The organism is Alkanindiges illinoisensis (assembly GCF_004377485.1).
Classification (GTDB): domain Bacteria; phylum Pseudomonadota; class Gammaproteobacteria; order Pseudomonadales; family Moraxellaceae; genus Alkanindiges; species Alkanindiges illinoisensis_A.
Genome location: NZ_SNTY01000088.1, coordinates 57672 through 102159 on the forward strand (window position 1 = coordinate 57672; position 44488 = coordinate 102159).

At 44.6% G+C, this 44488-nt stretch carries 39 protein-coding genes, 1 tRNA gene and 3 pseudogenes (1 of these 43 running past the window's edge); 20 read left to right on the forward strand and 23 right to left on the reverse strand.

Annotation, left to right across the window (positions count from 1 at the left end):
• The 10 genes from gcvH to E2B99_RS14355 all read left to right on the forward strand — a co-directional run.
• On the forward strand, positions 1–199 hold the 3' portion of the coding sequence (gene gcvH, locus E2B99_RS14310; RefSeq protein WP_134246002.1) for a glycine cleavage system protein GcvH. Its footprint begins 179 nt before the window's first position; the window shows 199 of its 378 coding nt (coding positions 180–378); the start codon falls outside the window, past its left edge; its stop codon occupies positions 197–199.
• Between the two features lie 369 nt (positions 200–568).
• Entirely contained in the window at positions 569–1000 is a 432-nt protein-coding gene (locus E2B99_RS14315; RefSeq protein WP_134246004.1) for a CBS domain-containing protein, read from the forward strand.
• 653 nt (positions 1001–1653) lie between these two features.
• Complete coding sequence (locus E2B99_RS14320; RefSeq protein WP_134246006.1) at positions 1654–2832, forward strand: class I SAM-dependent rRNA methyltransferase; 1179 nt, start codon at positions 1654–1656, stop codon at positions 2830–2832.
• A gap of 136 nt (positions 2833–2968) precedes the next feature.
• Entirely contained in the window at positions 2969–3862 is an 894-nt protein-coding gene (gene prmA / locus E2B99_RS14325) for a 50S ribosomal protein L11 methyltransferase (protein WP_134246008.1), read from the forward strand.
• 37 nt (positions 3863–3899) lie between these two features.
• The gene (locus tag E2B99_RS14330; RefSeq protein WP_134246083.1) at positions 3900–5336 is read left to right on the forward strand and encodes a zinc-ribbon and DUF3426 domain-containing protein; all 1437 of its coding nucleotides are present in this window, start codon (positions 3900–3902) and stop codon (positions 5334–5336) included.
• Between the two features lie 445 nt (positions 5337–5781).
• Positions 5782–6051, forward strand: coding sequence for a DNA-binding transcriptional regulator Fis (gene fis, locus E2B99_RS14335; RefSeq protein WP_026470630.1), 270 nt, complete (start codon positions 5782–5784; stop codon positions 6049–6051).
• A 154-nt stretch (positions 6052–6205) separates the two neighbouring features.
• Entirely contained in the window at positions 6206–7783 is a 1578-nt protein-coding gene (gene purH, locus E2B99_RS14340; RefSeq protein WP_134246009.1) for a bifunctional phosphoribosylaminoimidazolecarboxamide formyltransferase/IMP cyclohydrolase, read from the forward strand.
• 157 nt (positions 7784–7940) lie between these two features.
• The gene (gene purD / locus E2B99_RS14345) at positions 7941–9233 is read left to right on the forward strand and encodes a phosphoribosylamine--glycine ligase (protein WP_134246011.1); all 1293 of its coding nucleotides are present in this window, start codon (positions 7941–7943) and stop codon (positions 9231–9233) included.
• Between the two features lie 144 nt (positions 9234–9377).
• On the forward strand, positions 9378–9701 hold the full coding sequence (locus E2B99_RS14350) for a hypothetical protein (protein WP_134246013.1): 324 nt from the start codon (positions 9378–9380) through the stop codon (positions 9699–9701).
• A gap of 256 nt (positions 9702–9957) precedes the next feature.
• The gene (locus tag E2B99_RS14355; protein ID WP_134246015.1) at positions 9958–11331 is read left to right on the forward strand and encodes an ABC1 kinase family protein; all 1374 of its coding nucleotides are present in this window, start codon (positions 9958–9960) and stop codon (positions 11329–11331) included.
• A gap of 89 nt (positions 11332–11420) precedes the next feature.
• Here E2B99_RS14355 and E2B99_RS14360 read toward each other — a convergent pair whose 3' ends face one another.
• Positions 11421–12950 carry a flavin-containing monooxygenase gene (locus E2B99_RS14360; protein WP_134246017.1) on the reverse strand — a complete coding sequence of 510 codons (1530 nt, stop codon included), beginning with the start codon at positions 12948–12950 and terminating at the stop codon, positions 11421–11423.
• A 342-nt stretch (positions 12951–13292) separates the two neighbouring features.
• Between E2B99_RS14360 and E2B99_RS14365 the strand changes: the two genes are divergently transcribed.
• Entirely contained in the window at positions 13293–14594 is a 1302-nt protein-coding gene (locus E2B99_RS14365) for an acyl-CoA dehydrogenase family protein (protein ID WP_240687851.1), read from the forward strand.
• Positions 14595–14622: 28 nt separating this feature from the next.
• Positions 14623–15825, forward strand: coding sequence for an acyl-CoA dehydrogenase family protein (locus E2B99_RS14370; RefSeq protein WP_134246019.1), 1203 nt, complete (start codon positions 14623–14625; stop codon positions 15823–15825).
• A gap of 46 nt (positions 15826–15871) precedes the next feature.
• On the opposite strand, the gene E2B99_RS14375 is transcribed toward E2B99_RS14370, so the two are convergent.
• The 8 genes from E2B99_RS14375 to prfA all read right to left on the reverse strand — a co-directional run bounded on the left by E2B99_RS14375 (position 15872) and on the right by prfA (position 22758).
• Entirely contained in the window at positions 15872–16621 is a 750-nt protein-coding gene (locus E2B99_RS14375; protein ID WP_134246021.1) for an alpha/beta hydrolase, read from the reverse strand.
• An 80-nt stretch (positions 16622–16701) separates the two neighbouring features.
• Positions 16702–17133 carry a 2-amino-4-hydroxy-6-hydroxymethyldihydropteridine diphosphokinase gene (locus E2B99_RS14380; RefSeq protein WP_134246023.1) on the reverse strand — a complete coding sequence of 144 codons (432 nt, stop codon included), beginning with the start codon at positions 17131–17133 and terminating at the stop codon, positions 16702–16704.
• Positions 17096–17470, reverse strand: coding sequence for a dihydroneopterin aldolase (folB, locus tag E2B99_RS14385; protein ID WP_134246030.1), 375 nt, complete (start codon positions 17468–17470; stop codon positions 17096–17098). The genes E2B99_RS14380 and folB overlap by 38 nt, the downstream gene beginning before the upstream one ends.
• 171 nt (positions 17471–17641) lie before the next feature.
• Positions 17642–18955 (reverse strand): ABC1 kinase family protein, encoded by a 1314-nt coding sequence (locus E2B99_RS14390; RefSeq protein WP_134246087.1) that lies wholly within the window; start codon positions 18953–18955, stop codon positions 17642–17644.
• Between the two features lie 132 nt (positions 18956–19087).
• Positions 19088–19849 carry a HesA/MoeB/ThiF family protein gene (locus E2B99_RS14395; protein ID WP_134246032.1) on the reverse strand — a complete coding sequence of 254 codons (762 nt, stop codon included), beginning with the start codon at positions 19847–19849 and terminating at the stop codon, positions 19088–19090.
• Between the two features lie 225 nt (positions 19850–20074).
• Entirely contained in the window at positions 20075–20674 is a 600-nt protein-coding gene (locus E2B99_RS14400; RefSeq protein WP_134246034.1) for a hypothetical protein, read from the reverse strand.
• 45 nt (positions 20675–20719) lie between these two features.
• Complete coding sequence (gene prmC, locus E2B99_RS14405; protein ID WP_134246036.1) at positions 20720–21538, reverse strand: peptide chain release factor N(5)-glutamine methyltransferase; 819 nt, start codon at positions 21536–21538, stop codon at positions 20720–20722.
• Positions 21539–21669: 131 nt separating this feature from the next.
• Positions 21670–22758 (reverse strand): peptide chain release factor 1, encoded by a 1089-nt coding sequence (gene prfA, locus E2B99_RS14410; protein WP_134246038.1) that lies wholly within the window; start codon positions 22756–22758, stop codon positions 21670–21672.
• A 357-nt stretch (positions 22759–23115) separates the two neighbouring features.
• Here prfA and E2B99_RS14415 point away from each other — a divergent pair, with 357 nt between their 5' ends.
• Positions 23116–23631: a glycine zipper domain-containing protein gene (locus tag E2B99_RS14415; protein WP_134246039.1), complete on the forward strand. Its 516-nt coding sequence runs from the start codon at positions 23116–23118 to the stop codon at positions 23629–23631.
• 70 nt (positions 23632–23701) lie between these two features.
• On the opposite strand, the gene E2B99_RS14420 is transcribed toward E2B99_RS14415, so the two are convergent.
• Positions 23702–24391 carry a YccT family protein gene (locus tag E2B99_RS14420; RefSeq protein ID WP_166739064.1) on the reverse strand — a complete coding sequence of 230 codons (690 nt, stop codon included), beginning with the start codon at positions 24389–24391 and terminating at the stop codon, positions 23702–23704.
• A 368-nt stretch (positions 24392–24759) separates the two neighbouring features.
• Between E2B99_RS14420 and yccS the strand changes: the two genes are divergently transcribed.
• On the forward strand, positions 24760–26889 hold the full coding sequence (gene yccS / locus E2B99_RS14425) for a YccS family putative transporter (protein ID WP_240687853.1): 2130 nt from the start codon (positions 24760–24762) through the stop codon (positions 26887–26889).
• Between the two features lie 211 nt (positions 26890–27100).
• Positions 27101–27922, forward strand: coding sequence for an acetoacetate decarboxylase family protein (locus tag E2B99_RS14430; RefSeq protein ID WP_134246045.1), 822 nt, complete (start codon positions 27101–27103; stop codon positions 27920–27922).
• A gap of 76 nt (positions 27923–27998) precedes the next feature.
• On the opposite strand, the gene ftsY is transcribed toward E2B99_RS14430, so the two are convergent.
• The gene (ftsY, locus tag E2B99_RS14435) at positions 27999–29156 is read right to left on the reverse strand and encodes a signal recognition particle-docking protein FtsY (protein ID WP_134246047.1); all 1158 of its coding nucleotides are present in this window, start codon (positions 29154–29156) and stop codon (positions 27999–28001) included.
• A gap of 467 nt (positions 29157–29623) precedes the next feature.
• Here ftsY and E2B99_RS14440 point away from each other — a divergent pair, with 467 nt between their 5' ends.
• Genes E2B99_RS14440 through xseB form a run of 4 tightly spaced genes read left to right on the forward strand, consistent with a single transcriptional unit; the run spans position 29624 to position 34419 of the window.
• Positions 29624–31066, forward strand: a complete 1443-nt coding sequence (locus E2B99_RS14440; RefSeq protein ID WP_430981490.1) for a M16 family metallopeptidase — start codon at positions 29624–29626, stop codon at positions 31064–31066.
• Complete coding sequence (locus E2B99_RS14445) at positions 31066–32781, forward strand: M16 family metallopeptidase (RefSeq protein ID WP_134246049.1); 1716 nt, start codon at positions 31066–31068, stop codon at positions 32779–32781. Before E2B99_RS14440 ends, E2B99_RS14445 begins: the two co-directional genes overlap by 1 nt.
• Before the next feature lie 2 nt (positions 32782–32783).
• Positions 32784–34187 (forward strand): exodeoxyribonuclease VII large subunit, encoded by a 1404-nt coding sequence (gene xseA, locus E2B99_RS14450; RefSeq protein ID WP_134246051.1) that lies wholly within the window; start codon positions 32784–32786, stop codon positions 34185–34187.
• 49 nt (positions 34188–34236) lie between these two features.
• Positions 34237–34419, forward strand: a complete 183-nt coding sequence (gene xseB / locus E2B99_RS14455) for an exodeoxyribonuclease VII small subunit (RefSeq protein WP_430981491.1) — start codon at positions 34237–34239, stop codon at positions 34417–34419.
• A gap of 405 nt (positions 34420–34824) precedes the next feature.
• Here the strand turns inward: xseB and E2B99_RS14960 are convergent.
• Positions 34825–34959 (reverse strand): annotated as a pseudogene (locus E2B99_RS14960) (KGG domain-containing protein); the annotation flags it as partial.
• Between the two features lie 630 nt (positions 34960–35589).
• Positions 35590–35835, reverse strand: a complete 246-nt coding sequence (locus E2B99_RS14465; protein WP_134246055.1) for a DUF2171 domain-containing protein — start codon at positions 35833–35835, stop codon at positions 35590–35592.
• Positions 35836–36369: 534 nt separating this feature from the next.
• Between E2B99_RS14465 and E2B99_RS15020 the strand changes: the two genes are divergently transcribed.
• Positions 36370–36504 carry a hypothetical protein gene (locus E2B99_RS15020; protein ID WP_276320948.1) on the forward strand — a complete coding sequence of 45 codons (135 nt, stop codon included), beginning with the start codon at positions 36370–36372 and terminating at the stop codon, positions 36502–36504.
• A gap of 134 nt (positions 36505–36638) precedes the next feature.
• Here E2B99_RS15020 and E2B99_RS14470 read toward each other — a convergent pair whose 3' ends face one another.
• The 10 genes and pseudogenes from E2B99_RS14470 to E2B99_RS14515 form a co-directional block, all read right to left on the reverse strand.
• Complete coding sequence (locus tag E2B99_RS14470) at positions 36639–37022, reverse strand: hypothetical protein (RefSeq protein WP_134246057.1); 384 nt, start codon at positions 37020–37022, stop codon at positions 36639–36641.
• A 280-nt stretch (positions 37023–37302) separates the two neighbouring features.
• Positions 37303–37887, reverse strand: a complete 585-nt coding sequence (locus tag E2B99_RS14475; protein ID WP_134246059.1) for a BLUF domain-containing protein — start codon at positions 37885–37887, stop codon at positions 37303–37305.
• Between the two features lie 263 nt (positions 37888–38150).
• Entirely contained in the window at positions 38151–38282 is a 132-nt protein-coding gene (locus tag E2B99_RS15140; protein WP_205669697.1) for a DUF4124 domain-containing protein, read from the reverse strand.
• A gap of 379 nt (positions 38283–38661) precedes the next feature.
• A tRNA-Val gene (locus E2B99_RS14485) sits at positions 38662–38738 on the reverse strand.
• Positions 38739–38790: 52 nt separating this feature from the next.
• Positions 38791–40902: a transglutaminaseTgpA domain-containing protein gene (locus tag E2B99_RS14490; RefSeq protein ID WP_134246063.1), complete on the reverse strand. Its 2112-nt coding sequence runs from the start codon at positions 40900–40902 to the stop codon at positions 38791–38793.
• Positions 40902–41849, reverse strand: a complete 948-nt coding sequence (locus E2B99_RS14495) for a DUF58 domain-containing protein (protein WP_134246065.1) — start codon at positions 41847–41849, stop codon at positions 40902–40904. The genes E2B99_RS14490 and E2B99_RS14495 overlap by 1 nt, the downstream gene beginning before the upstream one ends.
• A gap of 14 nt (positions 41850–41863) precedes the next feature.
• The gene (locus tag E2B99_RS14500) at positions 41864–42868 is read right to left on the reverse strand and encodes an AAA family ATPase (RefSeq protein ID WP_134246067.1); all 1005 of its coding nucleotides are present in this window, start codon (positions 42866–42868) and stop codon (positions 41864–41866) included.
• A gap of 235 nt (positions 42869–43103) precedes the next feature.
• A complete protein-coding gene (locus E2B99_RS14505; protein WP_134246069.1) occupies positions 43104–43397 on the reverse strand; it encodes a YbdD/YjiX family protein in 294 nt (97 codons plus the stop codon).
• A gap of 25 nt (positions 43398–43422) precedes the next feature.
• A pseudogene (locus tag E2B99_RS14510) lies at positions 43423–44364 on the reverse strand (carbon starvation CstA family protein); the annotation flags it as partial.
• Between the two features lie 9 nt (positions 44365–44373).
• Positions 44374–44488, reverse strand: a pseudogene (locus E2B99_RS14515) (IS5/IS1182 family transposase); the annotation flags it as partial.

Below are 44488 nucleotides of genomic sequence, written 5' to 3' on the forward strand. Positions count from 1 at the left end.
ATCGGTAAAAACAGCCTCCGATATTCATGCCCCAGTTTCAGGTATTGTGGTTGAAATCAACCCGGCGCTGGAAGATGATCCGGAAATTATTAACACTGACCCGTATGGCAAAGGCTGGATTTATAAAATTCGCCCTGATAACCCAAGTGAATTGGATGCACTGTTATCTTCTGATGACTATGTGGCCAGCCTGGACTAAGTTTTCCTAGCACTGATTTTTTAAAGCAAAAGATGGATTAAAATCAGGCAGCAACAAATTTATTGATAAATAATTTTTATTAAAATCCCTTCCCGTAAGGGATTTTATTTTTTGATTGCCCAGCAGGCAAATTTCTGTTTTTTATAATTACTCGCATTAAAGCAAAAATATCGTGGATATGCTGATCAAGCGCCGAAATTGCATACAGTAATATACATAAAAATCAGCCACCTGAAATGAGCGTTAAAAACTTAATATAAATTACTTTGCCTGCTTTTCATTTTCCATAAAATCAATTAAAACCTATAGTAATGATGAAGCAGCCAAGGCCATTTGTCATTTATTAAAGCCAAGCTCAGGAAAACAACCATGCAAACCGTTGCTCATATCTTAAACAATAAAGCCAATCAGGATATTTACACCATTTCGCCGGATGCCACGGTGCTTGAAGCCCTTACCCTCATGGCAGACAAAGGGATTGGCGCACTGGTGGTGACACAAGATTCCAAGGTGGTTGGCATTATCAGTGAGCGCGATTACGCCCGTAAGGTGGCCCTGATGGAGCGCTCATCCTACAGCACGTTGGTTTCAGACATCATGACCCACGCCGTGCTAACCGTTACGCCGCAGCACAGCACCAAGCATTGTATGAAACTGATGACTGATAAGCATTTGCGCCATCTGCCTGTGGTTGACAATGATAAATTGACCGGACTGGTTTCGATTGGTGATCTTGTTAAAAATGTAATGGCAGAACAACAAAGCCTGATTGACCAGCTGCAAAACTATATCAGTGGTTAAATTTTAAGCCAGACTGCTTGTATCCAAATAGGATTTAAGGGCTTAAGCATAGGTAAATAGGGGTTTAATTGTTTTAAGTTTTAACCCGCTGATAAGGGCATAGCCAAAAAACTATAAAACCTCCTATCCATAACAGGCAAAACACTAAGGAGGTTTTATATAGCCATAGATCTTGAAGGTATTCTATCCAGAACAAAAACAATATACCCACACAAACCACATAAGCCTTAAACCACAAACTGATTGCTAATAAATGCTTGCAATAAGGGCACATCTTCTGCCCCTGATGATTTCTTTGAACACCCTTAGTACTAAAAATAAGCTTTTTATTACAGTAAGGACATAAACCAAAATATGCCATCGCTGTCCCACCCATCAATCAAAATTCAAACTTTATAAATAGCTGCCCTTGGCAATTCCTGTCAACACTTAACAGCAGTACCTCCAGATTCACTCAAAAATTACAGTCCACGAGACAAAAAGCTGATACCAAGTCCAGGCCCAAAAAATGCCTATGCTTTGATAAGGTAATGGAGTAAGTCTGTTCTAGCCTTCATAGCAGTCAATTGATGTCCTTTTGGCTGCAATAGTGTCACTAATCGCTTCAAGAGCCGTTATACTGTCGGACTTAAGTATTTTGCCTGGATTTACCCATGAGTTTACCGCGCTTACGCATCAAAAAACGTGAACAGCAACGCTTGCGTGATGGTCATTTATGGGTCTATTCCAATGAAGTGGAGACGCAAGTCACCCCGCTAAAAGCCATCTCTGGCAATTTGGTGCATCTGGAAGACTATCGCGGCCAATTTATTGCCACGGCCAGCTTTAATGCACAATCCCTGATTTGCGCGCGTATTGTGAGCCTTGATGAAGTAAGCGTGCTGGATCAGGCTTTTTTTCGCCAGAAGATTCAGGCAGCACTGGCTTTGCGTGACACCATTTTTCAGCAGCCCTATTATCGCCTGGTATTTGGCGAAGGTGATTTTCTACCGGGTATCGTGATTGACCGCTTTAATGAAATTCTTGTTGCGCAAATTAGCACACAAGCCATTGAACACGCCAAACCTGAGCTGGTTGCAGCTTTACAGGAAATCTTTGGGCAAGATTGCAAAATCCTGTTTAAAAATGATGGTAAAGGTCGCCATATCGAGCAACTGCCCGAATATACCGAACATGTTGGCGCACCGTTTAATGACATTGAATTGATTGAAAATGGCGTACAGTTTAAGGCACCTGTAGACGGCCAGAAAACAGGCTGGTTTTTTGACCACCGTGATGGCCGCCAATGGCTTAATGCTTGTGTTAAAGGCAAATCTGTACTGGACGTATTTAGCTATATTGGAGGCTGGGGCATTCAGGCAGCAAAACATGGTGCCTCAACAGTGACATGTGTGGATGCTTCGCAAAAAGCCATCGACCAGATTGGGATTAATGCACAGCTTAATGGGCTGAATAATGTACAAACCATTTGTGCCGATGCGTTTGATTATCTCAAAACACAAGACAACACCACCTATGATGTAATCGTGCTTGACCCGCCTGCCCTGATTCAAAAGCGCCGTGACTTTGAACAGGGCCGTCAGGCTTATTTTGTGCTCAATGAACACGCGCTCAAACGCATTAATGAGGGTGGTATTTTTATTTCTGCCTCCTGTTCGCTGCATATGACCAGCGATGAATTGCTTAAAATTGTGCAGCAGGTTGCCAGACGACAAAACAAGCAGGTTCAGCTCATTCATCAGGCGCGTCCCGCAGCGGATCATCCTCGCCTGCTTTCCATGCCGGAAGCAGATTACCTAAAATGCTTTATGTTTAAAGTCACATCAATTTAATGGCTTTGCTTGATCAGGATTTTTTGCTGATTAGTCAGCCCTTTTTAATACAGCTTGGTATTTGGCTTAAATAGCTTGGATAAATGCAAAATCATTGTGCCTTAGCACTTAATTTTTATAGAGATTGGGGATAGTTATGCGTTGGTTACAAGTTCGTGCCACAGTTACCAAGGATCAGGTTCAACTGGCAGAAACGCTGCTGGAATCGCTCGGTGCAGTGAGCGTTATTCTGGATGATGCACAGGATCAGGCCCTGCTTGAACCATTGCCGGGTGAAATGCCGCTATGGGATCAGGTTGTTGTGACTGGCCTGTTTTATGAAGATTCTGACACCGCACAACTGGAAGGCTTTTTGTCCACCCAGTTGCCCGGTGCCAATGTTCGCCATGACTATCTGGAAGAACAAGTCTGGGAGCGTGCCTGGATGGATCATTATGAACCCATTCAGTGTGGTGAACGCTTATGGATTGTGCCTGAATGGTTAAGCCCGCCAGATAAAAATGCCATTAACCTGATGCTTGATCCGGGATTGGCGTTTGGCACTGGGAATCACGCCAGTACTTTCTTGTGCCTGCAATGGCTGGATAAACAGGATTTAAAAGACAAAGTTGTGATTGATTATGGCTGTGGCTCCGGCATTTTGGGCATTGCTGCTTTGCTGCTGGGTGCAAAACAGGTTTATGCAGTTGATCTTGATCCACAAGCCGTTTTATCCACCCAGCAAAATGCCGAATTAAACAGGGTTGAAGATAAAATCTGGACAGGGTTGCCTGAAGAATTTGAGCAACAGTTCCCAGATTTACAAGCTGATGTGATTGTTGCCAATATTCTGGCTGGCCCACTTATGCATCTGGCGCCAACCTTTGCAACATTAGCTAAACCACACGCCCTTATTGCAATGGCCGGTATTATCGAAGAACAGGTTGAAGACTTAAGACAAAGCTATGCAAAATGGTTTAATTTGCATACACTTGGTCAGAGAGAAGAAAACTGGTGTCGTTTATCTGGGGAAAGATTGGCATCTGTATAAACTATAATTTTAATGACAGACATGGAGTTGGGTACAAATGACAGTCAAGCAGACACGCTGTCCCTTTTGTCATAGTGCATTCTACATTACAGCCTTGCAATTAAATGCTTATCGCGGCCAGGCTCGCTGTGGCCAGTGCCATCAGATTTTTGATGCAACGGCCAATATGGTACTGCCCAATAACCCGGTAAAGCCTTTGCAGTATGGTGCTGAAACCGCCGGTGGTGTGACGCCGCCAACTCCTGTTATTCTTCCTGCCACCAGTGAAACACCTAACCTGGCGGTTCCTGAACAGCCAGAGCAGGTTACCCGCGCAATGAGTAGCTATGCTGTACCAACCCAGCCTGCACATGCCGGACGCATTGGCAATATTGAATCTTCCACGCAGCCAGCGCCGCAACATATTTTCCCTGAGCAGACTGCTTTGGAATCTAATTCAGTATTTGCCGATATTGCCCAGCTCCCTCCTGAAGCAGGTATGCCTGAGCAATTTCCTGCTGAACCGCAGGTAGCTCCCGTAGTAGAAGAACAGCTCCTGTTTTCAGATGATGCCGGCTTATTTGAGGATGATGAATTACCGATGCCTGACAATAAGCAAAAATCACCTTTCCTGGGTGATAGTTTTAACCAGCAGTTTTTGGATGATACTTTTGAAGATATTGATGTGTTAAAGCAGCAGGAACTCAATGATGTGGAAAAACTGCATGCTGGGGCTGATGACAGCTGGATCAATGATCTGCTGGAAGAAGACAAAAAACCAGTGGTAAATATTGAGTCCGAACTGAAACCCATTGTGGTTACCCCTGCGCCACCACCCTATACACCCTCGCCTGAAGGTGTACTACAGCGGCCACCCGTTGATCATGATGAAGACTTGCTGAGCTTTTTAAACCGGACTGGCGCAGTCACCATGCCAAGTACCACCCCGAAAGCAGGCGTCACTAATACAGCTGCTCCCAGACCAGCCAGCCACCGGATCTTAAGACCCACTACAGTAAAATATAATCCATTTTATTTTATTGGCTGGGGCCTAATGTCCTTACTGATGGTATTCCTGCTGATTGGCCAGTATATTTACTTTAACTTTGAACATATGGCCATGGACCCCAAGACCTCAGGTTATATCTCCAGACTATGTAGTATCACTGGCTGCCAGATTCCTTACATGAATGAAGATGAGCTACATATCAAAAAGGTTAAGCTGATCGCCAATAACAGCCTGGGCGAAACTACCTTTCGTGCACAGCTTAGCAATAGTGCCAGTTTAAGCCAGCCATTTCCTGCGTTGCGTCTAAGCTTCAAGCGTGATGGTAAAACGGTTGCCAGCCAGATTATCCAGCCACGTCAATACTTGCCGGATAACCTAAAAACCCTGACTCGCCTGGCCACTAAAACACCCTATCCGGTTGAGTTCACCATCAAAACCCGTCGCGCCGACATTCAAAACTTTAGCCTCGAGCCGCAATACCATTAATTGCAAGGCTTGAGTGCTATAGCACTGCCATAATTTGGCAGTAAAAATCAAGCGATTTATTTTGGATAAAAAACGCGCAAGGGCTGCCGTAAGCTTTGACATGGTGTTATTATAGCGCCGCACTGTGGCAGTGCTCTTTCGCAAATAGCGTATTGTATTTTGCAAATTTTTAAGCGTTTAGTCTGACGTATTTTCCTGCTTAACCTTAAGCGGGCAATACAATATTTTTTTGTTGTTTTTGGCTGATTAACATTTAACCAACTTAACTTTGGTTTTGTTGCTTGTTTTTTATTCGCCATGACCTTAAAAATATTATTTTTATGCTTAAAATTTTTGGCAAACCTGCTTGCTCGCTACCTGTGTTAAAGCATTTTCACGCTGATGAATTTTTAACCTGCACAGTTTTACTGTTGCACCGTGTGGTTTCGTTTTTGGATTTTTAACCATGAATAGCAAGTCCCCTATTTTTACTGCTCAGTCTGATGTGGCATTACGTATCCATGTTGATCGTGCAGTACGTCATTATTTTGCACAATTGCAAGGCGAACAGCCTTCTCAAGTGTACGACATGGTCTTGGCTGAAATGGAAAAACCGCTTCTTTCTGTCGTGTTGGAATACACCCGTGGTAATCAAACCCGTGCTGCTGAAATTCTGGGTCTGAACCGTGGTACTTTGCGTAAAAAGCTTAAAACTCATGGTTTGATGAGCGAATAAGCCCTGATATGAACAAGTGCCTGTGACTCCTTCACAGGCATTTTTCTTTAGGTTTTACTTTTAAATGGCCGTGCTTATTTAGCGATATTCAAGTTATCGTTTTTAAGTCACTGCTTTAAAGCTTTTTCTTCAACCTTTTGAATTTTTACGAAATATGACTGTCTCACGCGCTTTAATTTCTGTATCCGATAAAACCGGTATTGTTGAATTTGCCAGAAAGCTTAATGAGCTTGGCATTGAGCTGCTGTCTACGGGTGGCACTTATAAACTATTAAAGGAAAATAATATTCCTGTGGTTGAAGTCTCTGAACACACAGGTTTCCCGGAAATGATGGATGGCCGGGTTAAAACCCTGCACCCCAAAATTCATGGGGGTATTTTAGCGCGTCGGGGGCTGGATGAAGCTGTCATGCAGGAACATGGCATTGCGCCCATTGATCTGGTTATTGTTAACCTGTATCCCTTTGCCCAGACTGTCGCAAAACCGGGCTGCTCACTTGAAGATGCGATTGAAAATATTGATATTGGCGGCCCAACCATGGTGCGTGCTGCTGCTAAAAACCACGCATCTGTAGGTATTGTTGTTAATGCAAGTGATTACAGCACTGTAGTTAGCGAGCTACAGGCTAGTAAAACCCTGTCGCATGCTACCCGTTTTGATCTGGCGGTAAGAGCCTTTGAACATACTGCCCAGTATGACGGCATGATTGCCCAGTATTTAGGTGCGCGCGTTAACAAGCAGGCCGATGAAGCTGCTGACCGCTATGCCCGTACCTTTAACCTGCAACTGGTTAAAGCACAAGACCTGCGCTACGGTGAAAATCCGCATCAAACTGCTGCTTTTTATGTGGAAAGCAATGCAAAAGAGGCTTCTGTTTCTACTGCCAAGCAATTGCAGGGCAAAGAGCTGTCGTATAACAATATTGCTGACACCGATGCCGCGCTGGAATGTGTTAAATCATTTGCCAAGCCAGCCTGTGTGATCGTTAAGCATGCCAACCCATGTGGTGTAGCGGTATCATTGGATGGTATTTCTGCTGCTTATGATCTGGCTTATGCCACTGATCCGGAATCTGCATTTGGCGGGATTATTGCTTTTAACCGCACACTGGATAAAGCCACTGCCAAAGCCATTATTGATCGCCAGTTTGTTGAAGTGATTATTGCGCCAGCCATTGAAGACGGTGTGCTGGAAATTACCGCAGCCAAGCAAAATGTACGTGTACTGGTGTGTGGCGAATTGCCTGCACTTGACCAGCGTGCCAGCCAGCTAGACTTTAAACGTGTGACTGGTGGCTTGCTGGTACAGGATCAGGATTTGGCCATTATTAGTGAAGCTGACTTAAAGGTCGTGACCAAACGTGCACCAACCGAAGCTGAAATCCATGACCTGATTTTTGCCTGGAAAGTGGCCAAGTATGTGAAGTCCAATGCCATTGTGTATGCCAAAGGGCGTCAAACCATTGGTATTGGTGCAGGTCAAATGAGCCGTGTGAATTCTGCCCGTATTGCTGCGATTAAAGCCGAACATGCCGGTTTAAATGTTCAAGATGCAGTCATGGCCTCTGATGCATTTTTCCCGTTCCGTGATGGAATCGATAATGCAGCAGCCGTCGGAATTTCCTGCATTATCCAGCCGGGTGGTTCAATGCGTGATTCTGAAACCATTGCAGCAGCTGATGAGCATGGCATTGCAATGGTATTTACCGGCGTGCGCCATTTCCGTCATTAATTTATAGTCAATCATATTTAAAATCCCTTAAATCCCCCTTCTCAGGGGGGACTTGCCATAAATTCTATGATTTTATTAGAATTTTGATGCTTCTCCCTTTTAAAAAGAGTTTAGCTTTGATACAGCAGGAAGGGATTTAAAGTTAAGGATAAATAAAATGAATATTCTGATTTTAGGCGGTGGTGGACGTGAACATGCTCTGGCATGGAAATCTGCGCAGGACGAACGCGTTAGCCAGATTTTTGTTGCACCGGGCAATGCTGGAACCGCATTTGAAAATAAGTGCAAAAACGTAGATTTAAATATTCTGGACAATGCTGCTATTGTTGAGTTTGCCAAAACCAGCAATGTGGATCTGATTATTGTTGGGCCGGAAGCACCTCTTGTTAACGGTGTAGTTGATGCTTGCCGTGCAGCAAATTTAAAAATCTGGGGGCCAACCCAGTATGCCGCACAGCTGGAAGGCTCCAAATCCTTTGCCAAGCATTTCTTAAAGCGCCACAATATTCCTACCGCATTTTATGATGTGTTTACCGAAGTAGAAACTGCCAAGGCGTTCATTCAAAAACATGGTGCGCCCATTGTCATTAAGGCAGATGGTCTGGCTGCCGGTAAAGGCGTGATTGTTGCAATGACCGAACAGGAAGCCTTTGACGCAGTTGATGACATGCTGGCAGGCAACAAGTTTGGCGATGCGGGTTCCCGCGTGGTGATCGAGCAGTTTCTGGACGGTGAAGAAGCCAGCTTTATCTGCATGATTGATGGCAATAACATTTTGCCAATGGCCACCAGTCAGGACCACAAGCGTATTTTCGAACAGGATCAAGGGCCAAACACTGGCGGTATGGGTGCGTACTCCCCAGCGCCTGTGGTTACACCGGATGTGTTTGAACGAGTCATGACTCAGGTCATGCGTCCAACCGTGGATGGCATGGCAGCAGATGGTCATGTTTACACCGGCTTTTTATATGCCGGCCTGATGATTGACGAGCAAGGCCAGCCGCGTGTGATTGAGTTTAACTGCCGCTTTGGTGATCCTGAAACCCAGCCGATCATGATGCGTTTGCAATCCTCTTTGGTAGAGCTGGTGGAGGCTGGTATTGCTGGTAATTTGCCAAAGGACGCCCAGTGGGATGAGCGCCGTGCCTTAGGAATCGTGCTGGCTGCCAAGGGTTATCCTGGCGATATCCAAACCAATGACGTGATTGCGGGTCTGGATCAGTCACCTGAAGACACCAAGATCTTCCATGCAGGCACCAAGCTGAGTGAAGATGGTCATGTGCTCACCAGCGGTGGCCGTGTCCTGTGTGTGACTGCACTGGGCGATAATGTACTTGAAGCACAGATTGCGGCACTGGAAGTGTGTGGACAGGTTACTTTTGATGGTATGCAGTATCGTAGTGATATTGGTTATCGTGCGATTGAGCGGGAAACAAAAAGCGCTCAATAAAGGCCTGAGCTTAACCCGTATTGTTCATGGTTATACCCGTCTTAAAATCTGTTCATCAATTTTAAGACGGAATAATAAGATATTTGCTTAAAACTATAAGCTTTTTATTAATTTTTTAGGTAGATACTTTGAATTGATACTACTATGATTCTATTAATAATTATCTTCAATGTGCTGTTTTGGGCAACGTTAGCCTGTTTAGTCAAACCGGACTTGCTTGCGAAATATACAGGAAGTGAGCCATTACCCCGATGGATTATTTTAGTTTTATTAATTGTGATTGTGGGTCTCAAACAAGCGATTTTTAAACTTCCTCCAAGCCAACAACAGCAAGCTCAAACTGAAAACTGTGTTGCTGGTCAGTTTGGCAAGATGGATTGCTCTTCTCAGGAATTAGCGAAGCCTTATACTCCCCCGACTGCGCCTGCTGTTCAGGTAAGTACTACTGAACCTGCCGCAACCTATTAATAATATATGTGCTGTAAGCATAAAACTTGCCTAGCATTTTTGTTACAATACCAGAACCGCTTTTGACCTGCTGTGTTAAAAGCGGTTTCTTTTTGCCGTGCTGTTATTGCAAAAAATGGTTAAATCAACTACTTGAAAACACCAAAGCGCTTTAACAGACACTGATTTGTTACTGAAGGGTTCTGCTTCTTTCACTAAAATAACAAGTCTTTTAAATGAGCACTACATCCCATTTTAGTTTGAGGATAACGCAAATATGTCTGATCGTTCAGATAAACTTGACCAGCTTAAAACGTCTGCTTTTGATCGCCGCTTTTCAATTGCCAAAGCCTCGTTTGTTGCTGGAACCCGCTGGGCGACTGCCAATGCCAGCAGCATGTTTGCCAATGAAGAAACCAAAAGTAAAAAACGCAAACAAGCCATGAGCGAACAAGCCAATTATCTAGTACAGGAAATTGGTAAGCTCAAAGGTTCGATTGTTAAAATTGGCCAGATGATGGCGCTGTACGGCGAACATTTTTTGCCAGAAGAAATTACAGAAGCGCTGCATACCTTAAATAATAATACCGTTGCCCTATCCTGGCCTGCCATCAAGACGCAGCTGCGTCATGAACTGGGTGCCAAGCTGGATAATTTAACCATTGACCATGAACCATTAGGCACTGCTTCACTGGCACAGGTACATCGTGCTATTCGCAAATCTGATGGGCTTGAAGTGGTACTAAAAATTCAGTATCCCGGTGTAGCCGAAGCGATTGATTCAGACATGAGCCTGTTCCGCAATATGCTCAAGCTCACCCGTATGGTACCGCAAACCCGTGAATTTGATGAATGGTTTGAAGAAGTGCGGGAGATGATGCACCGCGAAGTCAACTATCACATGGAAGCAGATACCACACGGCGTTTTTATGATCGCTTAAAAGATGATGGCCGTTATATCGTTCCGCAGATTATTGATGAATACTGCACTGACCGTGTGCTGTGCATGACCTTTGAACGTGGCGTCCCTGTCAACAGTCCGGTGATGTTATCGCTGCCGCAAGCACGGCGTGACAAGCTGGGTGAAGCCTCTCTTGAAGTGACCATTCGTGAAATCTTTGAATGGGGCGAAATGCAGACTGATCCTAACTTTGGCAATTATCTGGTACGTCTGGGCAATGGCAAGGAAATCGAAGACAAGATTGTGCTACTGGATTTTGGGGCTATTCGCCAGTTTGACCAGAATTTATTAAATGTAGCACGCGGCCTGATCGTGGCAGGTTATCAGCATGACCTTAATAAAATGGTTGATGCCATGCAGGGTTATAGTTTCTTTGATCAAATGCCTGCCAGCGTTAAACCTGGTATGGCCAAGGTATTCCTGCTGGCGACAGAAAGCTTTAGCTCGCTACAAAACAATCCTGATCTTCCGCCGGGTATTATGGATGCAGATGGCAAATATGACTGGCGCAAGAGCCAGTTGCATGCCCGCGTGATCAAGCAGGCAGGAGAATCCATGGCCTCACGCTATTTTAGTGTGCCCCCCAAGGAATTCATGTTTATTAGTCGCAAGTTTATTGGGGCCTATACCTTTATGACGGTAATCGATGCGCATACCAATATGCGCAAAATGCTGGAAGCACATTTATAAACTTTTGAATATTTATAAAAAAACCGCAGATTGACTGCGGTTTTTTTTATTTTTCTAAGGCTTAAATTTTTCAAAAGCCGCTGAAAAATTTATACCTTGGCCAGCAATCGCTTGATCGGGTTTAGCCGTGGCAGTTTTTTCTCACTGGTGTATTTGGCAGGATCAAAGCTGCGGGTTTTGAGCCAGTACATAAAGGTAAAGCTGGGCCATAAGGTGGTATTGCGTCCGGTTTCATCCAGATACCAGCTATTACAGCCAGATTTCCAGACTGATTTATCACTTTGCTTTTGCATGTCGCGCACAAAGTCGTCTTCGGCTTCCTGCTTTACTTCCAGTGTATTGAGCTTGTGCTTTTTCATGTACTTTAAAGCCTGCGCAATATAGCTGGCCTGCGATTCAATCATAAAAATAATTGAGTTATGGCCAAGACCCGTATTTGGCCCCAGTAGGAAAAACGCATTGGGGAAGTCATAGCTGATAATACCTAGATAGGCATGCATGCCATTTTTCCAGTGGGTTTGAATGCTCTTGCCATGCTTGCCAGTAATATCAAACTGGTTGGCCTGATTGGTTACATCAAAACCGGTGCAGTAAATAATCACATCAACAGGATAATCCTGACCATTTGCCACTACACTGTTTTCAGTAATTTCAGTTACCCCGCCGCCCACCAGATGCACATTGTCCTGATTGAAGGCTGGATAATAACTGTTGGACAGCAGTACCCGTTTACAGCCCATAGTGTAGTTAGGCGTTAACGCTGCACGGGTCTTTTCATCTTTTACCCATTGCAGGTTTTTATAGGCCAGCTTTTGGCCATATTTCATGATGCGTGGATCAATCACAAAACCAGCAGCGCTGGCTTCCAGAATCCAGTAGATCTTGTTGCGATACCACTTGCGCGCCAGAAGGCTCTTCTCGTACTTGTCTTTGGTTTCTTCCTTGAAGGCAAAATCTGCCTTGGGCAATACCCATGCTGGCGTGCGCTGGAATACATACAGTTCGCTGGCTACTTTGGCCATTTCCGGCACAACCTGAATTGCACTTGCCCCTGTCCCAATCACAGCAATGCGTTTGCCCTGTAGATCAACCGAATGATCCCATTTGGCAGAGTGCATGGTCACGCCTTTAAAGTCATGCAGGCCCTTGATGTTGGGATAAGATGGAATATGCAAGGCACCACGCGCTGACACTACAGTACGCGCACGAAATTGCTGGCCGCTGGCTGTGTCTACCTGCCAGGTGCAGTTGTCGTCATTGTAATGCGCACCAGTCACTTCAACATTAAATCGGATATGCGGATACAGCTGATATTTTTGTGCCACATTTTTGGTGTAATCAAAAATCTCTGGCTGTGCAGCAAACGAGCGTGACCAGCGATTTGGCTCAAAGGAATAGCAATACATATGGGAAGGCACATCGCAGGCTGCACCCGGATACACGTTATCACGCCATGTCCCGCCCACGTCATTACCTTTTTCCAGAATAATAAAATCAACACCTGCCTTTTGCAGGGCAATGGCCATGGCCATTCCACTAAAACCAGCGCCGACTATTAATACAGAAGCGTCTAGTCCGGTGGTGCTATTGGCTAAAACTTGGGTCGCAGGCTGACTCATGTAAACATCCTTTTTGCTTTCAATCGCTGGGTAAGTCTTATAAATGACAACGCATATTGTCAAAAACAATTTAATTGTGCAAGTGGGCAGTGTTCGCTTTTCCGTGAATACTGTCAACACACCAGTCACTTTTAAAAATTTTTGTCATTTAGGCCAATTCATAAATATTCCTATAATAATTTTTTTAAAATTTAATATTATTAATCAACATATTAATTTTATAGAAAAGAAATAAAAAAGATAATTTTTAAATTTTAATGCCAGTCATTTCAGCAATGGGGCTTCGGCTTTTTTTGTGTCAGGATTTTAAGCATCCTACAGGTACGAAGGAATATCTGCCGCATGACTACAAATACAACCATGAACAAGGCTCAGGGCTTTGGTCTTAACCTGCTCACCCGTTTTGCCGCCAGTGATCTGATAGATCAGCTAAAAATGCGTAAACTGCTGGAAAAAACCCTGTATCACGGCAGTAAATCCGGTTTTAAATTGCTGGACAGCGCTTCACGCCAGTTTAAACCTGCTTCGGGTACAGGCAAGCAACGCCTGCCTGCCGCTGCCAAAAACCTGTTTGATTTAAGTCTCACCGAAGAGCAGCAAATGATGCGCGATACGGTGCAACGGTTTGCTGCCGATGTATTACGTCCTGCTGCCCATCATGCAGATGATCAGGCCAGTTATCCTGCTGAAATTGCCACACAGGCACAGGAGCTGGGGCTACTGTTTTATGCCCTGCCGGAAAGCTATGGCGGTGTGGCCAGTGAACAATCTGTGGTAAGTAATGTGTTAATTGCAGAAGACCTGGGTCATGGTGACTTTAGTCTGGCAGCCAATATCCTAACGCCATTAAGCGCTGCCAATGCCATTACACGCTGGGGCACCACTGAAATCCAGGAAAAATACCTGCCTGCCTTTGCCGAAGAAACACCGTTAAGGGCCACTTTTGCCATACTGGAAGCAACCCCTGCATTTAATCCCAACGAATTAAAAACCCAGGCACGCCAGACTGAACAAGGTTACCTGATTACCGGTGAAAAAACGCTGGTGATACTTGGCGAACAAGCCGATATTTTTTTAGTAGCCGCCATGCTCAACGGCAAGCCCAATATTTTTGTGGTGGAAAAACATGACAGCATTAGCGTGCGCCAGAACCCGGCCATGGGCTTAAAAGCCTGTCAGACGGTAAACCTGAAATTTGGCAATACCCCTGCTACCCTGCTTAACGATGATGACTTTGACTATCAGGCATTTCTGGATTTGGGTGCCTTAAGCTGGTGTGCGCTGGCTGTTGGCACCTGTCAGGCGGTGAAAGAATATTGCATCAATTATGCCAATGAACGCATTGCCTTTGGTGAACCAATCTCACATCGCCAAAGCGTGGCATTCATGATTGCTGACATGGCGATTGAAATTGATGCCATGCGCATGCTGGTGTGGAATGCAGCCAGTCTTGCTGAAGCTGGCAAGCCATTTCATCGCGAAGCTTACTTGGCACGCCTGTTGTGCAGTGAAAAATCCATGAAAATTGGTAATGATGGGGTTCAGATTATTGGCGGTCATGGCTATACCAAAGAGCATCCGGTAGAACGCTGGTATCGTGATTTACGGGCTACTGCCATTATGCATTCCGGCCTGCATGCCTGATTTACGCCAAGATTAAAGGAACACGACAATGAATTTACAGAATCCCAAAAAGTTCAAGATGATGATGGATCAGGCGCACGAAGTGGCTCTCAATGTGCTGCGTCCGATTTCGCGTAAATATGACAAGGCAGAACATGCTTATCCCAAGGAACTGGATATGCTGGCTTCCCTGCTTGACGGCATGAATGATAGCGGTGGTTCGGAAACTGGCGCTGCTACTGCCGGAAAGCGCGGCGAAACTGAACAGCAAGGCATTCGTAATGGTTCCAATATGTCCACAGCCTTGGGTATTATTGAAATGTGCTATGGTGATACGGGTCTGCTGCTGAGTATGCCAAGGCAAGGGCTGGGAAATTCTGCCATTGCAGCGGTTGCCAATGACGAGCAACTGGAACGCTTTAAAGGCAAGTGGGCTGCCATGGCTATTACTGAGCCGGGTTGTGGTTCAGACTCGGCAGCCATTCGCACCACAGCCGTTAAGGATGGCGATGACTATATTATTAATGGTGAAAAAATTTATGTGACCAGCGGCGAACGTGCTGACTGCGTGGTGGTTTGGGCTACGCTGGACAAAAAACTGGGGCGTGCGGCCATTAAATCCTTTGTGGTCGAAAAAGGTACACCCGGCATGACTGTAGAGCGCCTTGAACATAAACTGGGCATTAAGGCGTCCGATACGGCTGCGATTAGCTTTATTGATTGCCGTGTACCGGCTACCAATCTTTTGGGCAATGCAGAAATTGATGTGGCCAAAGGGTTTGCCGGTGTGATGGAAACCTTTGACAACACACGTCCACTGGTTGCTGCGATGGCTGTGGGTTGTGCCAAAGCGTCGCTGGAACGTATCAAGGAAATTTTCAAGGATCAGCTAGATCCAAATTATGCAACGCCAGTGCTAAATAGCAGCAATATTGCGGCTACTATTTATCGGCTGGAAGCGGAATGGGAAGCTGCCCGTTTGCTTACCATCAAAGCATGTTGGATGGCCGATAACAAAATGCCAAATTCCAAGGAAGCCTCTATTGCCAAAGCCAAGGCTGGGCGGATTGGCAGTGAGATTACCTTAAAATGCGTGGAACTGGCTGCCAGTGTGGGTTATGGCGAAGATGAGTTACTGGAAAAATGGGCGCGTGATTCCAAAATTCTGGATATTTTTGAAGGGACCCAACAGATTCAGCAATTAATTATTGCCCGCCGCGAACTGGGTAAATCTTCCAGTGAATTGAAGTAAGCTGTTTAAGCATGATGCAGTACATTCATTGTGCCGCATCGGCTGATTAGATAGAAGCCAAGAACCCTGCAATATCCCGAAATACCTGCTGATGATCAGCTTCCTGCATCAGCATATGTCCAGAATTGGGATAATTTTTGATTTCCTTGACTGTTGAACCAGCCTGATCAAAAATAATCTTTGCACTTTCCAGATAACAGGCATCGTCCAGCTCCCCTTGTAATACCTGCACAGGACATTCGATACTTGGCAAATGCTGGCCTGTTATTTGCGTAAACTTACTCAATTCTTCCAACATCGAAAAATCCAGCTGGGCAAATTCCGCCAACTCCTGCTCAATTTGAAAGGCCGTTTTTTGCTCAAACTTTTTATACTCTTCAGCATAACTGATCAGGCGACGCTGTAAATCATCAACCGGACGTTTTTGAATCGGAGAACATAAAGTGGTTACACTGGTTAGTGCATACTGCTGGGCCAGTCGCAAGGCAAATACACCACCCATGGAATGGCCTACAATGCTGATTTTTCCATACTGATAACTTTGTAGAAATTCCAGTGCATTGACAGCATCCTGCCACCATAAGTCAACACTGCTATGCACAATGGCTTCAGCACCCATACCATGTCCATGATAAATCGGTGCACAACAGGCAAAGCCACGATTTTTTAGAAATGTGATGAGCTTTTTTAAATCCTGCGGTGTACCAGTGAAACCATGTAATAACAAGATGGCATGCGAATCAGCCGGATGGCTGGTCGGATGAAATATCGGCTTGGGGCGGGCAATTTTAAACATGCAGGAAATAAACTACTGGCAGAGTAGCCAGTCTAGCAATACAAACCTAAGATTCAGTAACTGTCTGGTTAATCAATGAGTTATTGATTAATAATCTGGTAAGGCATTGTCACATCAGCAGAAGGACACTCTGGCCATAATTCAGACAACGGTTTAACCGCATCAAACGGCAAAGGCAAGCGCGATGCGACAGGTTGAAGTAAATTTAAGCTTTCCCCATGTGCCACAATATCCATATCCAGTGGAATATGATGTGACGGACGGATTCGGCCAGCCTGTTTTTCCAGTTGCTTTAAAAATGCATCTAGCTGCTCAAAACTTAAGTGTGTTTGCAGCAGTACAGCCAGATTATAGTAGTCAGCACCTTTACCTTGCCTGCATGGAATCTGGTAAGTTTTTGAGAACTGGCATTTGCCCAGAGTTTCGAGCTGCTGCACTGCATAGCGTGTCCAGTGCTCGCGATTCTGGTTGCTACTAATGGCAAGTGCGAAGACTGTCACGATTGCGCTCAATGCAAATGCCCACGGCTGTAGTATTGGTAATCGCAGTAGGCTTGCGTACTGTGACCTTAATATGCTGAACAGCAGGATACTCAGCCAGTATTTTATCACAAATCAGGACAGCCAGCCGCTCGATCAACTGTGCTTTGGTATCTATAATTAAATCACTGACTAGGTCACAGACGGCCTTATAGTTGACTGCATCCTCAATGTTATCGGTTTGCGCAGCACGGCAAATATCACAGCCTAGTTCCAGGTCAACAATCAGTGGCTGAAAAATCTGGCGCTCCCAATCAAACACACCAATGACTGCATCAACCTGCAAGCCTTCAATAATGACTTTATCCACGTAACCTCATTCGGCGTGACCTTGTAACTGTAGCTATTCTACTTCAGTTTTAATAAAAACAGGCAAAGTCATTGTTTAGGAAAACAAAGAATTCACCTGTACTTTTTTCACCATAAGCTGCTGAATATTCAGCGACTGACTAAGGTTATATGCCTTTTTACTTATACATAATTAATGAATGAGTTTAGAGCTTGGCTCAGCTTCCTGTAGCAGTTGCAGGCGCGAATCACTAAACACGTCCATATAAGGAGTTAGGACACGCATGAAACGGTCAAAGTAAAGCATCTGCTTCATCAGTAAGGCAAAATCACGCGGGAAGTGGATGCCATGACGCTCACCCACACCCACCATATCCAGCATAATGGCATTTAAGTCTGCTACATCGCCTGACATGACTTTTTGCGGATCAGCCAGCAATACACCAGAAAACAGTTTTTCCATGTCCTGAGCCAGACGCTCAACATCAACCTTGGTATGAGTCATGCCCATATTGACCATGTGCTTGGCCATTTCCTGATAATTGGTATGCTGCAAGGCATCCATAAAGCCAATGGTTGCGCCCCATACTTCCGGCTTGAGCTGCCCCACGATACCAAAATCAATAAAACCAATGCGTCCATCTTTTAATAGTAATAAATTGCCTGCATGCAAATCAGCATGGAAACTTTTACACATCATCAGGCTGGCAAACCAGGTATTCATTGCACTGATCAGTACCTGCGCTGGGTCTTTGGCATATTGCTTAACCACTTCAAGGTCGGTAAGTGGCAGGCCGTATAAGCGCTGCATAGTCAGCACACGACGAGTAGATGCCTGATGATAAACCTTTGGTGCAATGGCTTGGGTGTTCTGAGTCGCATCCAGAAATTGCTGGAAATCTTCAATATTTTGCGCTTCAGCTACAAAATCGACTTCCTTCACCATACGGCTGCGGATTTCGTCAACAATTTCAGACAGTGAGGCAAACTTGAGCTTTGGCACCACTTTCTCAAACAGTTTGGTTACGCCATAAACAACATTAAGATCAGTATGCAAAATAGTTTGTACACCCGGTTTTTGCACTTTAATGACTACATCTTCACCCGTCACTAAAGTGGCCGCATGTACCTGTGCAATGGACGCTGATGCCAATGGTGCCTGCTCAATATGCTGAAAAATAGTATTTAGTGGTGTATCGCCAAATTCTTCTTTTAAGGTTTGTTCAATATAGCTATAAGGCAAGGCTGGGGTTTGATCCAGACAGCGCTGGAATTCCTCAACGTATTCGCGTGGAAACAGTGAGGGCGAGCTAGCAATAAACTGCCCCAGCTTGATATAGGTTGCCCCAAGTTGCTCAAAGGTTTCACGCAGCAATTGTGGCGTTGGCGCACCATCGGTTGCATGGCGGATACCTGCACGCAGTACCACACCAGCGGTTTCACCAAGACGGGCAACTGAACGTAAGCTATTGAGTAGCTGTTTTTTAGCTGTGGGGTTTTTAATCATGGAAAGTCCTTCAATTTCAGGCAAAACCATCATAGATTTTGCCATCATGAGAAATAATAATTTGAGTATAAATTATCGGTTGTTATCTTGCTGTAATTTATCTTACTCGCATTTGTGCTATGTGATGTTGACCTAACCGCCTGAACTCTTACAAATTGGGCAATTGTTGTCTTTGGCAAATTTGAGTATTCGCTGTTGCATGGTAGTACCATTCCAGAGCAACAGACGATTGGCCAGCGGAACCTGATCTAAACCCAGATATAGCAAGGCATGATGTGCTTGCAGGCTGGCAATTACGGCAGTGGTTGAAGCCAGCACGCCCGATTCTGCACATTGGCGAGTGTCGTCATTTAAGCCATTACCAAACAGACAGCGGTAACAGCCCTGCGCCGGCCTAAAAAAAGCAATCTGCCCTTCCAGCCCAATCGCAGCAGCAGATAGAAATGGTACATTAGCCTCTACACAAGCCTGATTGATCAGGTCTCTTGTGGCAAAATTATCCGAGCCATCCAGTACCAGATCAATATCAGCCAGTAATTCGGGCAGACTGGTTAAATCAACTTTTAGGTTAATGGCTTCAAGTTGCGTCCACGGATTAATTTTTTGCAGTTCGCGTATTGCGACTTCAACTTTTAGCAGCCCAACATCACTGGACTGAAACAAGAATTGCCGTTGTAAGTTGCTTTCTTCAATGGTATCAAAATCAACTAACCGCAAAAACCCTAGACCCGCACGTACCAGTATTTGCGCACCCGGATTACCCAAACCACCTGCCCCAATCATTAATACACGGGCATTGGCCAGTTTAAGCTGCGCGTCCATATCCCATTCAGGCAGCAGAATTTGGCGGCTATAGCGTAGCAGTTCGGGGTCGGAGAGTTGGGTTTTGATCATCAGAAAATATTTAATTAATGAATCAGACTTTCATAATGAAAATTCATCCCATTATGCAATTTTTTGATCATATTTAAAATTATATTTCGCTTTCTATTTAAAAATTCCGATATCTTCTCAACAACCCCTAGATAGGTTTTCAAATCCTTATGCTGCAAGTTAAACACTTCCATCTAAAAAACAATCACATCGATACGAGCACCAGACTCCTTAGGCCAAATAGTTTTAGCTACAATTGAATTCCAGCATTCTATTAATTTGCTTTAAAATATCGGCACGCGCACTTTTCTTTTTAAATATAGTTGGAACATGTAATAGAAAACTTGCCCATTTATATCTTTCTGTATTTCTATCATTTGACTCTATAAAATCTCTAAGGTCTATAAGAGACTCACGATTAAATGCCCAAAGAGACTTTCCTTTATAACTCAATGAATAGAACGCATCACTTGGCCAATTTAAAACATAGACTTTCCTTGTCTGACATATCCCGCAAGTAAATGCCCCATTATCAGTATTATGGCTTCTTATCAAATATTTGGAATGATCCCAATCTTCTGGTTTATAGCCATCAGGTAAGTTGGTTATAGTTGCGGTTGAACCACCATTCAAACTTGCATAATAAGTTGCACCATGCCATTTATGCCCACAGTAATCCTCGTGTGTTTTGTATTCAAAACAATTGCTCGCTTTAAAATAAGGAATATCTTTCTTTAACTCAATTTTAACTACTTCGGCAAATTCAAAAACTGCGTGCCCACCACATAAAGGACAATTTATATCTACTTTATGTGGCATAGGATTCCAGACATATTTGCCAGTCATTTTGATCTCTTTAAACTATAATAGATTATCCTGTGAGACTTAACTCTATAATTGCCCCAGTGTCACCCGGTCATTACTGCCATAATCTTTTACCGTCTTTACCTCATTAAAGCCAGCCTGACTAAACAATTGCTGCACGGCCTGCCCCTGATCATAGCCATGCTCTACCAGCAACCATCCAGCAGGTTTTAACCATTGCGGTGATTGCCCAATAATCACTTTAAGATCCGCCAAGCCATTATTTTTTGCGGTTAAAGCGGTAATAGGTTCATGGGTTAAATCAATTAAATGCTGGTCTTGCTCATCAATATATGGCGGATTGGAAACAATCACATCAAATTGATAGTTGCTATTTAAAGCCTGATACCAGCTTCCCTGTAAAAACTCTACATTAGAAATCTGGTTTAACGTTGCATTTTGCTGGGCTACCTGTAATGCAGCACTGGAAAAATCAGTGGCAATGATATTTGCTAGCGGACGTTCTTTGGCAATGGACAATGCAATTGCCCCACTACCTGTTCCTAAATCCAGAATAGATAAATTTTGTTCTGGATCAATGAGTGCTAAGCCTTGTTCCACCAGAGTTTCGGTATCCGGCCTCGGAATTAAGGTATCTGGCGTGACCTTTAACTTTAATGACCAAAACTCCTGCTCGCCCAACACATAAGCTAGCGGTTCGCCTTGTTTTAGCCGCTCAATGCCCTGTAAAAATTGTTTTTCCTGAAGCAATGTTAATGTCAGGTCAGATTTATATTTTAACGTTAAATGATTAATGCCCAGAATATGCTCAAGCAGCCAGCCACATTCACGGCGCTCAAAACTATCGGGTTCGCCATAACACTCCAGTGCCTGTGCAATATTCATTTAATGTGGTGCCTGTAATCTAGCCATAAGCCAAGTCTTCTAAAACCATAACTCAGCTTTATAAAGCATTAGCCGAATTTGTCGAAACAGTAGCCAAACTTGTAGTTCGACTAGCTCACTAACCCTCAAAGCTAGCCACCGTTTTGCTGGGCCAGCATCGCCAGCTGATCCGCCTGATATTCGCGGTGCAAGTTATCCAGTAACTCATTTAAGTCACCTTCCATCACAGCATCCAGCTTATATAAGGTCAGGTTAATGCGGTGATCGGTAATACGACCTTGCGAGTAATTATAAGTGCGAATGCGCTCGGAACGGTCACCCGATCCCACCAGATCACGCCGTGCTTCCGAAGTTGCCGTTTGCTGCGCAGAACGCTTCGCATCTTCAATACGCGATACCAGCAATGCCATCGCCTTGGCTTTGTTCTTATGCTGGCTGCGTTCATCCTGACAGGCCACCACAGTCCCGGTTGGAATATGGGTAATGCGCACAGCCGAGTCGGTTTTGTTAATGTGCTGCCCACCCGCGCCCGATGCACGGTAAGTATCAATGCGCAAGTCAGCCGGGTTAATTTCTACCGTATGATCAGTGTCAACTTCAGGTAAAATAGCCACCGTACAGGCAGAAGTATGCACCCGCCCCTGTGATTCTGTGGCCGGCACGCGCTGTACCCGATGCGCGCCACTTTCAAACTTCAGGCGGCCATACACGCCTTCACCTTCCACCCGGCAAATGATTTCCTTATAGCCGCCATGCTCGCCTTCATTTTCAGATAACACTTCCACACGCCAGCCTGCACTTTGTGCATAGCGCTCATACATGCGAAACAGGTCACCAGAAAAAATAGCAGCTTCGTCACCGCCTGTTCCTGCACGAATTTCCAGAAATGCCGAGTTGGCATCGTTAGGGTCCCTGGGAATCATCAAGACATTTAAATCACTTTCCAGTGCTTCAAGGCGGGCTTTGGCTTCCTGAATTTCTTCTTCGGCCATATCGCGAAACTCAGGGTCTGCACGCATGGCTTCAGCCGTTTCACGGTCTTTTTCTGCCTGACGATAAGCACCCCAGACCTGGGTAATTTCTTCCAGTTCACTGTGTTCACGCGACAGTTTGCGAAACCGCTGGTTATCAGAAATCACTTCTGCATCAGACAGCAGTGCGTTTAATTCTTCATACCGGTCAGACAGTTGATCCAGACGCAAACGGAGTGATGACTTCATAACCTTGAATAATCTCGCAAAACGGGACAAAAATAACTTAAGGACTGACACAGTGACAGCCCGATGCAAACAAATTTTTAAGCGGCATAGTGTAAGTCATTCACTGCCTAAAATCCAAAAGACTGCAAAAATATTGCAATTGCCTTATTCAGTGGCCTTAATCACATAGTAGGTTGAGAAATCAATATGTGCGTTTTATCGGCAATTAACGGCCAAAATCCATGATTAGCTCTTTAAGTAGGCTCGAGTTTACGTGATGCACCCAAAGCTATTACTAAATATTACAGTGAAACATTTAGAACAATTAACATTAATTTAACAAGCAGCTCAGTTGTAGCTGGGATGAGGAGAAAAACTATGAAATTTACGTCCATTTTATTAGCCGGTGTGCTGTCTGCCACCAGCTTAATCGGAATGAATACGGTTGCCTACGCTGACAATACAGGGCGGGTTGCAGCAGCAGGTGCTTTGGGTAGTGTGGTTGGGGCAACTGTTGGCCGTCAACTGGGTGGTGAATCAGGTGCTATGATCGGTGCAACCATTGGCGGTGCAGGTGGTTCGGCAGCAGCCAGTGATAAACGCAGCCGCACTGAAAGTGCCGTTGGCGGTGGCTTGGGTGCTGCGGGTGGCTATACCGTAGGACGTAATACCGGTGTTCGTAATGGCGACCTGATTGGTGCTGCTGTAGGCGCTGCTGGTGGTGCTGCGCTGGGCAATAAAATTGCTCAGGACAAAGCTGAAGAAAAAGCTGAACAAGCCCGCCGCGACCGGATTGCTGCACGCAATGCACGTTATGACAGCTGGAATAACGGTAACTGGCAACGTGTAAACTACAAGGCTAAAAAACATCGCAAACACCGCCATCATGACTAATTTATCTTAAGATAAATTAACAAAAAGGCCACCTTATTTAGGGTGGCCTTTCTTATAGCTGATATAAATGCTAGCGAATGATGAACTGCATGAATTGCTCTCGTTCCTGCTTGCTGGCGTTTTGCCACAGTTGCTTAAGCTGCTCAAGATTATCATTTGCCCCTGTGGTTGAAACTGTTGAGACTTTAACACTTGAAGTAACGGCTTGACTGTTATTGTCAGTCTGGCTGGTGGTCAGGTCTTTTTGCATTTCCGGCTTGTTTCTAAAGTCCATTACCCGGTTAAAAAAGCTGCTGCCGAGCATGGGCTTTGGTGCGTTATCCAGTCCCTGTTGCTGGGCAATAACCTTACCCTGCTCATCAAGCACGGCAATAATGGGTTGCTTGACATAGTCTTTTGCCACATCATAATTTTTGGGTGGATTAACAAGGCTTAAACGGTACGTTTTATTGTCTTCCAAATTTGCTCGCACGCTTACCACTGCCGACTTTAAAACATCATGGTCGCCATTGGTTAAATTAAACAGTTGCTCATAGCGGACTGCAATCTCATGCGTACCGGGATCAAGCTTATAGCTTGTTTTGCTGGAGCGGAAAAAACTACCGTTTACTTCCTGCTGGTCCAGCGCCAGTACTGGAATTTCTTCGGGTGTTACTAATGTTACAGCAGCCTGTGCGGAAGTAGCCATAGCCACAACCATGAGTGATAAAACAATCTTGGATAAGGTAACCACATGCTGACCTTTTAATTTTGATCTCAAATTACAAACTTCCATTCATAAAAACAGTTCTACAAATATTGATGCGCACCCGTAGGTATGACTGATGCCAGGAATAATGGGCGCTAGTCTTTCAAACATAACATAATTATTTCAGCAAAGACTAAATCGACACATTCAATTTTGTGATATCAATATCATATTTTATGACATCACACTCACCAATATTAGTTGTTCAAGATGACAATGTAATGACAATTAACCAGTAAACTCTATTATCTTAAATCGCTTATTTTAAACAAAATAACCTTGAGAGCCTGAGATATAATGGCACTCAGGTAATAACTGTGAGATGACGTGTGCAAAAGCTGGCAGCAAAAATTATCAGGGTCAGTTATAACTCTGCCTATATGTATGCCTTGCGCATGATGATTGCTTTTGCAGGTACGGCTTTTTTCCCTTATTTAATTGATCGGCAAATTTTAACCATTCCTTTAACATTGGGTGTGGTTGCTGCGGGTATCAGCAATATTGATGACCGCTTTTCAGTGCATTTGCGCAATCTGTTTTATACCTATATTGGCTTTTTTGTGGCAGCCAGTTCGGTACAGCTATTGTTCCCCTATCCGGTACTGTTTGCCCTTGGCCTGATTGCTTCCTGTATTGTATTTATTTTGCTGGGTTCACTTGGCCCGCGCTATGCCACCATTTCCTATGGTTCACTGGTAGTAGCAGTTTATGCCATGCTGGGTGTTCACCTGTTTGACAACTGGTATGAGCAACCCCTGTATCTGGTCGCAGGCGCAGTATGGTATGGCTTATTAACCTCTATCAGCTATCTGGTTTTTCCGGTACGCAATCTGGATGACAACCTAAGCGCCTGCTATAACAAGCTGGGTGCTTTTTTATATGCAAAATCCAATCTGTTTGATGCCGATCTGAATGCACAGGAATTTGATCAGGCACTGATTGACTTATCCTTATGCAATAGCAAGCTGGTTGCCATACTCAATGCAACCCGGATTTCCCTGCTCACACGGCTTAAGGGAGACCGGGGCCAGAAAGATACCCGACGCAACCTGCACTATTATTTCGTGGCACAGGATATCCATGAACGTGGTGATTCAGCGCATATTGACTACCAGACACTGGCGCGTGAATTTCGTTATAGCGATATTTTGTTCCGTTTTCAGCGCCTGCTGAGCACACAATCCAGAGCCTGCATGGAACTGGCAAAATGCATTCGCTTGCATCGCCCGTATAAACATAATCCACGCTTTGCCCGTGCTTTTGAGCGTTTAAAGCAATCCATTCATTCACAATATGATCAGGGTCGTAACTTAATTCACTTAAATGCATTAACGCTGATTTTAACCAACTTAAAGGAAATAGACGCCCAGCTTGCCAACATGGAAACCGAGCGTTCCTTCCTGCAGAAAAATTTTGACCGTAATGATATTAACCAGCAGTTACGGGATGACAGCCTGCAAGGCTTTGCGGATATCTGGCAACGCATTCGGCAAAACTTAAGTCCTGAATCGGTATTGTTTCGCCATGCAGTACGCCTGTCACTGGTATTGCTGCTGGCTTATATTTTTATTCAGGTGACAGGGCTTGAATATGGGTACTGGATTTTGCTCACAGCGCTGTTTGTCAGCCAGCCCAACTTTAATGCGACCCAGCGACGCCTAAAATTGCGGATTACCGGTACATTGGCTGGCGTGCTGATTGGCCTGCCGATTTTATATTTTGTGCCTAGTGTGGAAGGACAGCTGGTGGTACTGATCATTGCTGGCGTGCTGTTTTTTGAACTGCGTAGCCGCCAGTATGCACAGGCCACTGCATTCATTACCCTGCTGGCACTAATCAATTTTAATCTGGACGGTTCGGGTTTTGATGCTGCCCTACCACGCATTACCGATACCATCATTGGCTGTTTTTTTGCCTGGCTTGGTGTGAGTTTTATCTGGCCAGACTGGAAGTTTCGCCGCCTGCCACGACTGGTGAACCGGGCCTTAACTGCACAGTGTAACTATCTGGCTGCTGTGGTTCGGCAGTATCATGCAGGCAAAAGCAATGACATGGATTACCGCATCAAACGACGGGCGGCCCACAATTCCGATGCAGAACTGGCCTCTTTTATTTCAACATTGGCGACTGAACCAGACCAGGATGCCATTCAGGTGAGTCAGTGCTTCCGCTTTTTATGCTTAAACCATACTTTTTTAAGCTATATTTCTGCGCTGGGTGCGCATCGGGAAGAACTTAAGGATAAAGAAGTGCTGTCGCTACTGGATCAGGTGCTGGTGAATATTCAGGGTGCCTTACTCCATGCGCAAACACCTAAACCGGCACTCCAGCATACCACCGAACTGCTCACCCTGCGCCTGCAAAATATGAGTGCCCAAACTGGTAGCCGTGAGCAACTGGTTTTGCAACAAATTCGCTTACTGATGAGTGTCTTGCCGGAATTTGCCACCTTAAATCAAAGTTTGAGTTATGACGATCATTCCGATGCCAGTGCGCTTGCACCATTGTAATGCCGCTGAGCTGCTTAGAGCCTCACCTTGACATGGTAGGGGTCGCTGCCTCAGGTTAATAGATTTTAAATTCGTGATTGCAAATACAAAGTAAAGGTGTCGGTCTTTTTAATAAAGCTTTTAAAAACCCAGCAAGAAAGCAACAGTGTAATTACAGGTCAGCATGCCTAAATAAGGATTCATTTCTATTCGGTAGCGAGGTTGATTGCACATGACTTCTTGGCTTAAAGATGCATTTTTTCAGGTGGCCACGCATCCCAAGCAAATCAGTACAGGCCCAATGCATGTACCCGTACGTTATTTTGATGCATCCAGCCTGATTGCCTTTTTTATGGTGGACTATGCCAAGGCGAGTGCGCTGGTTGATGTAACAGGCATTGAAGTGGTTCCTGTTACTGAAAACAAGGCATTGTTTGCGCTGGCTTTCTATGAATACCGCAGCCTGACAGACGGTGCGCCCTATAATGAAGTGGGAGCCTGTGTGGTGGTCCAACCCAAAGGCATGAAACCTGCCAAGCATCCCCTGATGGAATTGTCCTTGCCACCGGACCGCCGCCAGACTGGCATGCATATTCTGCATTTGCCCGTGACGACAGTAGAGGCCTGCGCTGCTGGCAAGGAAATCTGGGGCTATCCCAAATTTGTAACCTCCATTAATTTTAGCCTAAGTGACAAGGAATTTAGCGGTCAGGTGATGCATCAGGATCGTCCTCAGTCGTCCTTACTTAGCTTAACCGGAAAACTGGGTATGGGTTTGCCTGCACCGTGGGCTGACTTGGTACTTTATTCCAGTTTGAATGACCAGTTGATCCGTGCAACTGCCAATACCCGTACGCTGGATGGTGCTACCTTCGCTACAGCAGGTAGCCTGAAGTTATCGCTTGATCTGGTGAGTGGACATCCGATGGCAGAAGCATTGAACCAGCTAGACCTTGACGGTGCCTCGCCCATTTCAGCCACTTATACTCAAAGCCTGCAATTGCGTTTAAATGAAGGTGTGGTGGTGGAAACTGAAGAAAACCCTACTAAATGAGCAAAAAAAGGCCAGTGATCCGATATATATAATCGGCACTGGCCTTTTTAATTTAATGAGCAGTTAAAGTAATTTATTAACGCTCATCGGTCTGGAATAACGCCGCTACAAACGACTTGGCAGAAAACGGACGCAGGTCATCAATTTTCTCACCGACACCAATAAAGCGAATCGGTACATTGGTGCGGCTGGCAATATTAAACAGCACGCCGCCCTTGGCCGTACCATCCAGCTTGGTAATGGTTAAACCCGTTAAGCCTACTGCACTATCAAATTCCTGCACCTGATTAATGGCGTTCTGGCCAGTCCCGGCGTCCACCACCAGCATAATTTCATGTGGCGCGGTCGCATCAATTTTCTGCATCACGCGCTTTACTTTTTTCAGCTCTTCCATCAGGTTGCTTTTGGTATGCAAACGGCCAGCAGTATCGGCAATTAATACATCAATGCCACGCGCACGCGCACTTTCAAAGGCATCAAAAATCACCGAAGCGCTGTCAGCACCATGGCCCTGTGCCACTACGGGGATATTGTTACGTTCGCCCCAGATCTGCAACTGCTCGGTGGCCGCTGCACGGAAGGTGTCACCCGCAGCCAGCATGACTTTTTTGCCTTCGCCCTGCAAACGCTTGGCCAGCTTGCCAATGGTGGTGGTTTTGCCAACACCGTTTACGCCCACCATTAAAATCACGAACGGTCTTTTATTGCTATCAATATGCAGTGGCTTAACCCGTGGAGCCAGCAGAGTCACCAGTTCTTCCTGCAATGCCTTATACAGTGCATTGGAATAAATCAGCTCTTTACGTTCGGTGCGTTCGGTCAGGTTTTGAATAATAGTACGGGTTGCATCAACACCAATATCCGCTACCAGTAACTGGGTTTCGACTTCTTCCAAAAGCTCGTCATCAATTTCCTTGCCACCAATAAGAATATTGACCATGCCTTCGGTAAAGCTTTTGCGTGATTTGCTTAAGCCTGCTTTCATGCGACCAAAAAAACCACCGCTTTCTACACTGCTATCAGTGTCAGACAGTGGCGCTGTTACTGACGATGACGCTGCTGGCACTGATGACACTGTTACTTGCTGTGCTGGTGTTGCGGCTGCACGCTCTGCAATACGCGGTGTTTCGATCACAGGAATATCGACTGTGGGCAGGCTGGGCAAGGTAACGTCATCATCACCAATATCGGCATCAATAACGAAAGTTTTCTGATCGGGTTGCTGAGGTTGCATACTTGCTCCGGCGCCTTTATTCACAACTTTTAAATACGGTGTATCCTAGCATATCGTATGGATTTTTATGGAAGCATTGTGAATTTTCTTCACGTTAAATAACAAACAAATTGTACTTTTTGCTGCAAAAAAGCTGGCAAGTTTGGCGGGCAAGAGTATGCTTGATTTCTGCTGTCAGTACGCTGGTTTATCACTGCAAGACAAGCACCACATTTGGGAACAGCAGGTTGATTTCAACAAGGATTTTTTAAGAAACTTAAAAAAAGCATGGCGATTTCAACCCAAAATTTTGACTTTTTAGCACAGACTGGACGGATACAGGTTTAGCAAAATATATGATTACGCGCATGCAACAGGCCGCCTTACCTTCTTCCTTTTATTTAAAACACCTTGAGCAATTATTCACTCTCAAGAAATTGTCCAGGTTAAGCCAGTATGGCTTGATCGGATTAAGCGTTGGATTATCAATGCCTGTACTGGCCAAATCAAAACCAGTCAGTAACTCAGCCACTGCACCAGCGCCGATTCAGGTGAAAACCAAAACCTATGAAGAAACCCTACCAAATGGCCTAAAAGTCATTATCCGCGAAGATCACCGCGCGCCAGTTGCCATGACCCAGATCTGGTACAAGGTGGGTTCTACCGATGAAACGGGTGATGAGCTTGGCCTGTCGCATGCACTGGAACACATGATGTTCAAAGGCACCAGCAAGGTTCCGGGTGAAGAACTGTCACGCATTAGCGGCAAGTTTGGCGGCTCAACCAATGCATTTACTTCCAACAATTACACGGGTTATTACCAGCTTTATCCCGCACAATATGTACCGCTGGCGCTGGAACTTGAAGCTGACCGCATGCAAAACCTACAGTTGCGCCAACAGGATTTTGAACCGGAAATGCGCGTGATTATGGAAGAGCGCCGCCAGCGTACCGATGACAATCCCAAGGCGCTGGCTTATGAAAAATTCCGTTGGATGGCCTATCCCACCAGTCCGCTACGCCAGCCAACGATCGGCCACATGAAAAACCTGGAAGGCCTGAAACTGGATTCACTGAAACGCTGGTATCAAAAATGGTACACGCCTAATAATGCCACCCTGATTATTGTGGGCGATGTTGATCCGCAAAAAACCATATATGATGTGCGCCGCTACTTTGGCGATATGCCGCGTCGTGCCACGCCGGTTCGTCCTGATGTGAGCGAGTTCCAGCATATTGGCGAGCGGCAAATGGATGTAAGCGTGCCTGTACAAATTCCAGCACTTTATCTGGCGTGGAATGTCGATTCGCTACAAAGTGCAGACAACCCGGATAAAGCCTACGCACTGGCATTGTTGCAATCCGTGCTGGACGGTGGCCTGTCTGCCCGTTTTGAAACCCGCCTGATTCGTGAACAACGTATTTTGGCATCGGTTAGCTGTAACTATGACCTGTTTAACCGGGGCAGCAGCCTGTTTACCATTACCGCAATTCCAGAACAAGGTGTAACTCTTGAACAAGCCCGCGCTGCCATTCTGGCTGAAGTGGAAAAACTTAAAACTGATCCAATAACCCCTACTGAGCTGGAACGGGTAAAAACCAGCTATCTGGCAGAACTGGTCTATAGCCAAGACAGTATTGAAGGTCAGGCTCAACTAATTGGCATGCTGGAAAGTGCTAATTTAAGCTACAAGATTATTGATGCGCTGCCCCAGAAACTAAACCAGCTCTCAGTGCCGTATATGCAGCAAATTGCCCAGCAATATCTGGTATCCGATAACCTCAGCACCATGTATTTGCGGGTTGCGGGTGACAAAACACAGGCCAAGTCAGCTCCTAATGCACAAAATCCGGTACAGGCAGCTTCACAGCCCGCCACCTCTGCAACCAAAAATCCTGTTAGCAGCACTAGTACAGGAAGCAATCCCTAATGAATCAATTTATATATAACACCATGTTCTGTTCCCGTCCCTTGATATCGCGTTTTAGCGCCAGCTTTTTAAGCGTGGCCATGGCTGCTACCACAATTTCTCCTTTGGCTATGTCCACTGCCTGGGCCGAGGAATCCCATCAGGCCGAACCCAGCGATGCACCAATTACTTCGCTGGCAACCTTAAGCAGCCTGCGTAATATTGCAGCGTCAGGTGCTGTAGCAATCAAGACTCCAGCAATTGAAAGTCTGAGCACCAAAACCGGCACGCCAACCCTGTTTGTGGCCGCGCCTGAATTGCCGATTGTTGATATTCGGCTTACCTTTGATGCGGGTTCTGCACGTGACAGTGAATTGCGCGATGGGCTATATGGCTTGGCATCCTTAACTTCCCAGTTGCTGGATGAAGGCACTTCTACCCAGAGTACCGATGATATTGCCGCCAATTTTGAACGCCTTGGCGCCGAGTTTAGTGCAACGTCTTATCGTGACATGTTTACAGTAAGCCTGCGTACCCTGTCAGACCCGGCCTATTTTAACCCTGCAGTAGACCAGTTATTGGCCATTCTAAAGGACGCACAATTTCCGCAAACCAGTATTGACCGGGTGCTTAACAATGCAGCGATTGGCCAGCAACAGCGCAAGGAATCACCGGGTGCTGTCGTGGGCATTCGTTTTTACCGTGAGTTATACGGCAAACATCCCTATGCTGAACCGACCACAGGGACTGAAGCCAGCCTGAAAAAAATTACCCCGCAGGACATCCGTAACTTTAAGGACACCTATCTGGTTGCAAAAAACCTGAATATTGCCATTACCGGGCAGTTAAGCCGTGATCAGGCACAACAACTGGCCAACCGCATTAGCCAGAGCCTGCCTGCTGGTCAAAAAGCACGGCCCTTACCTGCACCACAACCCCTAACTAATGCAAAAACAGTGGCTGTACCTTTTAATTCCAGCCAGTCGCATGTGATGATTGGCCAATTAGGCATTACTCGTGACAACCATGACATTTATGCCCTGACCGTTGGTAATGAAATGCTCGGTGGCGATGGTTTTAATGCCTTATTAATGAAAGAATTGCGTGAAAAACGTGGCCTGACCTATGGTGCTTACAGTGGTTTTACCTCTATGCGCACTACTGGGCCGTTTATCATCAGCTATTCCACGCGCGGTGATCAGGCCGTTGAAAGTATTAAGGTAACCAAGCAAACCCTGCAAAATTTTTTAAGCCAGCCACTGGACCAGCAACTACTTAGCGAAACCCGCGAAGGCTTGCTGAAAAGCTATCCGCTATCACTCTCCAGCAATGAAAGCATACTGGGTTATCTGGGTATGATTGGCTTTTACGGTTTACCAACCAGCTATCTGGCCGATTATCCCAAAAAGATTGAAGCAGTCACGCCGCAGGAAATTCAGGCTGCCTTACGCAAATATATTCAGCCCTCTAGCATGCTTACAGTCGTTGTGGGTCAACCGTTTAATAGCAGTGCCTTAAACACCCCGATTGTACCAGCCACTGCAACCAGCCAACCCGGTGAAGTACCAGTAGTGCCAACAGACGCTATGCCAAAGGACACCGACAATAAGGAAAGTATTGGCACGGCGCCAGCACAGCAGCCCTCTCTACAAGACCCGCAACCTGTGTCATCAGTGGATGCTACGCAACCTACAGATACAGCATTACCATCCATTAGCCAGACAGGGCAACCTTAATCATGGCAAATTTTGATGGTTTTGATGGACTGGGTTTTGGTACAGACATTCGGGGAAATTCCGGCTTTGGTACTGTTCGCCTCAGTGAATACCTGAATGCCATTCAGACCGTAATCAAATTAAGCTTTGATGAAGGTACTTGGGTTAAGGCCGAAATTACCGGCATGAGCAGCAAAACCGGCCATTATTATTTTGAACTGGCTGAAAAAGACCAGTTTACCGATAAAACCGTTGCCACCTGCCGGGCAACCTTATGGCGCGGCCAGGCCCAGCGCCTGATTAGCCAGTTTAAGGCAGAGAGTGGCATTGATCTGGCCAAAAACCTGAGCGTACTGGTCAAGGTACGGCCTAATTTTAACCCGCAATATGGCTTTTCCTTAAATATTGAGGATATTGATTCGAGCTATACCTTGGGTGATCTGGCGCAAAAATATCAGGATATTGTACGGCGGCTGGTGGATGAAGAACTCATTGATCTTAATCGCAATTTACCAAATCCGTTTGATATCCGTCAGGTGCTGGTCATTGCACCGGAAAAAGCAGCTGGACTGGGGGACTTCCAGAAAGATGCCGACCTGCTGGCGCAATATGGCGTCTGTGAATTTACTTATGCGCATGCCACGTTTCAGGGAGTCGATGCCCCAAAAACCATTCAAAATGCCTTGTTTGAGACGTTACAGCAATGGCAAGACACAAAGCAAAGCCTCCCTGATCTGGTTGTCATCATTCGGGGCGGTGGCGCAGTAAATGATCTGGCTTACCTGAATGACTACACCCTTGCTGCCATGCTGGCGCAAAGTCCGGTTCCAGTCTGGGTGGGCATTGGCCATGAACGTGACCGTACCATTCTGGATGAAATTGCCCATCGCTCCTTTGACACGCCCAGCAAGGTGATTGCCGGAATTAGAAACCACATTGCCAGCGTCACCGAACAGGCCCAGAGTTATTTCGACACTATACAATCCATAGCGAATTATGCGTTTAATGCAGGCTTGGCAGAACTTGAAACCCTGATGGCCCTAACCCAGCGCAGCAGTAAATACAAGCTACTTCAACTAAGCCAAGAAACCGATCAGCTGATTGAAACCCAGCACTATCTGGCTCAGCAGCACATCAGGCAGGCACAGCAGCAGACTGAACAACTGATGCGTGAAATTCTGCTACAAAGTCCCAAGCAAACCCTTGAGCGTGGTTATGCCATTGTGCGCTTAAATGGCAAGGCGGTTAGTTCTATCAAGGAACTGCAAAATGCTTCTGCACAATCTACAGACACACCACCTGTAGCAAACCAAGCTTTAAATAGCCAGGCTTCAAATAGACAAGCTGTCAGTCAGCCAGTTATTCAGATTGACATGCAGGATGGTCAAGCCACTGCCCAGCTTAATACGATCAATTTTTTTGAGTAAACTTATGATGCCTAAATCAGAAATCAACCAACCAGCAGACCATTACGTAATGGATTTTAAACAGGCATTTGCGGTTCTCAAGCAAAATGCCGAACGACTGGAAGAGCAACAAGAGCCTGATCTGGATCAGCTCATGGTGATTGTGGAAGAATCCATGCAAGCCTATAAAGCCTGCAAGGCTCGTATCAAGGCAGTACAGGATGCCCTTAACCAAACCTTTGAGCATGATTAATTGGATCAAGTAGCCATAAAAAAACGATGTATGAATAGACACTCATACATCGTTTTTTGCTTTTAGACCGTAGAGTCAGCGAAGTCAGCTTTAAACTAACCTAGCTTTAAGATAGTCACGCTGCTTGCTTCTCTGTGGTTCAGTTTTAAAACGCTAGCCATCTAGGTTGCCGTTTTAGCGATTTTGCTTACTGGTAAACTGGCCATCTTCATCGCGTGACTGATTACTGTTGTTGCCACGCTGGCTACCCTGCTGCTTGCCACTAGAGCTGTTGCTTTGAGTGTGCTGGTTGTGGCCTTGGCTATTGTTACTTTGCTTAGCCTGATTCTGGTTGCCGCCACCCTGTTGCTTGCCATTACTATTGCTGCTTTGGGTTTGCTGGCCCTGACCACCGTGGCTTTTTGAACCAGCCTGACGTGCTTCCTCAGAGGTAAACTCATGGGCATTGCCACTGGCATGGGCTGCACGACCACCTTCACTGGCAATTTCACGTTGACGCTCTGGGTCCATGCTGGCAAAGCCACGGTTTGAAGTACCGCCACCTTGTTGCTGTTGCTGTCCGCCCTGTTGTTGGTGCTGTTTGCCTTGCTGACTACTTTGAGTATGCTGATTATTTCCTTGGGAATTATTTGAACGATTAGACATATTAAACCTACCTTTCGAATTAATAACGCGGGTTAATAACATACCGAAGTTTCGGTTTAAACAAGTTAAGCGCATTATCCAAATTACACTGTCTAAAAAACTGTAGAGTTTTACAACCTTAACCCAGCCTTAGGTCATAAAATGTAATGCAGGTAAGTTTATATAAATACTTCTATCGTCTTCATAATTTATTTTTCTCCCCCATAAATAAATATAACTTAATGGTTTTGAAATAAAAAATTAACCTTCCCTTTTATATTCACTAAAGATAAATTTTTATTTCTCAAAATTTTAATGATATGATGGAGAAATTATGTAGTAAATACATTTAAAAATCAAAAACTATACCAGCATAAAAAACGTTTTTAATTTAATCAGATAAGAATATATTAGGTTAAATCTTACTAAGCCTATATAAAACTAATGCCCTCTGAAGGGCATTAGTTTAAATCAGATCATCTATAGATAGCACGTATTAATCAACTTTAAGGAGATATCACTAGATAGCTATCTAATAATAACTCATTAGATGGAACGCCATTGCTGCTGCGCTTCAGCTGCTGTTTTGTTCAACACCACCTGATTATCGTTGATGGATTCAACCCACTCAACCGGAATGGCATGGTGCGTGTTATCAGCGGCTGAATCCTGCTTTGCCAGTTTAATCTGGTCAGTGCCAATCGCGTGATCTACCTTGCCCACGTGTTGTTGATCAGAGCCAATTACTTCAGCATGCGGTTTAATATCATTAATATCTATTTTTCTAGCCATTAAAAGCTCCTCATATCACTCTAATTTTAAATTAAACCAACTTTCTCAATTGAAAGTTAATCTTTAAAAATCTCATTACCGGATAGTTAAAATCTAAGTCTTAATAACATCAACCAAATTTTAGCGATCAAGCAATGCTCATGACTTTATAATAAATTTTCAGCGATTAAATAACTCATAACGTCACTATATGTAATTTGATGTATTTTATGAAATTAGTAACAGCATTAATTCTAGAAAAATAAATTATTAAAATACTGTAATTAATATAAAATTTTTAAATGTATAGAAGTAAGATTTTATTGCAAAGTAATTCCATCTTCATAAATTGATGTTTTTACTTTTCTTATATATCTCCTTGTATATCGCTTGTTTTTAGCTCTTTTAACCCTTTGCATTCATTGTTATTAATCACTGTTCCCAAATAATTGATAGATGAGGTTTATTGATGAGCACAATCCTAATTACAGGTGCCGGAACTGGTTTTGGTCGTGAATCTGCCCTACGATTGGCTGAAAACAGCTTCAGGCACTTATGGCTGCTGAATGGGAAGTTACTCAAAACTCTGGTACTGGCAAGCGGGATAATATGGTGCAACAAGCTTTTGACATGAAACCCGATACACCTGCCAAAACCTTTATTCTGGACAAACTTTTAAAAAGTTTTTGATCCTTTGCGCTTAAATTAAAACCAGTTAGTCAGCATGAAAAAAGCCGTTCGTTTAATGGATTGAACGGCTTTTTCATAATTCCAGCTATGATCACAACAACTTAACTCTAATGAATAGCCTTTAAACGCATCAGTTATAACAAGCTATTTAAACGTGCCGACTCGTTACTTGAAGAACGTAACTGATGGATTTTTTCAGAAGCCACCGCAATGGGCAAAACCTTATTAATCAGTTCAACCAGATCCGGAAAGGTTTTTAAGGCCACAAACTGTGGGTCACAGCCTGCCAGTAAATCCAGTTCTACAAGATAAGCATAATGCGCCCTGTCCGGATTACCGACATAAACCTCCATGATCACATCACCGCAGATCATATTCCCGATGCTCATGCCATCTGCTGGCTCGTATCCTGCATTTCTAATGTCTTCCGACAAATCAATGCTGGCAGTTTCCTTTTGAGTATGTGTAAGAAAGTCTTCAATTTCTGCCCAGCCATATTTATAGCTAAATTTCCACATACTTCAATTCCTTTTACTATTAAAAAATTAGCACCAATAACTTCACAGCTAAAATTGTAAATCCTGTTACCAAGCTTTTAAACCGTAGATTGTAGCAACTATATTAAAAAGTAGACTAATCTGTATAGGGTTCTGTTACTAAAGGCTAATAAAACAACTGACGAGCAAATTTAAAGAAAAAGTACAAACTATAATAATTTTTTAAATAGCCTTAAAAAGCGCTTTCATTTTGCAAAAACAATAAAATAGCAGGTTGGCAATACCAATAAATGCATTACGGTTAAGCGTGATGTTCTAGGTAGCTGGTAATGTAAAAGGCTAAAACAATGATCAGGACAATGGATAGGCCTAAAAATAAATAATTAATAGAAGAAAAAGGCTTAGCTGACTTAATACTACGCTCATTGGCAATAGACTCATATTGCTCCAAAAAGGTATAGCTCACTGCTTCTTCATTTTGAATAATTAACTGAACAAACTCATCCAGCATCGTACCCTGAACGATATAAGGATTAAACGTATCCTTATGCCAGTCCAAAAAAAATTGCTGAAGTACAGTTTCCCGAATAAAGTATTTAATATTCCAGAAATTAAATGACTTCGCTGGAATAATTTCTCGCTTTAATAGCAAGAAATCACGGGTATAAGGGCTTTCTAGCGACATCTGGTGAAACTTGTTAATCTGCTCTTCACTGCCTTCAATACAATGCAAAAACGTGTTATTCCCATAAATTAGAACGCCACTTAACTCCTCGATATTATTTAATGTTTCGCAAATCTGGGTGATTTCAATCAGATGCTGGCGAATTGTGGACGGGAGTGCCGTTGAAGTAGCCGCATAAATAAAACGGGTATAGTTTGGCATTGTTATTACACGTTAAGTCAGGATAAATACGGATTGGGCATTATAGCTAGTTCTTTGAATATTTTAAAATAATTAAATGGCTGGCAAATTGAACTTACATTTTGACCCTGCTTGCTGGCATTTAACATGAACCACGATACAACTTAAGATTTATTGGTGGATTAGTCATACAATGATCACTCAGTTTAGCTGGCCAATTATTTATATGCTTAACCAGCGAATCCTAGATAAATATAAAGAATTACCCTCCATATAGTGAACTGTTATAAGCATCCCGAATGGATTGCCTTTTTGGCAGGCGGGGTCTGGCTATACTGCACATTACCTGAAGCATCTATCCATTTATATGCTGTTCCCGCATGCGCTGCAGGCAATAGTAATGAACATATACTCACGAGCAAAAATTTCTTATTTTTAATAGATGACTACCCTTCAGGCATAGATAAAACTCATAAAACTGGAATGTTTCTATCTTGATTTAAATACTTTTAACGCTCAAAAATTAATTAATTCTTGTTAGAAATCAGGCTTCTTTTAAAAAAACTATTTTTTATTTAAGGATTAAATCATATCATTAGACTTCTTTCATAAGTTGTACCAACTCGCCTTCGACAGGCTCAGGCAGCGTTGGTTGCGCTTGTCGAAACCAGACTTATGCAAGAGATCTATTAAATATCTGGTTGAGTATGCAAGCATTTTTACTCATTTTAACTTTTCCATAACCCATAAAAAAGACCGCCTGAAAACTTAACTTTCAGGCGGTTTTAAAAATTCTGGTAGACGTAACTGGACTCGAACCAGCGACCCCCACCATGTCAAGGTGGTGCTCTAACCAACTGAGCTATACGTCTAAAGTGGCCAAATTATTACCGTAATCCAGTTCCATAGCAAGATTTTTTTATACTATTCCTTCCTGTTCGGCCAACTGCTAACCAGTTTTTTCATTTGCTGAATGACTTTAGCTTGGGCTGGTTCATCCCCTGCTGGTGCATAACGTGCTTGCTGATAGAGCTGAATCAGCTCTTGTGCCGGCTTTTGATAAGCTGGATAGGCTGCTAACCGCTGCAACCAGTTCACTACACCTTCTGACTCACCCCGCGCCAAGTTTTCTTTGGTTAATTTCTTAGACAATCGCTGTAATGGTGCATCAAGTGGATGCCAAACTTTTCGTCTGCGCCACCACATAATCCCTACAATGATCGCCAATAGCGTAATAAAACTACCTACCATCCAGGCCACTTGCACATACATGCTTTTGATACCAAATAGCCGTTGTAGCAGACCTTGCTGCTGGGACTGGTCAAAACCCACCACATCCCGCTGCCATACATAGCTGGCATAATCTGCCCAGACACGCGCCTGCCCTAATAACCTGAACTGGCTCGAGCGTAGTTGACCGAATACATTATTACCAAAGACCTGCTGATCTTCCTGCATAAAATTATTCATGCCTTTTTCAACGCGCTCAGGTGCAACCGCAGCGGTTGGGTCAACCCGTACCCAGCCTCGTCCGGCCAGCCAGATTTCTACCCATGCATGAGCATCCAGCTGACGAACTTCCCAGCTTTGCTGATCCGGAGAAAATTGGCCGCCCTGATAGCCCACCACAACCCGTGCCGGGATACCGGCTGCACGCATCAAAAATGTATAGGATGATGAATAATGCTCACAAAATCCACGCCGGCTTTCAAACAGAAATTGATCAATCCGCTGGCCGGAGAGTACTGGTGGCTCTAGTGTATATACAAAATTTTGCTGTCTAATCCAGTTTAGCCAGTAATCGGCATAACGCTCAGGATTGCGCCCAACCTGATTAAAAACCTGTTGCGCCAATTGCCGGGTACGCGGATTACTGTTGGCTGGTAGCTGTAAATTGACTTGTTTTAACCAGTCTGGCAACTCGGTATCACGCTTAAGATTTTTAACCTGTAAGGCGTCATAACTAAACTGGCGATAAACCTCGCGCGAACTTTTTAAATTATATTCACGGGTTAAAGCAACGTCACGGGTGCGGCTAAAGGGTACATCCAGCGCAAATAGCCATTGCTGCTGAGTCGGCTCAAGCAGCACCTGATATTCAAACCCCGTATTTAATTTGCCTGCAAAAGTCTGTTTAAACCATTCAGGCTGGTATTGCATCCCTGTCCAGACGGGATTATCGGCGCGATAATCCTTAAGCTGCGTCCAGGTGACGCCATCAAATTTGCTTAATACTAAACCACGCCAATACAGCTCTGAACGGGGAGGCAGATGCCTTGCCAGATTATTTTGCTTATCCAGCACACGGAAGGCCAGCTCCGTGGACTGGCTCAGGCTTGCAATATTGCCCGGTGACATCTGGTCACTCATGCCAGTTTTGCCCTGTGACTGGCTAATCGGAACACTCCATAAAGGCGGAATTCTCGGAAAAAATATAAATAAGACAACAAGCAATGGAATGGCCTGTAAAAATAGGCGCAATAAAGGCTTCCATAGACCTGCTGAAGGATTAATGGCTTCGGGAATATTTGTTTTTAGCTGGGCAGAATGGTGATACAGCAGGTCAGGATTAATATTCTGCTGCAATAACGCATAAAATATAGCCAAAATGGCCAGCAGTGCCATGGCCGCATTAAAAATGGATTGTTCAAACAGGAACAGGCTGGCAACTACAAAAAGTGATAAGGTCAAAGCAATATAACTGTCACGGCGCTGCTTTAACTCCAGTAATTTACCCAGTAAACATAACGCCAGAAAAGCTACACCAGCATCTACACCAATCAGCGTGCGATACGTCACCAATATAATGGCAAGCCCTGCTGTCACAATAATATATTGATAAAACTTGGGCGGCTGTGAATGAAAGATTTTTCGACGCCGCGCCATGAGCCATAGGCCCATCAGCGTAATAAAGGCCAGTACCGAAAATAAAACAGGCAGATGAAAAACATGCGGGAAAAACACAACAAATTGTGCAGCAATAATACTAACAAATTGTCTGTAACGAATCGGTTGTACAGGAATTAACGCGTTCATCAGGGTTCCTCTGCCAGCAGTCGTAAGGCCTGATTGGTATGTTTTTCACCATGCCCTAAAGGCAGTTCTCGCGTAGGTAGCCTCATGCTAAAAGCAATATTTTGTGCGCCCAGTATTTGTACCCAGTACGCCATTTGCGATAGCTTGGTTTCATGGTCAATTGCTGGCATCTGGTCATAATCTAGCGCATCCTGTTCAGCACAAAAGTCTATAAACTGCTTGCTCAACAATCCCTGTCCCTTGGCCAAATGTGACCATGACACGCGGGACAAGGATTCGCCCTTAACATAGTTTTTTAGTTCCTGAAATTCTTCCTGACCACTTAAACCATGCGTTTCCTCACCCTCTCCACCAATCCGGTTTAATACATTGCGTTCAGCTTCAATTGACTTTGGTGCTACCCAGACTTCCTGATCAAAATAAATATATGTCCACGCACGAATCAGTCCTAATGGATAGACACTTTGCAGCATCAGGCGTGGCGGTAAAAACCGTCCCCGTTTTGGCGTATCAATATCAAAATGCAGCACCTGTTTGTCATTAAGCACGGCAATGCGCTGATATTGCTGCCAAACCAGTTCTAGCTGGCAATAGCATTTGGCAGTGGTGGGGCTAATTTCAACTTGAAAGCGGGCTTGGCCTTCAGCCTGACTGTCACTGGCGTGCAGGACTTTTATTTTTAGACCGGATAATTGTGCGTAGCTATGATGAATGCCAATAACCAGAATACTGCTCAGCAGAAAAAATACGCCTAAAATCAGATTATTAGCGTAATTGACACCTGCCAGAAAAGTCACTGCCAGTAACACAGCAAACAAGCCACCTTCCTTGGTTAAAAATACAAAAATCTGGCGCTGTGATAAGGTAACTTCCCTACAGCGTGGCAAACGCCGTCGCATCCAGCGCTGAACAGGAGGGCGGTTTTCAAACCAGTTGGTGAGGCGCATAAAAAGCTCCTCAATCAGCTAATCACAGGAACTTGACGCAGGATTTGATGAGCTGGGGAATCTGCACCGCCAATGCCTTTCACCCCTAGTCGATGATCAGCAACTGCCACAAATACCGCCTGAATATCTTCAGGTATGACAAAAGCGCGACCTTCAACCAGTGCATACGCCTGTGCAGCACGTTTAAGTGCCAGTAAGCCACGGGTCGATAATCCGGTATGCTGGCCAGTACGGGTTTGTTCAACCAGATGCTGCAAATAATCCAGTACAGGTTCTGATAGATAGATGTCATTCACCAGCTGGCGATAGTCTTTTAATGATTGCGTATTCAGTAGCGCTTCCACTGATTCTAGCATGCTACGCCGATCCTGCCCCAGCAAAATTTCCCGCTCGGCCTGCGCCGATGGGAACCCTAGGGACAAACACATCAAGAAGCGGTCAAGCTGCGATTCCGGCAAAGGGTATGTCCCGGACTGGTTAATAGGGTTTTGAGTAGCAATCACAAAAAATGGCTGCGGCAATGTCCGGGTCACGCCATCCTGTGAAACCTGATTTTCCTCCATGGCTTCCAGCAATGCACTCTGGGTTTTGGGACTGGTGCGGTTGATTTCATCGGCCAGCAGAACTTGCGTAAAAATCGGGCCTTCCCGAAATTCAAATTCCTGTTTTTCCGGGTTAAAAATCGATAAGCCCAGAATATCACTAGGCAGCATATCACTGGTAAACTGTACCCGGCGATAGCTTAAACCTGACAGCTTGGCCAAACTTTCAGCCATGGTAGTTTTGCCCATCCCTGGCAAATCCTGTAGTAATAAATGACCACCTGCCAAAATGCAGCTTAAAGCCAGCTTGGTTTGTTGCGGCTTATCAAGCACAATCTGGTTAAGCTGATTGAGAAACTGATCCAGTTTTGCCTTGGTTTGGGTAACCAGTTGTTCTACTTCCTGCTGGGAACGCTTTATTGTTTCTAAAATGGCTTTTTCTGAGGCAATATTTTGAGGGGTGGCATCCTGAAGCATAAACTTTCTTCCTTATCAAACTGGCTTAGCTTAAATATAAATAAAGCTAAACCCTGATTAAATCATAGTATTTAGTGCATGGGTGCATTTAAGGGTTGCGCAAAGTTCAGGTTTAACGTTAGTTATACAGGAAGTTTATTTTGGCTGACCAGACAGTTTCCTTAACAATAGACCTTGCTTTTGTATTGTTTTTATACGACTTACAGTTTGAAAAATTTTCATTCAAGAAAACAAATCAGCAGGGACATTTTCCGACTTTCCCGGCTTTAGTGGGATAACGCGCTTCCAGGCAATGACGGTAAAACTGTTTTTCAGTCATAACCTGAAGCTGAGGATGGTGTTGCTGCATATGTTGCACATACACCTGATAGTCGTGTACACCGACCATTAGGCGGAAGCTTTGAGCCAGACGCGTTATAATCAACTTAAGCTTGCTTTGCCAGCTTAAACCAACTTGTACAACAACTGAATCTGGTTTTGCTGGCAAAATCCGGTGAATATGGAAGCTATTCCCCGTCCTTTTAACCATGAAAGACTCAGCAAACGGGACAGGTTTAAACTGATGTCTGGGCATCTGTACTGGCCTTTTCATAGCTGGTATTTTCATAAACAATCTCAGCCTCATGCACTGTAGGTTCACTCGCGTGTAAAGCCTTATAGATGACTCTAAAGGAAGCCAGCAGCATTACTACGGCCACAATCATAAAAAAGGCGCAGAGCACTGCATTAATCTGATTGCTAAATACAATCGTATGCATATCCTCAAGGGTTTTAGCGGGTGCAATAATTGTACCCTGCTCCATAGCAACTGAATATTTATTGGATTGTGCCAGAAAGCCAATTTTGGGATTTTCATGAAAGATCTTTTGCCAGCCTGCGGTTAACGAAGTAATTAGCAACCAGAGAGTCGGTACAATTGTCACCCAGGCATAACGCTGTTTTTTCATCTTAAACAAAATCACTGTGCCTAAAATCAGTGCCATGCTGGCCAGCATCTGATTGCCAATACCAAACAGCGGCCATAAGGTGTTAATGCCCCCGAGCGGATCAATCACACCCTGATAAACAAAAAAGCCCCAGCCTGCCACAGCAACGGTTGTACCGATAATATTTCCTATCCATGAACGGTTACTGGCAATACTGGGAACCACGATACCTGCCAGATCCTGCACCATAAAGCGACAGGCCCGTGTACCCGCATCCACAGCAGTTAAGATAAATAGCGCTTCAAATAAAATGGCAAAGTGATACCAGAATGCCATCATGGCACGGCTATTGAAAATTTCCGAAATGATATGTGCCATGCCTACTGCAAAAGTTGGTGCACCGCCAGCACGTGACAAAATACTTTGTTCACCCACTTCTTTGGCAATCAGGCTTAACACTTCTGGTGTCACTACAAAACCCAGTTGGCTTACAGCCTGCGATGCAGATTCTACGGTTATGCCAATAATGGCTGCTGGGGCATTCATGGCAAAATATACACCTGGTTCTAGGGTGTGTCCTCATTTGGCTTTACACCAAATCAACATGCAGGCTATACGGATCATAGACTGATAATTTCGTGCAAGCTTATCGAATCGGGTTGCAATAGCACGGAAATGTTTTAATCTTGCAAAC

Excerpts from the sequence above, each read along its gene's own strand:
- E2B99_RS14315 (WP_134246004.1), top strand. The coding sequence starts at position 569 with ATGCAAACCGTTGCTCATATCTTAAACAATAAAGCCAATCAGGATATT.
- E2B99_RS14500 (WP_134246067.1), bottom strand. The coding sequence starts at position 42,868 with ATGCTTCAGGATGCCACCCCTCAAAATATTGCCTCAGAAAAAGCCATT.
- E2B99_RS14490 (WP_134246063.1), bottom strand. The coding sequence starts at position 40,902 with ATGAACGCGTTAATTCCTGTACAACCGATTCGTTACAGACAATTTGTT.
- E2B99_RS14470 (WP_134246057.1), bottom strand. The coding sequence starts at position 37,022 with ATGTGGAAATTTAGCTATAAATATGGCTGGGCAGAAATTGAAGACTTT.
- E2B99_RS14360 (WP_134246017.1), bottom strand. The coding sequence starts at position 12,950 with ATGAGTCAGCCTGCGACCCAAGTTTTAGCCAATAGCACCACCGGACTA.
- E2B99_RS14415 (WP_134246039.1), top strand. The coding sequence starts at position 23,116 with ATGAAATTTACGTCCATTTTATTAGCCGGTGTGCTGTCTGCCACCAGC.
- prmA (WP_134246008.1), top strand. The coding sequence starts at position 2,969 with ATGCGTTGGTTACAAGTTCGTGCCACAGTTACCAAGGATCAGGTTCAA.
- E2B99_RS14365 (WP_240687851.1), top strand. The coding sequence starts at position 13,293 with ATGACTACAAATACAACCATGAACAAGGCTCAGGGCTTTGGTCTTAAC.
- E2B99_RS14395 (WP_134246032.1), bottom strand. The coding sequence starts at position 19,849 with ATGATCAAAACCCAACTCTCCGACCCCGAACTGCTACGCTATAGCCGC.
- E2B99_RS14465 (WP_134246055.1), bottom strand. The coding sequence starts at position 35,835 with ATGGCTAGAAAAATAGATATTAATGATATTAAACCGCATGCTGAAGTA.
- E2B99_RS14375 (WP_134246021.1), bottom strand. The coding sequence starts at position 16,621 with ATGTTTAAAATTGCCCGCCCCAAGCCGATATTTCATCCGACCAGCCAT.
- fis (WP_026470630.1), top strand. The coding sequence starts at position 5,782 with ATGAATAGCAAGTCCCCTATTTTTACTGCTCAGTCTGATGTGGCATTA.
- prmC (WP_134246036.1), bottom strand. The coding sequence starts at position 21,538 with ATGAATATTGCACAGGCACTGGAGTGTTATGGCGAACCCGATAGTTTT.
- E2B99_RS14475 (WP_134246059.1), bottom strand. The coding sequence starts at position 37,887 with ATGCCAAACTATACCCGTTTTATTTATGCGGCTACTTCAACGGCACTC.
- E2B99_RS14440 (WP_430981490.1), top strand. The coding sequence starts at position 29,624 with ATGCCTGTACTGGCCAAATCAAAACCAGTCAGTAACTCAGCCACTGCA.
- purD (WP_134246011.1), top strand. The coding sequence starts at position 7,941 with ATGAATATTCTGATTTTAGGCGGTGGTGGACGTGAACATGCTCTGGCA.
- yccS (WP_240687853.1), top strand. The coding sequence starts at position 24,760 with ATGTATGCCTTGCGCATGATGATTGCTTTTGCAGGTACGGCTTTTTTC.
- ftsY (WP_134246047.1), bottom strand. The coding sequence starts at position 29,156 with ATGCAACCTCAGCAACCCGATCAGAAAACTTTCGTTATTGATGCCGAT.
- E2B99_RS14505 (WP_134246069.1), bottom strand. The coding sequence starts at position 43,397 with ATGGTTAAAAGGACGGGGAATAGCTTCCATATTCACCGGATTTTGCCA.
- E2B99_RS15020 (WP_276320948.1), top strand. The coding sequence starts at position 36,370 with ATGGCTGCTGAATGGGAAGTTACTCAAAACTCTGGTACTGGCAAGCGG.
- E2B99_RS14445 (WP_134246049.1), top strand. The coding sequence starts at position 31,066 with ATGAATCAATTTATATATAACACCATGTTCTGTTCCCGTCCCTTGATA.
- E2B99_RS14400 (WP_134246034.1), bottom strand. The coding sequence starts at position 20,674 with ATGACTGGCAAATATGTCTGGAATCCTATGCCACATAAAGTAGATATA.
- E2B99_RS14390 (WP_134246087.1), bottom strand. The coding sequence starts at position 18,955 with ATGATTAAAAACCCCACAGCTAAAAAACAGCTACTCAATAGCTTACGT.
- xseA (WP_134246051.1), top strand. The coding sequence starts at position 32,784 with ATGGCAAATTTTGATGGTTTTGATGGACTGGGTTTTGGTACAGACATT.
- purH (WP_134246009.1), top strand. The coding sequence starts at position 6,206 with ATGACTGTCTCACGCGCTTTAATTTCTGTATCCGATAAAACCGGTATT.
- xseB (WP_430981491.1), top strand. The coding sequence starts at position 34,237 with ATGGATTTTAAACAGGCATTTGCGGTTCTCAAGCAAAATGCCGAACGA.
- E2B99_RS14370 (WP_134246019.1), top strand. The coding sequence starts at position 14,623 with ATGAATTTACAGAATCCCAAAAAGTTCAAGATGATGATGGATCAGGCG.
- E2B99_RS14355 (WP_134246015.1), top strand. The coding sequence starts at position 9,958 with ATGTCTGATCGTTCAGATAAACTTGACCAGCTTAAAACGTCTGCTTTT.
- E2B99_RS14320 (WP_134246006.1), top strand. The coding sequence starts at position 1,654 with ATGAGTTTACCGCGCTTACGCATCAAAAAACGTGAACAGCAACGCTTG.
- E2B99_RS14350 (WP_134246013.1), top strand. The coding sequence starts at position 9,378 with ATGATTCTATTAATAATTATCTTCAATGTGCTGTTTTGGGCAACGTTA.
- E2B99_RS14495 (WP_134246065.1), bottom strand. The coding sequence starts at position 41,849 with ATGCGCCTCACCAACTGGTTTGAAAACCGCCCTCCTGTTCAGCGCTGG.
- E2B99_RS14330 (WP_134246083.1), top strand. The coding sequence starts at position 3,900 with ATGACAGTCAAGCAGACACGCTGTCCCTTTTGTCATAGTGCATTCTAC.
- E2B99_RS14430 (WP_134246045.1), top strand. The coding sequence starts at position 27,101 with ATGACTTCTTGGCTTAAAGATGCATTTTTTCAGGTGGCCACGCATCCC.
- prfA (WP_134246038.1), bottom strand. The coding sequence starts at position 22,758 with ATGAAGTCATCACTCCGTTTGCGTCTGGATCAACTGTCTGACCGGTAT.